Here is a 54327-nt window from a genome sequence, read left to right on the forward strand (position 1 = left end):
GTAGGAATGTAATGGCTGGAGATCTTCCACTCTAGAACTCAGCCGGACTCGCGCAGAAGACTGGTTGCCGACCGGAACGCCGGGAGATCGTGGCCCGAAGGAACTTCTCGGCAACTCGCATCGCTCCAGCCTCCAGGGCTGTTGGAGTATGCAGGATGGGATAAGTTCTATTACTTCGAGCGCACTAGCAGCTGGGCGCGCAGCCAACCGCGCACGCTGTTGAAGAAGGCCACCTCTTCCGCGCGCTCCAGATCGGCCGGCAGCAGCACCGCCTCGGCGATCCGGCCGCGGGCCAGCAGATCGGCACGCAAGGTTCCGGCGAGCAAGCCGCAGTGCAACGCCGGCGTGAGCCACTTGCCGGCGATCCTGAGCGCCACGTTGCCGCGTGTGAACTCCGTCAGTTCCCCGCGTTCGTTCACCAGCAGCGTATCGAACAGGCCGCTCTCGCCGCGCAATCGACTTTCGTAGTGGTCTCGCCTTGTGGTCTTGTGAACCACGAACTCATGGTCCGCCGCCTGGGTATCCAGCGCTTGTCGGGCCAACGCAAACAGCACGGGCTCGGCGCTGGGTTCCATCGCGATGGCTTGGGCATCGGCACGGCCTGACGGTGCCAGCGTGAGCCGCACGCGGTAGGTACTTGTGGGGTGGCTTTGTGCCAGCGCTTGCAGCAGTTCCCAAACTTCGGCGCGATTCCACGGGAAGCCGAAATAGGCGGCACTGCGCGCCATGCGGGCCAGATGCGCTTCGATCAGCCAGTAGTTTCCATCCTCCAGCCGCAAGGTTTCCAGCAGGTCGAACGCCTGGGTCGAGAGTTCGAGCAGGCGCGCTTTGGCTGCCAGCTCCTGCCACTCGGCCTGCGCGTTCGCGCAAAAAGTCACGCCACTGCCCACGCCGTAGCGGGCCGACCAGGACAGCTTGCCGCCCGTCGCTTCCAGGGTCGTGGTGCGGATGGGCACATTGAAGGTCGCCGCGCCACCGGGCCGCAGCACGCCGATCGCGCCGCAGTAAATGCCGCGCGGGCCGTCTTCCAGTTCACGGATCCAGTGCATGGCGCGGACCTTGGGCGCGCCGGTGACCGATCCACAGGGAAACAGCGCGCCGAATACAGCGGACAAGCCGGTGCCGGGCCGCGTGCGCGCCGTGACCGTGGAGGTCATCTGCCAGACCGTGGGCAGGGCCTGCAACTCGAACAGTTTTGGCACTTGCACACTGCCGGGCTGCGCGATGCGACCCAGGTCGTTGCGCAGCAGGTCGACGATCATGACGTTCTCGGCGCGTTCCTTCGCGCTTTCCAGCAGCTGCCGGCGCGCCTGCTCGTCCAGCACCGGGTCGACGTGGCGCGGCGCCGTGCCTTTCATCGGCCGGCAGACCAGTCGTCCGCCGGCTGGCTGGGGGCGCCAGTCGAAGAACAGCTCGGGCGAGGCGCTCAGAATCTGCTGATCGCCCCAATCGAGCCGGAGCAGGTAGCCACCCGGCTGGGCTGCCTGCATGCGCGCCATCCACTGCGCCACGTCCCCCGAAAATTCCGCTTCCAGCGCGCCGGTCAGGTTGACCTGGTAGCACTCGCCGGCCGCCATGGCTTCCCGTGCGCGTTCCACGCGCCGGCCATAGAGCTCACGCGGCATCGAGAAGCTCCAGGGCGTGCAGCGGCTGCCGGAATGGCGTTCACCGGTCTCAGCCCAAGGCAACGCGCGATCGAACACCGCAAAGCGCGCCAGTGGCCAGCCGGGCAATGGCGCATGGGTTGGCAGACTGGCATCGAAAGCGCCCGCGGCCTCGTAAGCCAGCGCGCCCAGGCACCAGCGGCCGGCCTCGGCGTGGGCTTGCACCCGCCGCAGCACCGCCTCCACTTCGCCCGGGTGCCACGCCGTGAGCACCTCCGTGGGATCGGCAAAACGGGCGCGCCAGCGGCCGGGCGCGTCCTCGCTCTCCGGGAAATCGATGAAGGCCTGCAATGGTGTTACGCAGCCACGAAGCGGCTGGTTTCGATGGTGATCAGGTCGGATGATACCGATGCCGTACAATCCGCCTCGCTCCGGGGTGCGACCCGGCCATGTGGCCGGAATCGCTGAGATGGCAAGACCCAAACCCGAGAACTTGAACCGGTTAGTACCGGCGTAAGAAGAGCTGTCAGGCATCGGTCCCCCACGGGGCCTCAAGTCCTGCCACACCTTTCGGAGCACCTGTGTTGACACACGCACCGAAAGGATTGGCCGATGAACGCTCCCGACAAACTCGCGCAGTTGCTCTCCCTCACGCGCGAGCCCTTCCCCGCTTCCCGCAAGGTCCATGTTCCCGGCATGCTGCATCCGCAGTTGCAGGTGCCGATGCGCGAAGTGGCGCTCTCTAACGGCGAGACCGCGACGCTGTACGACACCTCCGGTCCTTACACCGACCCTGCGGCCGAGATCGACGTGCGCCGCGGCCTGCCGGCGCTGCGCGCGGGCTGGATCGAAGCGCGCGGCGATACCGAGCTGTACACCGGCCGCGAGCGCAAGGCGCTGGACGACGGCACCAAGCATGAAGAGCGCGAGGCCCAGCGCATCGCGGCGCTGCGAGCCGAAGCCGCGGCGCTGCAACGCCAGCCACGCCGCGCCAAGGCCGGCGCGAACGTCACGCAGATGCACTACGCCCGCCGCGGCATCATCACGCCGGAGATGGAATTCATCGCCATCCGCGAGAACGGCAAGCGCGAGTGGATGGCCGAATATCTGGCGGATTCCGAGAAGGCCGAACGCCTGCGCGGCAACCCCATGGGTGCGAAGATTCCCCAGCTGATCACGCCCGAGTTCGTGCGCGACGAGGTGGCGCGCGGCCGGGCCATCATCCCAGCCAACATCAACCATCCCGAAATCGAGCCGATGGCGATCGGCCGCAACTTCCTGGTGAAGATCAACGCCAACATCGGCAACTCGGCTGTCACTTCCAGCATCGAAGAGGAAGTGGAGAAGCTGGTGTGGGCGATCCGCTGGGGCGCCGACAACGTTATGGACCTGTCCACCGGCAAGAACATCCACACCACCCGCGACTGGATCGTGCGCAACTCGCCCGTGCCCATCGGCACGGTGCCGATCTACCAGGCGCTGGAGAAGGTCGGCGGCGTGGCCGAAGACCTCACCTGGGAAATCTTCCGCGACACGCTGGTCGAGCAGGCCGAGCAGGGGGTGGACTACTTCACCATCCACGCCGGCATCCGCCTGGCCTTCATTCACCTCACCGCCAACCGCCGTACCGGCATCGTCTCGCGCGGAGGCTCGATCATGGCCAAGTGGTGCATCTCGCATCACAAGGAAAGCTTCCTGTACGAGCACTTCGAAGATATCTGCGACATCATGAAGCAGTACGACGTGAGCTTCTCGCTGGGCGACGGGCTGCGCCCCGGCTCGGGCGCCGACGCCAACGACGAAGCCCAGTTCGCCGAACTGCGCACGCTGGGCGAACTCACCCAGGTCGCCTGGAAGCACGACGTGCAGACCATGATCGAGGGACCGGGCCATGTGCCGATGCACATGATCCAGGCCAACATGGACGAGCAGCTCAAGCACTGCCACGAAGCGCCCTTCTACACGCTGGGCCCGCTGACCATCGATATCGCGCCGGGCTACGACCACATCTCCAGCGCCATCGGCGCGGCCATGATCGGCTGGTTCGGCACTGCGATGCTGTGCTACGTGACGCCCAAGGAACACCTGGGCCTGCCCGACCGCGACGACGTCAAGCAGGGCATCATCGCCTACAAGATCGCGGCTCATGCCGCGGATGTGGCAAAGGGACACCCGACTTCGCGGGCGCGCGACGAGGCCCTGTCCAAGGCCCGCTTCGAATTCCGCTGGCAGGACCAGTTCAACCTGTCGCTGGACCCGGACACGGCCCGCGACTTCCACGATGAAACCCTGCCGGCCGATGGCGCCAAGGTCGCGCACTTCTGCTCGATGTGCGGCCCGAAGTTCTGCTCGATGAAGATCACGCAGGAAGTGCGCGAATACGCGGCCGCCCAGGAAGGCATGGCGCAAAAGAGCGCCGAGTTCAGAGCGGGCGGCAGCGAGATCTACATCCCGTTGAACAAAGCCTAGGCCATGAAGATCGGCATCGCGGGTGCGGGCCTGCTGGGCCGCTTGCTGGCGTTTCAGCTGGCGCGCGCGGGACATTCCGTGGAGGTGTTCGACCCGGCGCCGGATGCGCACGCACGTGGCGCTGCGGGTTGGACGGCGGCGGGCATGCTCAGTCCCGTCGCCGAACTGGAGTGCGCCGACAGCGAGGTGTTCGAGCTGGGGCTGCGCTCGCTGGCGCTGTGGCCCAAGCTGCTGGCGCAACTGGAGCAGCCGGTGCAGTTCAGCCAGGACGGCAGCTTGCTGCTGGCGCACCGCGGCGACGAAGGCGCAGCGCGCCGCGTGGTGGACCTGCTGGATCGCAAGGCGCCGCCGGGCTATGAACCGCAGGTGTTGGCGCCTGCGGCGCTGCGCGAACTCGAGCCCGCCGTGCAAGGGCCCGCCCATGCGTGGCTGCTGCCGTGTGAAGGCAGAGTCCACACCGTGCAGGCGATGGACGCGCTGGCGGCAATCCAGGGCGTGAGCTGGAACTGGTTGCAGCGAGTAGATCGAGTCGAACCCGGAGTCTTCCATGTGAACGGCCGGGCGCAAAGTTTCGACTGGGTCTTCGACGTGCGCGGTACCGGCGCCCGGCCCGAGCTGCCGGTGCGCGGCGTTCGCGGCGAAATCTTCTGGCTCCATGCGCCGGGGCTACGGTTGCACCGGCCGCTGCGGCTGCTGCATCCGCGCCATCGCGTTTACCTGGTGCCGCGCGAAGGCGACATGGTCGTCGTCGGCGCCAGCGAGATCGAGAGCGAGGATCGCTCGCCCGTGTCGCTGCGCAGCACGGTGGAACTGCTGGCGGCGGCGCACAGCGTGGTGCCGGAACTGGCCGAGGCACGGGTCGTCCACAGCGAGACCAACCTGCGCCCTGCCCTCCCCGACAACCTGCCGCAGATCGAAACGCAACCCGGCCTGACCCGCATCAACGGCCTGTTCCGCCATGGCTGGTTGATCGCGCCGGCGCTGGTGGAGGACGCGATCGTATCTGTCATGCCGGACGCCGATCCGGCATCCACCTTGGCGCGCCAACATGGATTGCGGGTCGAGCCCGCAATGACGGCCGTGGGGAGCCCGCAATGATCACCATCACGCTCAATGGCGCGGCACGGGAAGTGCCACCGGGCCAAACGCTGGCTGACCTGGTCGCCGCCCTCGACGCCCCGCCGCCGTCACTCGCAACCGCCGTCAACGGCGAGTTCGTTGCCCGCGACGCGCGTGGCGACTGCAAGCTTCACGATGGCGATGCCGTCTTCACCTTCCAACCCATCACCGGAGGCTGACCATGGGTTTCAACATCGGCGGCGTTCAACTCGAAAGCCGCTTCTTCCTCGGCACCGCTGGCTATCCCTCGCCCCAGGTCTTGCAACAGGCCGTCGCGGCCTCGGGCGCGCAGGTGGTTACCGTCGGTCTCAAGCGCCAGCTGGCCAGCGCCGGCGCGCCCAACGACTTCTTCCGCCTGATCCGCGAAACCGGCGCTCGCCTGCTGCCCAACACGGCGGGCTGCCGCACCGCGCGAGAGGCCGTCACGCTGGCAAAGATGGCGCGCGAGCTGTTCGGCACTCACTGGATCAAGCTGGAAGTGGTGGGCGACGAATACACCTTGCAGCCCGACCCCTTCGAGCTGGTGCAGGCTGCAGGAGAACTGGCACGCGACGGCTTCGAGGTGTTCCCCTACTGCACCGACGACCTGGTCACCTGCCAGCGACTGCTCGATGCCGGCTGCCGCATCCTCATGCCCTGGGGCGCGCCCATCGGGTCAGGCCAGGGCCTGCTCAACCCCAGCGCGCTGCGCACGCTGCGTTCGCGCCTGCCCGATGTTCCACTGGTGGTGGATGCAGGCATCGGCTCACCGCGCGATGCAGTGCAGGCGATGGAACTGGGCTTCGATGCCGTGCTGCTGAATTCCGCCGTCGCCCAGGCGCACGACCCGGTGGCAATGGCGCGCGCCTTCAAGCTCGGCATCGAGGCCGGCCGCTTGGCCTGGGAGGCCGGCATCATGGCGCGGCAGGACATGGCCGTGGCGACCACGCCTGTCACAGGAAGGCCCTTCGTCCTATGAGCAATCCCCCCATCGTATGGACAGTGGCAGGCTCCGATAGCGGCGGCGGAGCCGGCTTGCAGGCCGACCTGCGCGCCTTCGACGCCTTCGATGTGCATGGCTGCAGCGTGGTGGCCGCGGTCACCGCACAAAATTCGATCTCCGTGCAGCACATCGATGCAGTGTCGCCGGCGCTGCTCGATGCCCAACTCGCGGCGCTGGCGGACGACATGCCACCGGCGGCCATCAAGACCGGGCTGCTCGGCAGTGCTGCCAACCTTCGTGTGCTGGTGGCTTGGGTCGATCGCCTGCGCCAGAAAAACCCCGCGCTGGCACTCGTGGTGGACCCGGTTTTTCGCTCCAGCACCGGCGCCTCTTTCGCCGACCAGGAACTGCTGCAGGCCTACCGCGCCGAATTGCTGCCGCGCGCCACGCTGGCAACTCCCAACCGGGCCGAAGCCGCCGCCTTACTGGGCGTCGCCGCGCCGCTGGATCGTGCCGGCGTGGAGCAGGCTGCGAAGGCTCTGCACGAAATGGGCTGCCGGGCCCTCGCAATCACGGGCGGCGATTCGAGCGGCGACTGCAGCGAGGACTACGCGAGCACGCCGCACGCCAGCGGGTGGCTGAGCCTGCCGCGCATTGCAACGTCGCACAACCATGGCACGGGCTGTGTATTCGCCTCCAGTGCAGCCGCCGCCCTGGCCAGCGGCTTCGTCGCCATCGAAGCCCTGGTGCTGGCGAAGATGGCGACCACGCACGCACTGCGCCACGGCTATGCAGCCGGCGCGGGCGCCGGACCAGTGCGGCCGCGCGGCGACTTTGCGCTGCGGGCCGAGAACCTGCCCGGTTTCAGCATTCCAGGCCAGGATTTCGTTCCGTCCTTCGCGCCGTTGGCGGATCCGGCCCTGGGCCTTTACGCGATCGTCGACAACGCGGCCTGGGTGCGCCGGGTGCTCGACGCCGGCGTGCGCACGGTGCAGTTGCGCATCAAGGATCCGAAACATGCCGCGCTTCGCCAGGAAATTCGCGACAGCGTGGCGGCGGCCCGCGCCGCGGGCGCCCAGCTGTTCATCAACGACCACTGGCAGCTAGCCATCGAGGAAGGTGCCTACGGTGTGCACCTGGGACAGGAAGACCTGGCAACCACCGACCTGGCCGCCATCGCGAACGCCGGACTGCGCCTGGGGGTGAGCACCCACGCCTATTGGGAGGTGTGCCGCGCCTGGGCCCTGCGTCCCAGCTACATTGCCTGCGGGCCGATCCATCCCACCGGCGCCAAGGCCATGCCCTGGATTCCCCAGGGCAACGACAACCTGGCCTACTGGTGCGCCCTGCTGCCGGTGCCGGTGGTGGGCATCGGCGGCATGGACGTCGAACGCGCCGCGAAAGCGTCCCAATGTGGCGCCGCAGGCGTAGCGGTCATCAGCGCGATCACCGCGGCAACGTCGCCCGAAAACGCGATCCGGGCGCTCCAGGCAGCAATTGCAACCTCCTTGGCCGGGCCGAAAAATCCCCCGTCGCGCGCAGCCACTACAATTCGCTGCACCGCAACATTTGTCAGCTTGCCGTAAGCATCCGAAGGAGACCCATGTTCCGCACCCTGCTGAAGTCCAAGATCCATCGTGTCGCCGTCACGCACTGCGAATTGCACTACGAAGGATCCTGTGCCATCGACGAGAACCTGCTGGAGGCGGCGAACATCGCCGAGAACGAACAGGTCCACATCTGGAACATCAACAATGGCGAGCGCTTCATCACCTATGCCATCAAGGGCCAGCGCGGCACCGGCATGATCTCGGTCAACGGCTCGGCCGCCCGCCGCGCCGCCGTGGGCGACCTGATCATCATCGCGTCCTTCGCCCAGGTGCATGAAGACCAGGTGGCCAAGCACCAGCCGCAACTGGTGTTCGTGGACGAGGCGAACCGCCAGATGGGCGCGCGTAATTTCGTGCCAACTCAGCAGCTCTGATCCCTTCCCCGCGATGAGCAACTCGCTCGCAATGCGCAGCATGGCGCACGTGTGGCATCCCTGCACGCAAATGAAGCTGCACGAAGCGCAGCCGCCAATCGCCATCGCCCGCGCTTCAGGGCCCTGGCTGTACGACGTGGACGGCAAGCGCTACCTCGACGCCGTCAGTTCCTGGTGGGTCAACCTGTTCGGCCACAGCCATCCGCACATCAAGGCCGCCTTGGCCGACCAGCTGGACCGGCTCGACCATGTGATGCTGGCCGGTTTCACCCATGCGCCCGTGGTGGAACTGTCCGAACGGCTGGGCGCGCTGACCGGCCTGGGCCATGCTTTCTACGGGAGTGACGGCGCCTCCGCGACCGAGATCGCCTTGAAGATGAGCGCGCATTTCTGGCGCAACAGCGGCCGCGCCGGCAAGAGCCGCTTCATCGGCCTGGCCGGCGGCTACCACGGCGAAACCGTGGGCGCGCTGGCTGTGACGGACATCGCGATCTTCCGCGAGGCCTATGCGCCGCTGGTGCGGCTGGCGGCCACCGTGCCCAGCCCCGATGCACGCGGCGCGCAGGCCGGCGAAAGCGCCGCCGATGTGGCCGGTCGCTGCGCCGCGGCGCTGGAGGCCTGGCTCGCCGAGCACCACGAGCAAACCGCGGCCCTGATCGTCGAGCCGCTGGTGCAGTGCGCGGCGGGGATGGCCATGCACGACCCCGAGTACCTGCGCCTGGTGCGCGCGCTGTGCGACCGCTACCAGGTGCACCTGGTGGTCGACGAAATCGCCACCGGCTTCGGGCGCACCGGGACCATGTTCGCGCACCAGCAGGCCGGCATCCGGCCCGACTTCATCTGCCTGTCCAAGGGCCTCACCGGCGGCACCCTGCCGCTGTCGGCCGTGCTGACGACCGACGCGGTCTACCAGGCCTTCTACGACGACGAGGTCGCCCGCGGCTTCCTGCATTCCCACTCCTACACCGGCAACCCCCTGGCCTGCCGCGCAGCGCTGGCGACGCTGGAGATCTTCGAACAGCAGGACGTGCTGACACGCAACGTGGCCCTGGCCCGAACGGTCAGCGACGCCCTGGCGCCGCTCTCGACCCATCCCCGGGTGCGCCACGCGCGCCACCTCGGCATGATCTGGGCCTGGGACGTCGAGACGACGCTGCCCGACTTCGCGCGCCGCTACCACCACCATGCAATGGCGCGCGGCGCTCTGCTGCGCCCCATCGGCCGCACTGTCTATGCCATGCCGCCCTATGTGCTGGATGCGGAAGCCGTGCATTGCCTGGCGCAGGGCGCACTGGCTGCGCTGGAAGCCACCCTGGCCGAAGAGCCTCGCAGCCCATGAGCTCTTACTTCATCACCGGTACCGACACCGGCGTCGGCAAGACCCTGGTCGCCGCCGCGCTGTTGCATGCGCTGGCCGGGCGTTATCCGCGCGTTGTGGGCATGAAGCCGGTGGCCGCGGGCCAGGTGCGCGTGGGTGAGTCCTGGGCCAGCGAAGACGCGCTCGCGCTGCGTAAGGCCTCCACGGTGCAGGTGCTCCCCGAGCTGGACAACCCCATCCTGCTGCCCGATCCGCTGTCGCCGCATATCGCTGCCCAGCGCGCCGGCTTGCGCATCGATATCGCCGAGTTGGTCCGCCGCTACCACGCGCTGGCGCTGCGCGCCGACGCCATCGTGGTGGAAGGCGCGGGCGGCTTTCACGTGCCGCTGTCCGACACCGAAACCGGCGCCGAACTGGCGCAGGCCCTGGCCCTGCCCGTGGTGCTGGTCGTCGGCCTGCGGCTGGGCTGCCTGAGCCATGCGGCGCTGACGGCCGAAGCCATTCGCGCGCGCGGCCTCGTGCTGGCGGGCTGGGTGGCCAACCGGATCGATCCCGCCATGCAGGCGCAGGACGACAACATCGCCTGGCTGCAGCGCCGCCTCGCCGCGCCGCTGCTGGCCGATATCGCCTACCAGGACTCGCCCGATCCACGAGCGATCCACATCAATCTACCGCCCGCATGAAGACAAGCCCCTCCTGGATCGATGAATTCCCGGCGCGCATCGCCGAGCTGGATCGCGTTCACCTGCGCCGCAAACGCCGCGTGGTCGTGCCCGAAGGCGGCGCGCGCCTGCAGGTCGACGGCCAGTCGATGCTGGCGTTCTGCAGCAACGACTACCTGGGTCTGGCCGGCCATCCGGCGCTCGTCGAAGCCGCCTGCGCCGGCGCCCGCGCCTTCGGCGTGGGCTCGGGCGCCTCGCCCCTGGTCAGCGGTCACAGCATGGCTAATGCCGCGCTCGAAGAGGAGTTGGCCCGCTTCACCCAGTTGCCGCGCGCGCTGTACTTCTACGCCGGCTACGCCACCAACATCGGCATCGTCCCGGCGCTGGTCGGCGAAGGCGATGCACTGTTCTCCGACGCGCTCAACCACGCCTGCCTGATCGATGGCGCCCGCCTGTCGCGCGCGCACATCCACCGCTACGCGCACGGTGACCTGGCCGCCCTCGAAGCGGCCTTGGCGCAAAGCCCGGCGCGGCGCAAGCTGGTGATCAGCGACGCCGTCTTCAGCATGGACGGCGACATCGCCGACATCCCCGCGCTGCTGGCCCTGTGCGAACGCTACGACGCGCTCTTGCTGCTGGACGATGCGCATGGCTTCGGCGTGCTGGGGCCGCAGGGCCGCGGCAGCCTCGCCCATTTCGAGCTCGCCGGGCCGAACGCCTCGCGCCGCGTGCTCTACATGGCCACGCTAGGCAAGGCGGCCGGCGTGGCCGGTGCCTTCGTGGCCGGCGACGACGCCCTGGTGGAGTGGCTGCTGCAAAAGACCCGCAGCTACACCTTTGCCACGGCCGCGCCGCCGCTGTTGGCGAGCGCCCTGTGCGAAAGCCTGGCGCTGATCGAAACCGAACAGTGGCGCCGCGATCACCTGAGCCGCCTCATCGCGCGGCTGCGCGAAGGCCTGGCCATCGCCCTGCAGGGCACACCCTGGACGCTGGGCGAATCCACCACCGCGATCCAGGCCCTGGTGATCGGGCCCAACGACGAGGCCCTGGCCGTGATGGAGGGCCTGCGCGAGCGCGGCCTGTGGGTGCCGGCCATCCGCCCGCCCACGGTGCCCGAGGGCACGGCGCGGCTGCGCATCGCGCTGTCGGCGGCCCACAGCGAGGCCGATGTAGACCGATTGCTGCAAGCCCTGGCCGAACTGGCACCCCGAATCCTGAAGATGTCTCTGGAGAACCTTGATGTCCACTGCCTTTGAACAACCCGTCACCCTGCACCGCTCGATAGAGCGCGAAGCGACACCCGCCGCCGCCCAGCGTTGGAGCGAGGAAGCCGTGCAGGCGCTGTTCGACCTGCCATTCCCCGACCTCTTGCACCGGGCGCAGACCGTGCACCGCGAAAACTTCGATCCCACCCTGGTCGAGTTCGCGACGCTGCTGTCGATCAAGACCGGCGGCTGCCCGGAGGACTGCAGCTACTGCCCGCAAGCCGCCCGCTACGACACCGGCGTGGAGGCCTCCAAGCTGATGGAGCCGGCCGAGGTGCTGCAGGCCGCGCAGCGCGCCAAGGACGCCGGCGCCACGCGCTTTTGCATGGGTGCGGCCTGGCGCGCGCCGAAAGACCGTGACATCGAGAAAGTCGCCGAGCTGGTCGCCACCGTGAAATCGCTGGGCCTGGAGACCTGCGCCACGCTCGGCATGCTCGAGGACGGTCACGCGCAAACACTCCAGGAGGCCGGCCTGGACTACTACAACCACAACCTGGACAGCGCGCCCGATTTCTACGGCGACATCATCACCACCCGCGAGTACCAGGACCGCCTGGACACGCTGGCCCGTGTTCGCGGCGCCGGCGTCAAGGTCTGCTGCGGCGGCATCGTGGGCATGGGCGAATCGCAGCAGCAGCGCGCCGGCCTGATCGCCCAGCTGGCCAACCTCGACCCCTACCCCGAGTCTGTGCCCATCAACCACCTGGTCCGCGTGAAGGGCACGCCGCTGGCGGAGCAGGCGCCGCTGGACCCGTTCGAGTTCGTGCGCACCATCGCCGTGGCGCGCATCACCATGCCGCGGGCACGCGTGCGCCTGTCAGCCGGCCGCCAGCAGATGGGCGATGCCGTGCAGGCGCTGTGCTTCCTGGCCGGCGCCAACTCGATCTTCTATGGCGACAAGCTGCTGACCACGGGCAATCCCGACACGCAGGCCGACCTGGACCTGCTGCAGCGCCTGGGCCTGAAGCGGGGCCAGCCGGCATGACGGAAGCGACGACATCGCGCAGACCGCTGACGCTGCATCGGCTGCGCGAAATGCACGCCGCCGGCGAGAAGATCGCCATGCTCACCTGCTACGACGCCAGCTTCGCGCGGCTACTCGATGGCGCCGGCGTCGATTGCCTGCTGGTCGGCGATTCGCTGGGCATGGTGTTGCAAGGCCAGCCCAGCACGGTCCCGGTGACCTTGCAGCAGATGGCCTATCACACCGAATGCGTGGCGCGGGGCAACCGCACGGCCTGGGTCGTGGGTGACCTGCCGTTCGGCAGCTACCAGGAGTCGCGCGAACAGGCGCTGCGAAGTGCCACCACCTTGATGCAGGCCGGCGCACACATGGTCAAGCTCGAAGGCGGCGGCTGGACCGCGGAAACGGTTCGCTTCCTGACCGAGCGCGGCGTCCCGGTATGCGCCCACCTGGGCCTGACGCCGCAATCGGTGCATGCGCTGGGCGGCTACCGCATCCAGGGCCGCAGCGACGTTGCGGCTCGCACGCTGAAAGAACAGGCGAACGAACTCGCTGCCGCCGGGGCGGCCATGCTGGTGCTGGAACTCATCCCGCGCGGGCTGGCTGCCGAGGTGAGCGCGGCCCTGCCCATCCCGGTGATCGGTATCGGCGCCGGCGTCGGCTGCAGCGGCCAGGTGCTGGTGCTGCACGACATGCTGGGCGTCACCGGCGGCAAGCCGCCGCGCTTCGTGCGCAACTTCATGCAGGACAGCCCCAGCGTGGAGGAGGCGGTGCGCCGCTATGTGGCGGCCGTGAAAAACCAGAGCTTTCCCAACGACGAACTGCACAGCTACTAGGATCCCCATGCAGATAGCCCGCACCCTCGACGACCTGCGCCACGTTCTCGGCGCGTATTGCAAGCCCGCCTTCGTTCCCACCATGGGCAACCTGCACGAGGGCCACATTGCCCTGATCAGGAAAGCCAAGCCGCTGGGCGACGTGACGGTGGCCAGCATCTTCGTCAACCGCCTGCAGTTCCTGCCGCATGAGGACTTCGACAGCTACCCGCGCACCTGGGATTCGGACTGCGCCAAGCTCCAAGCTGCCGGCTGCGACGTGCTCTTCGCGCCCACGGAGAATGAGCTCTATCCCGAGCCGCAAACGTTCAAGGTGCACCCGCCCGGGGCGCTGGCCGACATCCTGGAAGGCCACTTCCGGCCCGGCTTCTTTGTCGGCGTGAGCACGGTGGTGATGAAGCTGTTCGCTTGCGTGCAGCCGCGCGTGGCGGTATTCGGCAAGAAGGACTACCAGCAGCTGATGGTCATTCGCCGCATGGTGCGCCAGTTCGCGCTGCCCATCGAGATCGTGGCCGGCGAAACGGAACGCGCAGCGGACGGATTGGCGCTGTCTTCGCGCAACGGTTACCTGTCCGCATCGGAACGCCACGAAGCGGTGCAGCTCTCGCTCGCGCTCAAACGCATGGCAGCGCATGCAAAGCCGGGAACCACTGACCTCGCAGCCATCGAGGCCGAGGCGATGAACACATTGCTCTCGCGCGGCTGGAAGCCCGACTACATGACCGTGCGCCGCCGCACCGACCTGCAGGCGCCGCAGGCAGGTGATCCACTGGTCGTGCTCGGCGCGGCGAAGCTGGGCAACACCCGGCTGATCGATAACCTGGAATTCTGAGAACTAGCCCAGCAGCGCCGCGCGGCGCTGCAGATGGCGGCGCACCGCCGGGTCGCGCTCCAGGCCGATCGCCTGCTGATACGCCTCCAGGGCCTGCGCCCGCGCACCGCTGCGCGAGAGCAATTCGGCGCGGGCCGCCCAGTACGGCTGGTACTGCGCCAGCCGGGCATCGCCGGCCAGCGCCTCCAACGCAGCGAGCCCCGCCTGCGTCCCCTCGGCCTGTGCCAATGCCACGGCACGGTTGAGGGCCGCGACAGGCGAGCCCGTCAGAGCCTGCAGGGCCTCGTAGAGCGTGGCGATGGCGGCCCAGTCGGCGCGCCCCTCGCGCCTGCGCACGCAGTGGGCCGACTGCACGGCCGCCTCGAGCTGATAGCGGCCCGGCGCCGCGGCACGGCTGGCGCGCAACAGCAGGGCTTCCGCTTCCTCGATCATCTCGTTGTCCCACAAGCCGGTGTCCTGCGATGCGAGCGGTACATACTCGCCTTGGGCATCGCGGCGGGCGCGCCGGCGGGCATGCGCGTGCAGCATCAAGGCGAGCAGCCCCAAAGCCTCGGGCTCGTGCGGCAACAAGGCCACCACCAGCCGGCCCAGCCAGATGGCTTCGTCGGCCAGGTTGCGCCGCACCGGATCGGCCCCTTCCGCGTCCGACCAGCCTTCGGCATAAGCTGCGTAAATGGCTTCCAGCACTGAGTCCAGGCGTTCCGGCAATTGCGAGCGCTCGGGTACCTGGAACGCAATGCCGGCCTGGCGGATCTTGGCCTTGGCGCGCACCAGGCGCTGGCCCATGGCGGCCGGCGCCACCAGGAAGGCCGAGGCGATGGTGGCGGCGTCGAAGCCGAGTACGACCTGCAGCACCAGCGGGGCCCGAACGGAGCGATCGATAGCGGGGTGGGCGCAGGCGAACAGCAGCTCCAACCGCCGGTCCGGCAAGCCGCTGTCCTCGGACTCGGCCGTTGGCGCCAGCAGTTGCAGGTGTTCTGCCGCCGCTTCGCCATGGATGCGCGCGCGCACCGCATCCACCAATTTACGGCGCGCCACCACCAACAGCCAGGCCTCGGGGTTGTCCGGAACTCCGCGCAGCGGCCAGTCGGCCAAGGCAGCGGCGAAGGCTTCGGACAAGGCGTCCTCGGCCCCGGCCACATCGCGGGTGCGGGCCGAAAGGAAAGCGACCAGCTTGCCGTAACTGCGGCGCGCCGCGCCTTCGGCCGCCTCGGCTGGCGTCAAGGCGCTCCCATGGCCCACACCGGGCGCACTTCCACAGTGCCGTGAGCCGCGCCGGGACAGCGGGCGGCCCAGGACAGCGCGGCGTCCAGGTCGGGCACATCGATCAGGAAGTAGCCCCCCAGCTCCTCGCGGGTTTCAATGAAGGGCCCGTTGAGCACTTCGGTCTTGCCGTCGCGCACCCGCACCGTCGTGGCGGTGCTGCCCGGGCGCAGCCGATTGCTCGAGCGGACGATGCCGGCTTTGTTCAGCGCTTCGGTGTAGGCCCCGTAGGCAGCGAGTGCCTGCGATTTCGCCTCCTGCGGCATGGACTCGAACTTGGTCCCGTCGGCGTGGATCAGCAGCATGTATTCCATGGATAGCTCCTTGTGGTCAGGACGGCGCACCATGCGCCGTCTGACAATGTCGACCGGCCAGGCCCGGATTCGACATCACTGCGAAGCAAATTTACGCCGCGCCGATGTTGGGCACCAGCGCACCGGCCGGCTGCCCGCTCTTCAGCGCGGCCGTGAAAGCCAGCATGCGGTCGATCGGCACCTTGGCGCGCGTGCCCAGGGCTGGATCGACGTGAACCTCGTTGCTGCCGCTCTCCAGCACCTGCGCCAGGCCCGCCAGCCCGTTCATCGCCATCCAGGGGCAATGCGCGCAGCTCTTGCAGGTCGCGCTGTTGCCGGCAGTGGGCGCTTCGATGAAGAACTTGTCCGGGTTGAGGGTGCGCAGCTTGTGCATCATGCCGTTGTCGGTGGCGACGATGAACTCCCGGGCGTCCATCTCGCGCGCGGCCTTCAAGATGGCGGAGGTCGAACCCACGGAGTCGGCCAGGGCCACCACATCGGCCGGCGACTCGGGGTGCACCAGCACCTTGGCCTGGGGATATTGCTTCTTCAGGTCTTCCAGCTCGAACGCCTTGAACTCGTCGTGCACGATGCACGAGCCGTTCCACAGCACCATGTCGGCGCCGGTTTCGCGCTGGATGTAGGTGCCCAGGTGTTTGTCGGGCGCCCACAGGATCTTGTGGCCCTTGTCCTTGAGGGCGCGCACGATGTCGACGGCGCAGCTGGACGTGACCAGCCAGTCGGAACGCGCCTTTACCGCGGCGCTGGTGTTGGCGTAGACCACTACCGTGCGATCCGGGTGCTGGTCGCAAAACGCCGAGAACTCGTCGGCGGGACAGCCCAGGTCGAGCGAGCAGGTGGCGTCCAGGTCCGGCATCAGCACGCGCTTTTCGGGCGACAGGATCTTGGCGGTCTCGCCCATGAAGCGCACGCCCGACACGACGAGGGTCTGCGCCGCATGGTCGCGGCCGAACCGGGCCATCTCCAGCGAATCGCTCACGATGCCGCCGGTTTCCTCGGCCAGGTCCTGCAGGTCGGGATGCACGTAGTAGTGCGAGACCATCACGGCATTGCGCTCCTTGAGCAGGCGCCGGATCTTGTCCTTGAGCGCGACCCGCTCGCCGGGGGATGGTTCCACCGGCACGCGGGCCCAGGCGTGCTTGGTATCGCAGGCGCTGCCCGAGGTCTCGCCCGGGATGGGATGCTCATACTCGACGTCGAAGATGGGGATCACAGCGCTCATCAGATTTCCTTCAGCCGCATGGAGAAATCGGTGGCCTTCACGTCCTTGGTCAAGGCTCCGATGGAGATGCGGTCCACACCGGTTTCCGCAAGGGCGCGCACGCTGTCCAGCGTGACGCCGCCCGAAATTTCCAGGATCGCGCGGCCGTCGTTGATGCGAACGGCCTCGCGCAGAGTCGGCAGGTCCATGTTGTCCAGGAGGATCATCTTCGCCCCGGCCGCCAGCGCCTCTTCCAGCTGGGCCAGCGTTTCAACCTCGATCTCGACAAAGGACGCCTGCGCCGCCACCGTTGTCGCCGCTTTCAGCACCTGGGTCACCCCGCCCGCCGCGGCGATATGGTTCTCCTTGATCAGCACCGCGTCGTACAGGCCGATGCGGTGGTTGGTGCCGCCGCCCACGCGCACGGCGTATTTCTGCGCCAGCCGCAGCCCTGGCAATGTCTTGCGCGTATCGACGATCTGCGCGCGAGTGCCGCGCACCGCCTCGACATAAACGGCGGTCTTGGTCGCCACCGCGCTGAGCAGCTGCAGGAAATTCAGCGCCGTCCTCTCGGCCGTCAACAGACCCCGCGCCGAGCCTTCGATCTCCAGCACGACCTGGTCGGCCATGCTGCGCTGGCCTTCGGCCACCAGCCAACGGATTTCTGCTTTCGGATCGACCTGCCGCAGCGCCGCCTCGGCCCAGGGCGCGCCGCAGATCACCGCGGACTCGCGGGCCAGTACCCGGGCCCGGGCCCGCCGGGCAGGATCGACCAGGCCGGCCGTGAGGTCGCCGGCGCCCACGTCTTCGGCCAGGGCCCGCCTCGCATCTTCACTCGCGAGTTCGCTCACGCTGCCGGGGGAAAAATCGAACAGACTTGCCATCCCGGCAAGCATAGCGGCATCGTGCTCAGTTCGCCGCCCACCCCCGGATTGGGCTCACCCGTGTCGGCGGCATGCGCCTACGCGGCGGTGACACTGGTTTTGAAGAAAATAGGGGTCATGAACACAGTCTATGCACAAACAGAACCGTCGCGGGCTGAGATCGAGGCCCTGGGCGGGCCCACTCTGCTGGAGTTCGGCACGCCGTGGTGCGGCTACTGCCGGGCAGCCCAGCCATTGATCGGGCAAGCCCTGGCTTCGCACAACGGCATGCGGCACATCAAGGTCGAGGATGGCAGCGGCCGCCCCTTGGGGCGATCGTTTGGGGTCAAGCTGTGGCCGACGCTGGTCTTCCTCAAGGACGGCAAGGAAGAGACCCGCGTGGTGCGGCCGCAGAGCTTCGATCAGGTCCAGCAGGCGCTGAACCGAATCGCGAGCGGTACCGCCTGAGCGCCGCGCGCGCCTACGCGGCTTCCGCGACCGGCCCCCGGCCCATCAGCGCGGCCACGGCCTGGGCCGGCTCGAGCTCACCGTCGAGCAGGGCCACCACGGCAGCGGCGATCGGCATGTCCACGCCGAGGCGCTGGGCCCGGCGGACCACGGCGCGGGCGCAGTAAACGCCTTCGGCCACATGGCCCAGCGAGTCCACGGCTTGTTGCAGCGATTTGCCCTGCGCCAACAGCAAGCCGACCTGGCGGTTCCGGCTCAGGTCGCCGGTGGCGGTGAGCACCAGGTCGCCCAGGCCTGACAGGCCCGTGAACGTCTCCTGACGCGCGCCCAGCGCGACCCCCAAGCGGGTCATCTCTACCAGACCCCGGGTGATCAGGGCGGCACGCGCATTCAGCCCCAGGTTCAGGCCATCGCACAGCCCGGCAGCGATGGCCAGCACGTTCTTCACGGCGCCGCCTACTTCCACTCCGGCCAAGTCATCGTTGGCGTAAACGCGCAGGTTGCCGGCGTGAAAGGCCTCCACCAGCGCTTCCCGCACCTGGGCCTCGGCGCTGGCCGCAACCAGGGCCGTCGGCTGACCGCGCGCGACTTCCTGGGCAAAGCTGGGACCGCTGAGGACACCGGCCTTCAGGCCGGGGGCGACCTGCGCCTTGACCTCGTGGCCGAGCAACCCCTCCGGCACATCCGCGAGCGCTTCGAACCCCTTGCACAGCCAGGCCACCGGCCCGCCGTGGTCGCGCAAGTCCGAAAGCATCTGGCGCAGCCCCGCCATCGGTGTGGCGATGAGTGCCAGGTCGGCGGCATCGGCCAGCCGGGCCAGGCTTTCATCGGGGGCGGCGCTGAGGGAGATATTGGCGGGCAAGGCCACGCCGGGCAGGTAGCGGCGGTTTTCGCGCTCGGCCTGCAGTGCCTGGGCTTGTCGCGCATCGCGGGCCCACAGCGTCACCTCGTGCCGCGCGGCCGCGTTGGCGGCCAGGGCCGTGCCCCAGGCCCCGGCTCCGAACACTATGATTTTCATAGCAATCCCAGGCCTTGCAGCCAGGGCTTCACGCCGTCGTGATGATGCGCGAAGGCTCGACCGCCTGCTGCTGTTCGGCCTGCTGCTGCTCGTACATGGCCTGGAAGTTGATCTCGGCCAGGTGCACCGGCGGGAATCCGGCGCGCGTAATGATGTCGGCCACGTTGCCGCGCAGGTAGGGATAGACGATCTGCGGGCAGGCGATGCCCATGATGGGGCTCATCTGATCGGCCGGCAGGTTGCGGATCTCGAAGATGCCGGCCTGCTTGGCCTCCACCAGGAACACCGTCTTGTCCTTGACCTTGGTGGTCACGGTGGCCGTGACGCAGACTTCGTAGACGCCATCGGCGGCTTGCGCGGCCTCGACGCCGAGCTGGATGTCAACGGCAGGCTGTTCCTGCTCCAGCAGGATGCCGGGAGAGTTGGGCTGCTCGAGCGAGGCTTCCTTCAGGTAGACGCGCTGGATCTGGAATACGGGGTCCTGTTGCTGTTCGGCCATGGTTTTCTCTCTTTCAATGCAAAAGCCCGCCTCGGGTTGCCGAAGCGGGCCGGGATTTCGGTTTCAGCCGGGATTATCCGGCAACGGCGGGCCCTTTCAGCAGGGGGATGAGGCCGCCCCGGCTGTCCAGCGCCATCAGGTCGTCGCAGCCGCCGACATGGGTGTCACCGATGAAGATTTGCGGCACGGTGCGCCGGCCGGTGATCTGCATCATGTGCACCCGCTCCTGGGGATGCATGTCGACGCGAATTTCGTCGATGGCGTGAACGCCTTTGGACAGGAGGATTTGCTTGGCGCGGATGCAAAAGGGACAAACGGCCGTGGTGTACATCTTGACGGGCTGCATGGGCTTTTTCTTCAGGCTTTCTCAACCGGAAGGTTAGCCTCTTTCCACGCTTTCAGCCCGCCGGCCAGCACTTGGGCCTTCTCGTAGCCGAGTTTCTTGGCGACCGCCAAGGCGCGATTGGCGCGAGCGCCGTTGGGGCAGACCAGGATCAATGGCACGGTCTTGTTCTTGACCACCTCGGGCAGGCGTTGTTCCAGCTGGCCCACCGGCACGTTCTTGGCGCCCCCCACGTGGCCCTGCGCGAACTCCTCGGCTTCGCTCACATCCACCACCACCGCCCGCTCGCGATTGATGAGCTGCACTGCGTTGGCGGTGGACAAGCCACCGGCCGTCGCGCCCTGGATCGCCGGCCACAGCAGCATGGCGCCGGAGGCCAAAGCCACCGAAATGAGCATCCAGTTGTCGATGAGAAATTTCACGTCTTTCCTTGTTAGTCGGCATTAGGTCAACCCGCGATTCTAAAATGCCGGGTTTGCCACCGCATCCGACAGGCCCACTTCATGCACAAACTCGTTCTGATCCGCCACGGCGAATCGACCTGGAACCTCGAAAATCGCTTCACCGGCTGGACCGACGTGGACCTCACGGCCACCGGCGTCGAGCAGGCCAAGACCTCCGGGCGCCTGCTCAAGCAGGAAGGCTTCGATTTCGACCTCTGTTACACCAGCGTGCTGAAGCGCGCGACCCGAACGCTGTGGCATTGCCTGGACGAGATGGACCGCACCTGGCTGCCGGTGATGCATTCCTGGCGGCTCAACGAGCGTCACTATGGCGCCCTGCAGGGCCTGAACAAGGCCGAAACGGCCAAGAAATTCGGCGACGAGCAGGTCCTGGTGTGGCGGCGCAGCTACGACGTGCCGCCGCCTCCCCTGGAGCCGGGCGACCCGCGCAGCGAGCGGGGCGACATCCGCTATGCCAAGCTCTCGCCCGACCAGATTCCGCTGACCGAATGCCTGAAAGACACCGTGGCCCGCGTGATGCCCTTCTGGAACGAGACCATGGCCCCGGCCATCAAGGCGCGCAGGCGGGTGCTGGTGTCCGCCCACGGCAACTCGATCCGGGCGCTGGTGAAGTACCTGGACGGGATTTCCGACAGCGACATCGTCGGCCTGAACATTCCCAACGGCATTCCCCTGGTGTACGAGCTGGATGACGACCTGAAGCCCCTGCGCCACTACTACCTGGGCGACCCCGAGGTGGCCGCCAAGGCGGCTGCCGCCGTGGCCAACCAGGGCAAGGCCTAGCCGCAGGTAAGCAATTTACCTAAACCGGGCTGAGTTCCCGTGGCTAGAGTGGCGCCACGGAGCCAAAACCATGAGCAAGACCCAGTCCCTCACCCGCCGCCTGAAGCGCCTGCCCAATTCCTGGGTATTCGGCGCTGTGTGGGTGGCGGCCTTGCTGACCATGGCGACGGCTGCCGCCCAGAACGACGAACGGGTCGGCCCCCTGCTGGACATCATTGCCAGCCTGGCGGCGCCGGCCGACTGAACGCCCCGACGCAAGTCTCCTTGTGGGTTCCCCGGGGTTTGCCGGCCGTAAAGATCAGGTAAACCCCGGGACTTTTCCACAAACGTGCGCTGCGGGAGGAACCCTCGCGTAACGGTTGCGTCATATCCTCTTCGCGGGTGTATATTTTCAGCACTGTAGAGGACTGGATTCTTAAGACATGAGCCACAAACTCAAAATTGCCGGCTGGATTTCCGTAGGCGCCTTGGCCGGTGCGCTCACCACGGTGTCGTTGCAGACGGTCGCGCGTGGCTCGCTGGCTCCTTTGCCGCTCGAAGAGCTGCAACAGCTGGCCGCCGTGTTCGGCATGGTCAAGAGCGACTATGTGGAGCCGGTGGACGAGAAAAAGCTCATCACCGATGCCATTTCCGGCATGGTGGCCAGCCTCGATCCGCACTCGCAGTACTTCGACAAGAAGTCCTTCAAGGAATTCCGTGAAGGCACTTCCGGACGCTTTGTCGGCGTGGGCATCGAAATCTCCCAGGAAGACGGCCTGGTCAAGGTGGTCTCGCCGATCGAGGGCTCCCCCGCCTTCCGCGCCGGCCTGAAGCCCAACGACCTGATCACCAAGATCGACGACACGGTGGTCAAGGGCCTGACGCTCAACGAGGCCGTCAAGCGCATGCGCGGCGAGCCCAACACCAAGGTCATGCTGACCATCTTCCGCAAGGACGAGAATCGCACCTTCCCCGTGACCATCACGCGCGAGGAAATCCGCACCCAATCGGTGCGCGGCAAGGTGATCGAGCCGGGTTACGGCTGGATCCGCCTCTCCCAATTCCAGGAACGCACGGTGGACGACTTCGTCAAGAAGGTCGACGAAATCTACAAGGCCGAACCGAACATCAAGGGCCTGGTGCTGGACCTGCGCAATGACCCGGGCGGCCTGCTGGACGCGGCCGTCGCGATTTCCGCCGCCTTCCTGCCCGAGAACGTGACGGTGGTTTCCACCAACGGCCAGCTGGCCGAAAGCAAGTTCGTCTACAAGTCCGCGCCGGAGTTCTACCAGCGCCGCGCCGGATCCGACCCGCTGCGCCGCCTGCCGGCAGCGCTCAAGACGGTGCCCCTGGTCGTCCTGGTCAACGAAGGCTCGGCTTCCGCCAGCGAAATCGTCGCCGGCGCGCTGCAGGACCACAAGCGCGCCACCATCCTGGGCAGCCAGACCTTCGGCAAGGGCTCGGTTCAGACGGTTCGCCCGTTGGGCCCCGACACCGGCTTGAAGCTGACCACGGCCCGCTACTTCACGCCCAGTGGCAAGTCGATCCAGGCCCGGGGCATCGTGCCCGACGTGATGGTCGACGAGTCCGAGGAAGGCAATGCCTTCTCGGTGCTGCGCACCCGCGAAGCCGACCTCGACAAGCACCTGGGCAGCGGCCAAGGCGCCGAGGTGAAGGATCCGTCGCGCGAGAAGGCGCGTGAGGAAGCGCGCAAGAAGGCTGAGGAAGAGTCCAAGAAGCCGGTCGCCGACCGCAAGGCGCCCGAATTCGGAACCGAGAAAGACTTCCAGCTGGTGCAAGCTCTGAACCAGCTCAAGGGCCGGCCGGTGCTGATCAGCAAGACGCAGGTCATCGAGCGCAAGGACGAGAAGAAGGAGAACTGACACGCGAGCGCAACGCAGCGTGTCACCCCGGCGAAGGCCGGGCTCCAGGGAAAGCCGGCGATCAGCCGGCTTTTCTTTTTGTCCCACAATCGCCCCATGACTGACGACCAGCTGCTGCGCTATTCGCGCCATATCCTGCTCGAGGAGATCGGCGTGGAAGGCCAGGAACGCCTCATGGCCGCTCGCGCGCTGGTGATCGGCGCCGGCGGGCTGGGTTCACCGGTGGCCTTGTACCTGGGCACGGCCGGCGTGGGGCACATCACCCTGGTCGATCACGACACGGTGGACCTCACCAACTTGCAGCGCCAGATCGCCCACAACATGGCGCGGGTCGGCGAGGCCAAGGCTCTGTCCGCCCAGCAGGCCATCGCGGCTATCAACCCGGAGCCGAAGGTGCGCGCGGTCACGGCCCGTGCCGATGCGCAGCTGCTGCATGAACTGGTCGCCGATGCCGACGTGGTCATCGACTGCTGCGACAACTTCACTACCCGGCACGCCGTCAACGCCGCCTGCGTCAAGCATGGCAAGCCGCTGGTGTCGGGCGCGGCGATCCGCTTCGACGGGCAGATCTCCGTATACGACACCCGCGACGAAAAGTCCCCCTGCTACGCCTGCGTGTTCCCGCCCTCCCAGGAGCTCGAGGAAACCCGTTGCGCGACGATGGGCGTGTTCGCCCCGCTGGTGGGCATCATCGGCGCCATGCAGGCGGCCGAGGCGCTGAAACTACTGAGCGGCGCGGGGCCGTCGCTGGCGGGGCGGCTGCAAATGCTCGATGGGCGGTCGATGGCGTGGAGCGAGGTGCGGGTGCCGCGCAACCCCGCATGCCCGGTCTGCGCCGAGCGGCCGTCATCCCGGACTTGATCCGGGATCCACCTGTTGCGCGCCAACCAAGTCCGAGCGAAGCCGCGTACAAGCAGGCCATGCAACAAACAGCATGGATCCCGGATCAAGTCCGGGATGACAGGTCCTGCAGTTGGGCCATCAGCGCGTCGGACAATTCCAATCCTTCGGCGCGCGCCTTGCGTTCCAGCACCAGCCGCCGTTCACCGGCGAGCCGCACGCCGTCATCGACCAGCATCTCGCCGATGATGCTTTCCATCCGCTCGAAATAGACATCGCTTCCGGCCAATGCCGCCGGATCGATGACGATGAACGCCTGCCCGATGCGCGGCTCATTGCCTTCATCGATGAAGAACGACGAAGCTTCGAATCCGAAGGCGGCCCCGGTCAACGCCGTGACCAGTAGTTCGACGACCAGCGCCAGCATCGCACCCTTGGGGCTGCTCGCCGCGCCGATGGGCAGCATGGAGCCTTCCAGCGCGGCCTTGGGGTCAGTGGTGGGCAGGCCGTTCTTGTCCAGCGCCCAGCCTGCGGGAATCGGCCGCCCTTCGCGGGCCGCGACCATGAGCTTGCCGCGCGCGACTTCCGACAGCGACAGGTCGATCGTGAGCGCATCGGCATCGCGCCGCGGGAACACCGCTGCCACCGGGTTGGTGCCGAACACCGGATGCCGGCCACCGGCGGCGGGCATGGCGGCGGGCGAATTGGCAAAGCCCAGGCCGACCAGGGACGCAGCGGCCGCCGGGCGCAAGTGATCCACGAGCACGCCTGCGTGATGGCTGTTGGTGACTCCGGCGAAGCACACTCCCAGCTCGCGAGCGATTCCAATGGCTTCGCGCACTGCCAGCTCGCACGCCGGAAAGGCCAGGCCCTGCCTGGCGTCGACCAACAAGGCAGCGCCCTTGCGCCGCAAGATCGCCGGCATCGCGTTGCCGTCCGCCCGGCCGTTCTGCAGGTGCGTGGCGTACTGGGCCACGCGGGCCAGGCCGTGCGAAGCGATGCCCTGGGCTTCGGCCAGCACCAGCGCCCGGGCCGTGCTGTCGGCCATGGCCTGGTTCGCACCCGCGCGGCGCAGCGCGCGCGCCGCCAGCGCGATCGCGGCGTCGAAGGCCAGCCGCTCCATCAGGCCGATTCGTAGAGCCGGGTCAGCACGAATTCGCGGTGGCCCAGTGCCTCGGCCGCGGTGAGCCGGCCGTTGGCGGTGCGCAGCATGGATTCGAGCAGCCGGTCGCCGGCCTGGTCGAGGGTGATCTCGCGCTGCAACAACCCTGAGGTGTCGACGTCGATGTGCTCGCTCATCAGCCGCACAGTGCGCGGGTTGGCGCAAATCTTGATGACCGGCAGTATCGGGTTGCCGATCACGTTGCCCTGCCCTGTCGGGAAGAAATGCACTGCATAGCCCGAGGCCGCGCACAGCGTCACCATCTCGGCGGCCGCGCTGGACGAATCCATGAACCACAGGCCCGGATGCGTCGGGGTCTCGGCCTTGTCGATGACGCCGTCCACCGTGCACTTGCGGCCGATCTTCTGGATGTTGCCCAGTGCCTTCTCCTCGATGGTGGTCAGGCCGCCGGCAATGTTGCCCTTGGTCGGCTGCGAGTCGGACAGGTCGCTGGTCTTGTGGCGGTTGATCACTTCCTGGTAGCGGTTGAACATGAACATGAACTTCTCGCGCACGGCGTCGTTGGCGCAGCGCTGCGCCACGATGTGCTCACCGCCCGTCAGCTCGGTCGTCTCGCCGAAGCACAGGTAACTGCCCAGCGGGTGCAGCTTGTCGAAGGCGTTGCCGACGGTCGGGTTGGCGCCGCAGCCCGAAGTCGTATCGGACTCACCGCACTTGGTCGAGATCCACAGCTCGGCGATGCCGCAGCGCTCGCGCTGTTTTTCGCTGGCCCACTGCACATACTCGCGCGCAGCCTTGCTGGCCCGCATGATGGTGTCGTGGTCGCCGTGGCCTTCGATGCCGAAGCCGCAGACGGGCTTGCCGGTGGCGGCGATGCCGTCCACCACCTTCTTGGTCCAGCCATCTTCGATGCCGATCACCACCACGGCGGCGACGTTGGGGTTGCAGCCGGTGCCGATCAGCGTGCGAAAGTGCAGGTCCAGGTCGGCGCCGAACTGCAAGCGGCCGTAGGGGTGCGGGATCGCCATCGCGCCCTTGATGTTGTGGGCCACGGCCTCGGCCGCCGCGTTGGACAGGTCGTCCAGCGGCAGGATGATGACGTGGTTGCGCACGCCCACGCGGCCGTTCTCGCGGCGGAAGCCCAGGAAGGTGGTTTCGCTGTTGATGATGGACATGGTGCTTACCAGCGTTTGGTTTTGATGTTGTGGACATGGGCGTGCTGGCCGGCCTGTATCGGCGCGACCACCTTGCCCATGTCGATGCCGTACTTCATGACCGTGTCGCCCGCGGCCATGTCCTTCAGCGCGATCTTGTGGCCGATCGGGATGTCCTGCCGCGCCACCAATTTGATGGTGCGGTCGTCGTCCATGATCCAGCCGGTGAGTTCGGCGCCGGCCTTGACGCCCTCGACCACGACGACAGCAACCGTGTCGCGGGGGTCATGCAATACGAAGTGAATCATAGTGTCTCCACGGTGTCGAGCGGGCAGTTTTGGGCAGGCGCGCCTGCCTGTCAACCAACTCATATAGATGACATGGTTTGGCTGGACTACACTGCCGGCGTGGCACCCCGCACTTCTTCTCACGGCCTGCAGCAACTGGCCCCCAGCGCCTCGGGCCCGCTGTTCCGGCAAGCCAAGCGCGAGTTGCAGCGCGTCGTCGAGAGCGGGCGGTACGGCCCGGGTGAAACGCTGCCCAGCGAAACCGTGATCGCAACCGCCCTGGGCGTGAGCATCGGCACGCTGCGCAAGGCGGTGGACGAGCTGGTGCATGAGCATGTGCTGGTGCGAAGACAGGGCAAGGGCACTTTCGTTGCCCTGCACAACGACGCCCGGTTCCTGTTCCAGTTCTTTCATGTCGAGCCGCGCGATGAATTTCCGGTGGCCGACGATCTGCGCGAGCGCGAGTACCCGCAGGTGGAGTGTGTAGGCTTCGCCCGCGGCAGGGCCGACGAGGCCGAGGCGGCCGCCCTGCGCATCAGGCCCGGGGACCCGGTGGTGCGCATCGCCAACCGCCTGTCGCTGGCTGGCCGGCCGGTCGTGCACGACCGGCTGGTCGTAGCCGCCCAGACATTCAGAGGCCTGAGCGAGAAACGCTTCCGTGAGCGGCCCAGCACCATCTACAACCTCTACCAGACCGACCACGGGATCACGGTGCTGCGGGCCAGGGAGCGGGCGCGCGCGCGGTCCGCCGATCGAGAGACCGCGCGCATCCTGGGAGTGGCCGTGGGGCTGCCGGTGCTGGAGGTGCATCGGGTCGCGCTGACCTTCGGCGACAAGCCCGTGGAATACCGCATTTCCACCATCAACACCGCCAGCCACGACTACGTCAGCCTGTTGGCCAAGGGGTAGCCGGCAATCCCGTGCAGCGGGCCTTATTGGCCGTAGGCCTTGTCGGCCGCGCCCGGCGCATGCGGCTGGCCGCTGCCGACGGTGGCGGCAGGCGCCTTCTCCTCCGGCGTGCGCCGGCCGAACAGCGACCTCGAACCGTTCGACGGGCCACCCAGCGCTGCGCCTTGCTGTTGTGCGCGTGACAGCACCTCGGCACGGGCGGCTGCGTCCGGCGACGCCGCGGCGCGCAGGATGGCGCCGCAGTCGGCGTCCGCGCCCGGCCCGGTCTCCACGGTCGCGGCCAGGGCCAGCAACGGATTGATTGCGCCCAGGGCCAGCGCCGCGACCGCGCGGCCTGCCAGCGCAGCCTTGTCGGGGCCGGTCTGCGGCGCGCCAAGGGTGCCGGCGATCTTGAGCGGCGAGCGCAGGCTGAGGATGCTCATGTCCTTCGGGTACGGCCTGAAATACAGGTCCATTCCCTCGGTGGCGAGGTTGACCGTGCCATCGCCGTACACCACCGTGTCGTCGGTATCCAGCACGAGCGCGCGGCTGGTCATGAGCCCATTCTTGACGTCGAATGCGGTCGCCGCGCAGCGCAGTCTCACGTTCTGATCGCCCCGGAACAGGAACTTGATGATTTCGGCGCCGTCGAGGCCCGCGATCTCGAGCAGCAGGTTGCTGATCTGTCCTTGTCCCATCAACAACGCGACGTTGCCCGAGGCAGTGCCGAGCATCTGCGCGGCCGAATTGCCGCGCCCCTTCAGGTCGAAGTCGCCGTGGATCTTGCCGAAGCTGGACTTGGTCAGCTGCACGTCGCGGAACATCTTGCTCAGTTCCAGCGACTTCGCGTTCAGGTGGACCTCCACTGCGGCTGGATTGGTGTGGCTGTCGATATTCAATCGCCCGGCCACCGTGCCGCCTGCGATGCCGAGGTTGAGCGGATCGAGGTTCAGCACGCCGTTCCTCAGGTTCACGCCTGCGGAAATGCGGTCCAGCGGAAAGTGCTTCGCGTTGGTGACCTTGGCCGCGGTGTACATCACCTCGGAGTTCATTGCCTTCAACCGCGCGAGATCCAGCGGCGCGATCGGCAAGACCTTGCGCGTGGGGTCTTTGGGCTTTTTGGCCTTGCGCTGCCCGGGCTGCGCCTCAGCTACCGCAACCGGCGCCGGCCGCGCGGTCGCTGCGCTGCCGGGTTGTTCGGGCAGGCCCACCAAAGGCGCCAGGTCCTCGAAGTCCAGCACGTTCGACTTGAGCTTTCCGGCCAGGTGCGGCACCTTCTGCGCCCGGTCGAAAGCCAGTTCCCCGCTCAAGTCGGAGTTGCCCAGCTTCCCCTTGATGTCGCGCACCTTCCAGACCTCGCCCTTTTTGGAAACCTGGCCATGCAGCGCGTAGCGCGGTGTCGAAGGCAGCACCACGCCCACCAGCTTGTAGAGATCCGCCAGGTTCTTGCCCTGCAGATCGAACACGGCGTCCGCGCCGTCGAGCGTGGAAAGGCTGGCGATCGAGCCGCGCGCGCGCAGGGTGGTGGCCCCGGCAGTCGCGTCGATCTGCATGGGGAAAGGATTCTGCAATGGCGCGCTCAGATAGAGCACATTGCCCGTGCGCCCCTTGGCGGTGAACGACTCCTTCTCCCAGGTGCCCTTGGCGCTGAAGCTCAGGGGCATGCCGGCATCCGCCGTGGCTTTGGAAGGCAGCGTCAGCGGCCCGTCGATGGCAAAGTCGGTGTGGATGTCGGCGCCGTGCTCGCTCGCGATGAAATGCGCGCTGCCCTTGTCGACGACGAATGCGCCAATGTCCGGAACGTTCTTGGGATCCGACGAATCGCGGCCCAGCGCCCAGCTGCGGCGGCCATCCGGCTCGACCTGCAGGCCCAGTTGCGGCTCACGCAGCTCGATCCGCGGCAGCACGATGTGGCGCTTGAAGAGCGGCAGGAGCTCGACGTGAATCTCGGCGCCCTCGGCCTTGACCAGGTGCGGATCCTTCGCCCAGTCGGGGTTGGCGAATTCGATTCCGTCGGCCAGGATGCGCGTGGTGCGTCCCAGCTTCACGTCCAGGCGCCGGGTGATCTCGAAATGCCGTCCGGTCTTCTCGCTGACGTAACGATTCAGCGGTCCGCGCAGCACGTCCCAGGGGAAGAACGCGACGAGCAGCGCCAGGAGCGCTGCGAGCACGGCCAGCCCCGCCAGCACCTTGAGCCATAGCGGCCTGCGGGGGTGCGCGGCGGCGGATGCTTCATTCATGCCGCCCCATCAGCGGCCGGGCGAGCGCCGGCGTTGCCTCTTCCGCCCAGGCTTGGCCGCCGGCGGCGTCTTTCCCAATGGCGTGGTCGGCGCGCGCCGGTTCACCCAATGCCACCAGGGCGGCGGCCATCAGCGTGCCGAAGAAAATCATTGCCGACTCGATCAACAGCTTCATTGCGACATCCCGTTGCGAGGGCTCGATCAAGCCCTGTTTCACGGAAGTGTGGCAGGTTAAAAAGTGTTGCGCGGTCGGTGCCTTGCGGGACGTCTTGTCATCCCCGGCCTACATTGGGACTGTAGGAAACATCCTACGCGTCAACCCCTGTCCGGCTGGCAAAATGAACCCGCGGATGGGGGATACATTGGGATACATACGGTCCGTGGTTACAACTCAAGGACCCAATTGGAACCCATCGACGTCTTGGTACCCGTAGTGGAATTGCGAACTTACATCGTTGAAGACAATGCCACCATCCGCGAGAACCTGATCGGGACGCTCGAGGAACTGGCATGCATCACGGCGTTGGGATGGGCCGAGACCGAAAACGAAGCCAAGGGGTGGCTGGCCCAGCATGACGGCCATTGGGATTTGGCCATCATCGACCTGTTCCTCAAGCAAGGCAGCGGCTTGGGCGTGCTCGAGGCCTGCCAAGGTCGCCCTCCTGGCCAGCGTGTCGTCGTGCTGAGCAATTACGCCACGGCAGACATGCGCAAGCGCTGCGCCCAGTTGGGTGCGGACGCGGTTTTCGACAAATCCAACGAGATCGACGCGCTGGTGGAGTACTGTATCGCGCAGAGCGAAGAACGCCGCGCCGGCGCATGAGGTTAGTCGATCAGCTTGTTCTTGAGCGCGTAGTAGGTCAAGTCGCTGTTGGAGGCCAGGCTCATTTTCTCCATCAGGCGGGTGCGGTAGGTGCTGACGGTCTTGACGCTCAGGGACAGCGCCTTGGCGATGTCGCCGGCGGTTTCGCCCTTGGCCAGCTTGAGGAAAACCTGGAACTCGCGCTCGGACAGTTGCTCGTGCGGCGCACCGCCTTCCTTGCGGTTGAGCTGCTGGGCCAGGAGCTCGGCCACGGCCGGAGAGATGTAGCGTCGGCCCAGGGCGATCGTGCGGATGGCGTTGACGATCTCCATCGGCTCGCATTCCTTGTTGAGATAGCCGCTCGCCCCCTGACGAATCAGGTTCATGGCGTAATGCTCCTCGGGGTAGCCCGAGAGAATCAGGATGCCCACGTCGGGCGCCTTGGCGCGGATCATGCCCAGGGCATCGATGCCGCTTTGGCCGGGCATCGACAGGTCCATGACCAGGACATCGAGTTCCGTGGTGCGGACCAGGTCAATGGCCTCGCGGCCGCTCGCGGCCTCGCCCACGACACGCAGGTCGACCTGTTCGGAAAAGAACTGTTTGAGTCCCGACCGCACAATGGCGTGGTCATCCACAATGCCGACTTTGATCATGTCCGTTCTCTTTCGAATATCTGTTCGGGCCCATTGTGCCCAACTTTTTACTGAAAAGACCTACCCTTGAGTTATGAGCAGCCCCGATCTTATGCAAAACACGGACACTTTCGAGTGAGATTCATGCGTTCGTTTTCAATGCCGAAAATGGCCATCAGCCTGGTGCTCGCCCTGCTGGCGGTCTGCATATTGATCGGTATTAACGAAACCGGCTACAACCGGTCGTCGGAGGCGCTGGCCGACATCGCCGAGGCCTCGCACACCCGCAGCTCGCTCAACCGGCTGCTGCAGCACGTGCTGGACGCCGAAACCGGCTCGCGCGGCTACCTGCTCACTGGCGACCCGCGCTATCTGGAACCCTATAACGCCGCCGTCGCCGACATCGGCCAGCAACTGGACGCACTGCGGCTGGCCTACCGGCCCAGCGCGGACGAATTCAACACTTTGGCCGAGCTCGCCCGCAACGTGCAGCGCAAGCTGGCCGAGATGGAGCTGTCGGTGCGCATGCGCAAGCAGGGCAACGAGGACGTCTCGAAGTTCGTGCTCATGACCGACGTGGGCAAGGAGCACATGGACGCCATCCGCGACCAGGCCACCAAGTTGATCAACGCCTCCGCCGCCCGGATGGAGGTCAGCCAGGTCCAGGTGCGCCGCTCGCTGATGCTGTCACGGGTCGGCATCGCCGCGGTCGCGATGGCCGGCCTGCTGGCTTTCTATTTGTACCTGCGCCAGACCACGGCGCTCGAGTCGGCGGGCGAGCAGCAGCAGAAGGTGCTGCAACAGGAACGCGACTTGCTGGAGCGCCAGGTGCGCGAACGCACGGCGACGCTGGCCGAACTGGCCACCCACTTGCAGCTGGTGCGCGAAGAAGAGCGCGGCCACCTCGCCCGCGAACTGCACGATGAACTGGGCGCGCTACTCACGGCCGCCAAGTTGGACGTGGCGCGGTTGAAATCCCGCCTGGGGACGCAGTCCCCCGAAGTCAGCCAGCGGCTGCAGCACCTGACAGAATCCCTGAACAGCGGAATCGCCCTGAAGCGCCGCATCATCGAAGACCTGCGCCCGTCTTCCCTGTCCAACCTGGGCCTGACGGCGTCCCTGGAGATCTTGGCGCGCGAATTCTCGGAGCGTTCGGGTGTGGAGATCACCACCGGCCTCGAGCCCGTGGAACTCGACGAGTCGAGCCAGCTCACCGTGTACCGGCTGGTGCAGGAGTCGCTCACCAACGTTGGCAAGTACGCCGAGGCCAAGCAGGTAGATATCAGCGTGCGCAACTACGGCAACCACGTCGAAGTGGACATCAAGGACAACGGCAAGGGCTTCAACGCCGCCGAAGTGCGCCCCTCCACGCACGGCCTGGCCGGCATGCGGCACCGCGTTGAAGCAGCCGGCGGGCGGCTCACGGTGAGCTCCGCGCCCGGCAGTGGCACCCGCATCTCGGCGGTTTTGCCCAAGGGCAGCGCGGCTGCCGCATAGCCCGGCGCGCTTCCGAAAATTCCTCTTCGGCTGTCGGCCCGGTCCTACATAGAGCCATCTCCCCTACCGACAAGGACTCACGCTTGCCGCTGATCAACAGCGCGACTGCGGGCGGTCTAACCTTGCCCCAGGCGTTTTCGCGAGGACGAGCGCCGGAAACCGGGCGCGCCCACAAGGAGATCGAGATGCTGCACTACGCCATTGTGTTCCTGGTGATCGCACTGATCGCGGCCCTGTTTGGCTTCGGCGGCATTGCCGCAGGCGCCGTGGAGATCGCCAAGATCCTGTTCTTCGTCTTCGTGATCATGGCCGTCGTTGCGTTCGTCATCAACCTGGTGCGCAAGCGCTAGAAACAGAAAACACCCCGTTTCGCAGGGCGCGGGCCCTGCGCCCACCACCAAAGAGAGGACTCGAAATGAAATCACTACGTGCAGCTTCCAGCTACGAGGACGAGGCGCGGAGCGCCACCGCGCAGGCACTCGAGAGCACCAAGGAGTTCGCCAACCAGGCGCTCGAGAAGGCCGGCGAGCGGGTGCGCGACCTGCGCTACGGCGTCAAGGACCTGGCCAACAAGGGCGTGAACAGCATGGGTGAATACGCCCACGCGACGACCCGCTACGTCGCGGAGCAGCCCGTCAAATCGGCTCTCATCGCCGCCGCCGTCGGCGCCGCGGTCGCCGCGCTGGTGCTGGCCATGCGCCGCAACAGCAGCAAGCGCTACTACTGAGCGCGCAGGTCAGAGGCAGGCATGGTCCATCCTATTTTTTCGGTACTGATCACCCGTCCGGAACTGGTCATGGACCACGTCGCCGGCTATGCAGCCCTGGTGCAGGAAGAGGCGTCCACCGTGGGCGTCCAGGTCGCCAAGCGCGTCATCGCCTGGGGCGTCGCGGTGCTGGCACTCGTCGTGTTCCTGGTTCTGGCCGGCGTGGCAGTGATGCTGGGTGTGATGCACGAGGAGTTCCATTGGGTCCTCGTGCTGGCACCCGCGAGCGCTCTGCTGGTGTCGGTTGGAGCCTGGAGCGTGGCGCGGCAACCGCTGCCTGCCAAGGCATTCACCGAGCTGAAGGCCCAGATCGATGCAGACGCCCAGGCGCTGCGCACGGTCGGGGCGAGGTCATGAGCGATGCTGCGGACAAACTGGCACGCAGCCGCCTGGCGATCGTCGATCACATCCAGCGCCGTGAGCGGCGCCACGAGGGAGCCGAAAGCAGCCGCGCCCACGAGCGCGCGCAGGATGAGCAGGACTGGGAGCAGTCGGAGCACGGCTACGGCCCTGCCGGCTGGTTTGCCAGCCTCAAACATGCCGCGGGCGCATGGTGGCGCAGCCACCCCGCGCACCTCGGTCTGGAAATCGCAACGCCGATGCTGTCCAGCTATGCCGCGCGCAAACCCGCGCAGTTCCTGGGCATCGCGGCGGCGCTCGGAGCGGTCGTCATGATCGCCCGCCCCTGGCGGCTGATCTCGGTCACGGGCCTGGTCGTGGCATTGGTCAAGTCTTCGCAGTTGTCCAGCGTGGTCATGTCCGCCATGTCGGCGGCCGACTTCAAGAGGGACCACGAACCCCCCAGACGATGAAGAAAACGCAAGCCGGAGGCGTGGTGCCGTCGTCCGGAGAGCTTGTTGGGAGGCACCGTAACTATCCGATCAACTGAAGGAGAAAGTCATGAAATACACAAGAGCCCTAGCATTCGCCATCGTGGCAGGCGCCACCATCGTCACGGCCACCGGCTGCGCAGTCATTCGCGGCCAGGAAACGGCCGGCGCCTATGTCGATGACACGGCGATCACCACCGCCGTCAAGGCCAAATTCGTCGAAGACAAGACCGTCGACGCCGCCGCCATCAAGGTGCAGACGCTCAATGGCACGGTGCAACTGTCGGGGTTCGCCAAGTCCAGCGCCGAGAAGGCCCAGGCGGAGGTGCTGGCCCGCAACACCAAGGGTGTGCGCCAGGTGAAAAACGACCTGCTTGTGCGTCCCTGAACGCAGCGGAGCCGGCCCGTAAGCCGGCGTGAAAAGGCAGGCGACCGGCGAGGCCGCGCCTGCCTTTTTTCTTTCGGGGAGCTGTAAACACGATGAGGACCTTCCGCTGCGACAACTGCGGCCACCCGCTGTTCTTCGAGAACGTGCAGTGCCTCAAATGCGGCAGTGCGTTGGCCGTCTTGCCGGACCGGCTTGCGCTGTGCGCGGTCGAACCCGTGCCTGGCAACCAGGAGGGCCTGTGGCAGCGCAAGACACGCCGGCGGCGCCAATCCGAGATCCGGCACTACCGGCTATGCCGCAATCACACCGAGCACCAGGCCTGCAATTTCGCGGTCCCTGCGACCGATCCCAACCCCCTGTGCGTTTCCTGCCGGCAGACCCTCATGTTGCCGGACCTGTCGCAACCTGAGAACCATGAGCGCTGGTATCGCATCGAGGTGGCCAAGCGCCGCCTGTTCTACACGCTGGCCAAACTGGGCCTGACTTCGGTCGATCCGCCCGATGGCCAGCGCGACGGCGCGGTCTTCCAGTTCCTGGCCGACCTGCCGGGCCAGCAAGTGATGACAGGGCATTGCGAGGGCGTCATCACGCTCAACATCGCCGAGGCCGACGACACCGAGCGCGTAAGGCTCCGCGTCGCGCTGCACGAACCTTACCGCACGCTACTGGGCCATTTGCGCCACGAATCCGGCCACTACTATTGGGACCGGCTGATCCGCGGCACGGCGCGGCTGGAGGAATTTCGAAAGATGTTCGGCGATGAAACCGCCGACTATGCAAGGGCCCTTGAAACGCACTACGCCGGCGGCGGTGCGCCCGGCGATTGGCAGGACCACTACGTCAGTGCGTACGCAACGGCGCATCCCTGGGAGGACTGGGCCGAAACCTGGGCGCATTATCTGCACATGGTGGATCTGCTGGAAACCGCGTCGTCGTACAGCACCCGGCTGGTCGTTCCCGGCAACGATAGCGACGATATCGAGGAAGTCACCAACCCGTTCGATTCCGCGGCCGGCGACTTCGACCAGCTGGTGGACCAGTGGATTCCACTGACGCTGCTTCTCAACAGCCTGAACCGCAGTCTCGGTCAGGACGATGCGTATCCCTTCGCCCTGGCTTCGGAGGCCCTGGACAAGCTGCGCTTCGTGCACAACGTCATCCACTCGCCCCCGCCGTCCGAACCGGCCGGCGGGGGCGAGGCCGAAAGCTCGTGTCAGACCGGCCAGCCCGAGACGCAGGCTGAAGGGCCTTAGCCCGCCTTGACCGTCAACTGATTGTTGACGGAGTTCACGCCCTTGATGCTGCGGGCGATTTCACTGGCGCGTTCGCGCGCGGTGGCGGTAGGCGCCGGGCCACTCAAAGTCACCACGCCGTTTTGCGTGTCCACGTCGATCTTGATGGCGCTCAGGTCCTTGTCGGCCGCCAGGCTGGCGTTGACCTTGGCCGTTATGGTGGCATCGTCGATCTTGTCGCCGGCGGTGGCACCCATCTGCTTGGTGCTGTCGGCTGCGCCGTAGGCTGCGGAACCCGCGCTGGCGGTCGCATCCTTGGCGTCCCGCTTGGCCTCGGCGCCCGCTTGCTGGGTCTTGCTGGCGGCGGAGTCCATTTTCTCGCCCACGGTGCGATCGCCGGCGCGATCGCAGGCGCCGAGCGCCAGCAGCATCGTCAGCGAAGAGAGCAGCACCACGGTCTTGTTCCGAATTGGTTTCATCATGTTTCCCTTAAGTCCGGTTGATCGAAAGGATGCCCTGCCGGGCCCCTGGCGAACTGCAATTTAGGAGAGGGCGATGCCGCCTGGCAGTCGGAGAGCTCCGATGCAAGCGTAGGACAACGCCATCAATCCGCGCTGTCGCGTTCCATATCCCTGAGTATGCGATCCAGCCGCGTGGACAGCTGCTCGGTGGTGAGTTGCTCCCGAAAACGTTCCACCATCAGGGGCAGGCTCATGGGGCTGGGGTGGCGCAGCTCCACGAACTGCAAGTTCTTGCGCAACAGGCGGTTCAAGGTGGCGCGCAGACGCGAAATCTCCAGTTCCTGGCTCAGCACTTCCTTCTGGGCCTGGGTCAGCAGCAGGTTGCCCTTGTCGTATTTGCGGAACACTTCGAAGAACAGCCCGCTGGAAGCCTGCAACTGCTTGGTGCTTTTGGGCTGCCCCGGATAACCGGAGAACACCAGGCCGGCGACGCGCGCGATCTCGCGAAACCGCCGCTGCGCCAGCTCGGTGGAGTTGAGCGAAGCCAGTACGTCGGCAAGCAGGTTCGCCGTCGAGAACACTTCCTTGCCGGTCACGGGCGCGAGATCGAACTCCTCGGCGCTCACCAGCTCGAAGCCGTAGTCGTTGACGGACATGCTGAAAGTGTTGGGGCGTTCGCGTGCGAGCCTGAAGGCCAGCAGGCTGGCCAGGCCCAGGTGCACATGGCGCCCGGAGAACGGGTAGACGTAGAGGTGATAGCCCTCGCGCGAGCGGAACGTCTCCACCAGCATGCCGTCCGGCGTGGGGATGCGCGACAGCCGGGCCTGCGTTTCCAACATGGGGCGGGCGGCCTCGAGTTCGGGCTCGAAGAAGTCGCCCTGCGCCGCCCTTTGCATCATCTCCAGCACGGCGTCGCCCATCTCGGTGGACAGCGCCATCTTGCTGCCCTGCCAGGTGGGCACCGTTCCCTTGTGGCGCGTGGCCTTCTTCACGTAAGCCGCCATGTCGCGCACACGGACGAACTCGAGGAGCTTGCCGGCGAAGAAGAAGCAGTCGCCCTTGCGCAGCCGCGCGATGAAGCCTTCCTCGATGGTGCCGATGTTGGCCCCGCTCATGTACTTCACCTGCATGGACGCGTCGCTGACGATGGTGCCTATGCCCAGGCGATGGCGCTTGGCGATGCCACGGTCCACGACGCGGTAGACGCCGTCTTCATCCGCCTTGACGCGGTGATAGTCGGGGTACGCCGTGAGGCTTTCGCCACCGCGCTCGCAAAAAGCCAGCGCCCAGTCGAACTCCTCGCGCGTGAGCCCGCGGTAGGCCCACGCCGTCCGGACTTCCTCGAACAATTCCTGCGCGCGGAAGCCGCCGCCCAGGGCGATGGTGACCAAGTGCTGGACCAGCACGTCCAGCGGCTTGTCGGGAGAACAGCGCTCCTCGATGTGGCCGGCCTGCGCCGCGCGCCGGGCCGCCGCAGCCTCGATGATCTCCATCGTGTTGGTGGGCACCAGCGTCAGGCGGCTCGCGCGCCCGGGCGCGTGGCCGCTGCGGCCGGCGCGCTGCATCATCCGGGCGACGCCTTTGGCCGAGCCGATCTGCAGCACCCGTTCCACGGGGAGAAAGTCCACGCCCAGGTCCAGCGAAGAGGTCGCGACCACGGCCCGCAGACTGCCTTCCTTCAAGCCTTGCTCGACCCACTCGCGCGTGGCCTTGTCCATCGAGCCATGATGCAGTGCGATCTCGCCCGCCCACTCGGGCTTGGCCTCCAGCAGCAGCTGGTACCAGATCTCCGCCTGCGAGCGCACATTGGTGAAGACCAGGGTAGTCCCCGATTTCGCGATCTCGTCCACCACCGGTTGCTGCATGCGCGCGCCCAGGTGGCCGGCCCAGGAATACTTGCCCGGATCGGGCGGTATCAGGGTGTCGATGATGAGGTTCTTGTCGATGCGGCCGCGGACCAGGGCCGGCGGCGGTGTCGATGGCGCGTTCAGTCCGGGACAACAGAGGACCTCCATCGCCTCCTGCAGATTGCCCAGCGTCGCGCTCAGGCCCCACACCACCACGCGCGGATTGAACCGCCACAGCCTGGCCAGCGCCAGCTGCGTCTGCACGCCGCGCTTGCTGCCGATCAGCTCGTGCCACTCGTCCACCACCACGTACTCCACGCTTTGCAGCTCTTCGCGCGCGTTCTCGCGCGTGAGCATCAGGCTCAGGGATTCGGGTGTCGTCACCAGCGCGGTGGGAAAACGCCGGTCCTGCCGCGCCCGCTCGGCGCTGGGCGTGTCACCGGTGCGCTGGCCGATGGTCCATTCGGAGGCGAGGTCGCGCAGCGGCTCGGCCAGCGCCCGTGTGGTGTCGGATGCCAGCGCGCGCATGGGCGTGAGCCACAGCGCCCGCAGCGGCTGCGCGCCGCGCGCAGGCAGATGCCGGCGCAGCAGCTGGTCGAGCATGCCGAGCCAGACGGCGTAGGTCTTGCCGGACCCCGTAGTGGCATGCAGCATCCCGCTGCGGCCCTCGGCCACCGCGCGCCAGACCTCGCGCTGGAAGTCGAAGGCCTGCCAGCCACGCGCGTCCAGCCAGCCCTCGGCCGAAGCTCTTGCGATTGCGTCCATGCCTAGCCCATGGCTGCCGCCGTCCGGCCGCCGCGGCGCCGATCGGCCTTGGGCAGTTCGGCTTTTGCGACGAGTTGCTCGGCGCGAGCCCGGCCTTGCGGGGTGAGCGACAGCGCAACCTGGCGCCGGTCGCCCGGCAAGGCCTGGCGTTTGATCATTTTCTTGGCGGCCAACGAGGTGATGGCGCGCGAGGTGCGCGCCCGGTCGAGCTGGGCCCTGGCAGCCAGCTGGGACGACAGCAGGCCTTCGTCCTGCGCGAGCAGCGCCAACACTCGCCATTCCCGCCGCGTGATCCCGAACCGGCCTTCGCACAGACGGATGACCATGCTGCCGGCCGTCCCGAGCAGATGGCTCAGCCGATAGAGCAGCAGGTCATCCAGGGCCGAGGGAGCGGCGAGGCGCGCGGGGGCGGTCATAGGGTTTACCGAGGGAATAATTGATTAGAACAATCAGTTGTCCACAGTCTAAAGTGCTGTGGACGGTGGCGCACCTCGCCACGATGGAGACAGCATGGCATCGAGATTTTCATTCGCAGCAATGTTGCTGGCCGCGGCATGCGCGACGGTAGGGGCGCCGGTGGCGGCACAGGACAAGCCGCCGCTGCGCATCCTGGTGGGCTTCCCGCCAGGCGGTTCTGCCGACGTCCTGGCGCGCCTCATCGGCGACGCCATCCGCGACGACTTCAGCCAGGTGACCGTGGAAAACAAGCCCGGCGCCGGCGGGCGCATCGCCCTGGCGGCGGTGAAGTCAGCCAAACCCGATGGCCAGACGGTGATCATCCTGCCCAGTGGGCCCATGGTCCTGTACCCGCACGTGTACAAGAAGCTGGAGTACGACGCAGTCAAGGACTTCACGCCCATCTCGCAGATCGCCCGCTTCCAGTTCGGCGTGGTGTCGGGGCCGGCGACCAACGTGAAGACGGTGGCGGAGATGCTGGCCAAGTCGAAAGCCGATCCCAAGAGCGCCACTTACGGCTCGCCCGGCCTGGGCACGCTGCCGCACTTCATGGGCGTGCTGATGGAGCAAAGCTCGGGCGTGCCATTGACGCACGTGCCGTTCCAGGGCGGGGCGCCGGCCAATACGGCCCTGGTGGGCGGGCACATCGGCTACAAGTTCGACGTGGTCTCCGAGACCACCGAACTGCACCGCAACGGCAAGGTGCGCATCATCGCCGTGACCGGGGCCACTCGGGATCCCCAGGTGCCGGAAGTGCCGACCCTGAAGGAGTCGGGCGTCGACATGGAAGCGACGGCCTGGTTCGCGATGTACGGTCCCGCCGGTATGGCCAGGGACGTGGTGGCGAAGCTGGAACGCGCCGTGAGCACCGCAGTGAAAAACCCTGCCATGCAGGAACGTATGCTCAAGCTTGGCTACGAAGCCATAGGATCGACCTCGGCCGAACTGGCGGCCGCCCAGCGGGCCGACCTGGCGCGCTGGGAAAAACCCATCAAGGCCACGGGAGTGAGCCTCGACTGAAGGAGAACATGGTGTTGGCAAACTTCCTTTGCACGGTCGGCGTCGCCCTGGCGGCTTGCGTCCCGCTTGGGGCGCTCGCGCAGTCTGCGCCCGCTTATCCGACCAAGCCGGTGAAGTTCATCAACAGCTTCCCGCCCGGCGGGCCCTCCGACACACTGGCGCGCTCGATCGCCGACGTGCTGCAGGCCGCCTTCAAGCAGCCCGTCATCGTGGAGAACAAGGCCGGCGCCAGCGGCAACATCGGCGCCGACCTGGTGGCCAAGAGTCCCGCCGACGGCTACACCGTGCTGGTGGGCGTCGACACCACGCTGACAGTGAACCCGCATATCTACAAAGGCATGCCCTTCAAGCCGGCGGACCTCAAGCCCATCATGGTGATGGCTTCCTCCGGCCTGCTGATCGGCGTCAACCCCGCAACCGGATTCAAGACACTCAATGACCTGGTGGCCGCCGGCAAGACCAAGGGCGTGAGCTTCAGTTCGGCCGGTAGCGGCAGCCCCGGGCACCTGGCGGCCGCGGTGTTCACCGAGGCGACCGGCGTGAAGATCAATCACATACCGTACAAGGGCAACACACCGGCGGTCACCGCGGTCCTGGCCGCCGAGGTCGACGGCGGCGTGCTGGCGACACCGGGCATGCTGCCCCATGTGAAGGCCGGCAAGATCACGCCGCTGGCCGTCACCAGCCGGCAGCGCTCGAAGCTGGCGCCCGAGATCCCGACGGTGGCGGAAGCCGGACTGAAGAAGCTTGAGCAGGAAGTGCTGTATGGCGCCTGGGTTCCCGCTGCCACACCCGAGCCGGTAGTGCAGGCATTGCAGCGCGCTTTCGCCGATGCGCTGTCGCGGCCCGAGCTGCAGGCGCGCATGACCAGCCTGGACCTGCAGTACGAGGGCTTGACCGGCGCCGCGGCGGCCAAGCGCCTGTCCAATTTGTCCGAGCACTACGGCCGGGTGATCAAGGCCACCGGCATGAAGGTCGAATGAAGCGCCCCAACATCATCTTCATCGTCGCCGACGATCTGGGCTTCGCCGATCTGGGCTGCTACGGCGGCCGGGCGCCCGTGTCGCCGGTGCTGGACGGCCTGGCGGCGTACGGCCTGAAGTTCACGCAGGGCTATGCCAACTCCCCCGTTTGCTCGCCGACCCGCTTCGCACTGATGACGGCGCGCTACCAGTACCGGCTGCGCGGCGCCGCCGAGGAGCCCATCAACAGCAAGAGCCGCGGCAGCACCACGCTGGGCCTGCCGCCCGAACATCCGACCCTGCCCTCCTTGCTCAAGGACGGCGGCTACCGCACCGCGCTCATCGGCAAGTGGCACCTGGGCTACCCGCCTTCGTTCGGGCCGTTGCGCTCGGGCTATGAGGAATTCTTCGGGCCGATGTCGGGCGGCGTGGACTACTTCACGCATTGTTCATCCACGGGCGCGCACGACCTGTGGTTCGGCGAAGAAGAGAAAAAGGAAGAGGGTTACCTCACCGATCTGATCTCGCGCCGCGCCGTGGACTACGTCGAGCGCATGGCCGGCCAGGACGCGCCCTTCTTTCTCAGCCTGCACTACACCGCGCCGCATTGGCCCTGGGAAACGCGCGACGACGAAGCCCTGGCGCAAGAGGTGAAGGACAACCTGTTCCACCTGCACGGCGGCAACATCCACAGCTACCGCCGGATGATCCACCACATGGACGAGGGCATAGGCTGGATCATGGAGGCGCTGCGCAAGCAGGGACTGGCCGATGACACGCTGGTGGTCTTCACCAGCGACAACGGCGGCGAGCGCTTCTCCGACAACTGGCCCCTGGTGGGCGGCAAGATGGACCTGACCGAGGGCGGCATCCGCGTGCCCTGGATCGCGCACTGGCCGGCCGTGATCGAGCCCGGCGGCGTCACCGAACAGCATTGCATGACCATGGACTGGTCGGCCACGATGCTCGCGGCCGCGGGCGCGCAGGCCCACCCCGACTTTCCGCTCGACGGCGTTTCGCTCCTGCCGGTGCTGCACCAGGCGGGCCAGCGCTTCCCGCGCCCCCTGCACTGGCGCATGAACCACCGGGGCCAGCGCGCGCTGCGCGACGGCGACTGGAAATACCTGCGAGTCGATGGCAACGACTACCTGTTCAACATCCCCGCCGACGAACGCGAACGCGCCAACCTGGCGGCGCGTGAGCCGCAGCGGCTGGCGGCGCTGCGCGGCGCCTGGGAGCAATGGAACGCCACCATGCCGCCGATCCCGGCGGACGCCACCGTGAGTCTGGGCTATTCGGCCAAGGACATGCCCCAGCGATGAGCGTGTCGCACACGGGCATACTCGACGCATGAGTGCACTGTCCCGCTGGCTGCCCTTCCTGAACTGGCCGCGTCCCGATGCCAACCTGCTGCGCGGTGAACTCGCCGCCAGCTTCACGGTGGCGGTGGTGATGATTCCCCAATCGGTCGCCTACGCAGGGCTGGCGGGCATGCCGCTGGTGACGGGGCTCTATGCCACCTTCCTGCCGGCCCTGGTGGCCGTTTTGTTCAGCAGTTCGACGCGGCTGTCGGTGGGCCCGTCGGCCCTCACCAGCGTGCTGGTCGGCGCTTCGTTGGTGGGGTTGGCCGAACCGGGCAGCGCCCAGTGGGTGGCACTGGCCGCCTGGCTGGCGCTTCTGTCGGGCGCGATCCAGCTTGGCCTCGGCGCGGCGCGCGCGGCCTGGGTGCTCAACCTGGTGAGCTCGCCCGTGCTGGCGGGCTTCAGCCAAGCCGCCGCGTTGCTGATCATCGCCTCGCAAGTCCCCGCCCTGGTCGGTTTGAAAGGCCCGCTGTCCAGCCTGTGGCAGTCCCCGCAAGTGGACCTGGTGGCGCTGGGCTACGGCGCCGCCAGCGTGTTGCTGTTCGTTCTGGGCAAGCGCTACCTGCCCAAATTGCCGGTGGTGCTGCTGGTCGTCGGCGCCGCGGCCATCATCAGCAAATGGAGCGGCTACTCGGTTCATGGCGCCGTCATCGGGACACTTCCCGTGGGCCTGCCGCAGTTCTACTGGCCGGGCCTGCCGGACTGGGGCGTGCTGGCCACCTTGCTGGCACCGGCCCTCGTCATCGCCCTGGTGAGTTCACTGGAAATGGCGGCCAGCGCCAAGATCGAAAGCCAACGCGATCGCAAGCGCTGGGATGCCAGCCAGGATCTGGTGGGCCAGGGGCTGGGCAAGCTCACGGCCGCCTTGTCCGGCAGTTTCCCGACCAGCACCTCGTTTTCCCGCTCGGCGATCACGCTGTATTCGGGCGCCCGCACCGGCTGGGCCACCGTGTGTTCAACCGTGGTCGTGTTGCTGGTGCTGCTGTTCCTCACCCCGGCTCTCTACCATGTGCCCCGCGCCGTGCTGGCGGCGGTGGTCATCACCGCGGTGGTAGGGCTCTTCAGGCCGCAGACGCTGGTGCGGCTGTGGCGCATCGACCGCGTGGAGGCGGTCACCGGCCTGGTGACCTTCGGCGTCACCATTCTCACGGCACCCAGAATCTACTGGGGCGTGCTGACGGGCGTGGTGATGGGCCTGGCGCACTTCCTCTATCTCCGCTTGCACCCGCGCATCATCGAAGTCGGCCTGCATCCCGACGGCAGCCTGCGCGACCGGCACCTCTGGCGGCTGCCGCCGCTGGCCCCGCATGTCTATGCGCTGCGGATGGACGACGAGCTCGACTTCGCCTCGGCCAGTGCCTTCGAGCGCGCCGTCGTCGAACACCTGGCAACGCATGGCGACGTGCGCCACGTTTGCCTGTTCGCGCACCCCATCAACCGGGTCGACGCCACGGGTGTCGAAGTGTTCGGCCAGTTGCGCAGGACGCTGGCGGACCGCGGCATCCAGCTTCACATCAGCGGCATCAAGCTGCCGGTCGAGCGCGTGCTGCGCAAAGCTGGCGTGCTGGATGACAGCCCGCTGCTGCACATGTACCGCACCGATGCGGAAACGCTGCTGGCCTTCGGCCGGCTCAGTCCGTAGGGTTACGCGCTGATGATCCAGCCCTCGAGCGGGTCCAGGTGTTCGGGCAGGCCGTAGCGTGGCGCGCCATGCCGGTACGCCCAAGCCGCCTGCACCAGGCACAGCACCGCGTCGAGGCTGTCGCCGCTGGCATCGTGCACCAGCGCATCGCGCTGCGGGTTGGTCAGCTTCAGGCGCAGCTCCAGCCGGGTCTGGCCGATCTCCAGGGTGGTGAGCAGGTCCTTGCGCGCGATCAGGCGATCGGGCGTCTGCTTGGCACGCTCGTCGCTCTTGTAGCTGCGCTTGCCGATCAACTCGCGCGCCAGCAGGCCCGGATAGGCTTCCAGCGCCACGCGGTTCGGATCGCCCTCATGCAGCCCCGGGATGTGGACACCGGCCGCCAGCAGCAGGGGCAGCGCCGCATGCAGCATGTAGGCCACCGGAGGATTGACCCACTTCATCGACGGGCTGGAGCCTGCCAGCTTGTCGAATGCGCGATGGGCAAACTTGGCGCCGGCCGGCCGGGCGTCGCAAAACGCGGCGAAGGTGGTACGGATATCGGCGCGGCTCAAGCCCGCGTAGTGCTCGATGCATTCGCGCCATTGCGCCGGCCAGCCCAGGTGTTCGATCAGTTCGCGCGGCAGGCCGAACGGGAAGTCGAAGCCGCCCACCCATTCGCGCGGCTGCGCCAGCCACTGCGCAAAGCCTTCCAGCGTGTCTATCTTTTCGAGTTTGCCGAGCACGACGCGGGAGCCGGCCAGGGAACCCACGGCCATCACGATGGGCTTGCGGCGGGTCGGGCTGCTGGAGAAATCGCAGCCGACCAGCGACATCGAAGGGCTCAGCCGTCCGCCCGGGTGGTCACACCCGTCCACATATCGCGGCGGTGGCCATCAGGTCTTCGAGCAATGCGAGCGAGACCTTGCCCGAAACGGCGTACGGGTCGAGCTCGGGCTTTTCGGAGTACTTCAGCAGCAACGAATGGTTGAGCTTGGAGAGGTTGACCTGCCCCATGCTCCAGCCGCCGAAGCGCCGCTCGAAAATCTCTTCGTAGTGCAGCAGGGCGACGTCCTTGTGGCGCGCGTCGCGCTGGATGTGCCCGAACAGTTCGCTCACCTGCATGCGGCCGCCTTCGATGGCCTGCAGGAAGATCCCGCCGCCGTAGCAGAGGATGCCGGTGATGCCGCTGACGGGATTGTGCTGGCGCGACTGCGACAGGATGGCTTCGATCGCTTCCGGGCTGGGGTCCACCGCCCGGCTGGCGTAGAGAAGTCGGACCAACATGATCAGTTCCTCCCTGGGATAAGGGCCAGGAATTCGCGCCGCAGCGCGGAATCCTTGAGGAATACGCCACGCATGACCGAGTTGATCATCTTGGCGTCCATGTCTTTCACGCCACGCCAGGCCATGCAGTAGTGGCTGGCCTCCATGACGATGGCCAGGCCGTCCGGCTGGGTTTTTTCCATGATCAGGTCGGCCAGTTGCACCACGGCCTCTTCCTGGATCTGCGGGCGGCCCATCACCCACTCGGCCAGCCGCGCGTACTTGGACAGGCCGATCACGTTGGTGTGCTCGTTGGGCATGATGCCGATCCAGACCTTGCCGATCACCGGGCAGAAATGGTGGCTGCAGGCGCTGCGCACCGTGATCGGGCCCACGATCATCAGCTCGTTCAGGTGTTCGGCGTTCGGGAACTCGGTGATGGCGGGTTGCTTGACGTAGCGGCCCCTGAACACCTCCAGGAGGTACATCTTCGCGACGCGGCGGGCCGTGTCACTGGTGTTGTGGTCGCTGGCCGTGTCGATGACCATGCTGTCGAGCACGCCTTGCATCTTGACCTCGACCTCGTCCAGCAGCTGCTCCAGCTCGCCGGGTTCGATGAAGGCGGCGATGTTGTCGTTAGAATGGAAGCGCTTGCGCGCCGCCTCGACGCGCTCGCGAATCTTCACCGACACGGGTATACCGACATCGCTGGTTGCATCCATGGAGTCTTGGGCTTTCATGAGCATGCTAAATGGTAACACCGCCCGCTTTCGCCCGGTAGCCAAAGGTTTTTGAGGTTTGGCCTTTCCAGGCTTGGTGCAGTCGCTATAACTTCAATAGCACTTCCAGGTCCTGTAGGGTGTTGGCCTCGTGCAGCGGCTTGTCGAAGCGGATTCGCAGCATCCGGGGAAACCGGACGGCGATGCCGCTCTTGTGGCGGGGGCTGCGGTTGATGCCCTCGAAACCCAGCTCGAACACCAGGGAAGGCTTGACGCTGCGCACCGGCCCGAACTTTTCCAGCGTGGTCCTGCGGATGATGGCATCGACCTGCCGGAACTCCTCGTCCGTCAGGCCCGAATAGGCTTTGGCGAAGGCCACCAGCTGAAGCGCGCCCGGCTGCGGCGGCTGCCGCTCGGCGATGGCCTCCAGGACGGCGTCGGCCTCTTCCTTGTTTTCCGGCCGCCGGTTCCACACCGCGAAGGTGTAGTCGGTGTACACGGAAGCCCGGCGCCCGTGGCCGGCCTGGGCGTAGACCAGCACGCAGTCGATCGTCATCGGATCGATCTTCCACTTCCACCACAGCCCCTCGGCCTTGGTGCGGCCGGTGCCGTAGGCGGCGTCCAGGCGCTTGAGCATGAAGCCCTCGACGCCCAGCTCGCGCGAGCGCTGGCGCTGCGTCGCGAAATCCAGCCACGACGAATGCGTTTCTATTGGCGAGACCTTGAAGCCCGTGCCCTGCAGCAAAGCCTCGAGGCGGGAACGCCGCTCGCGCTGGGGCAGGCCGCGGATGTCCTGCCGCTCCTGCTCCAGCAGGTCGTAGGCCATGAAGGTGACCGGCGCATCGGCCAGCACCTTCTTGGTGAGCGTCTTGCGCCCGATGCGCTGCTGCAGCAGGGCGAACGGCGCCGGCCCGTCCCGCCACACCATGATCTCGCCATCCAGCACCGTGCCATCGGGCAGCGGCTGGGCCAGCGCCACGATCTCGGGGAAGCGCTCAGTCACCAGTTCCTCGCCGCGCGACCATAGCCATACCTTGCCGGAGCGCTTGACGATCTGGCCCCGGATGCCGTCGTATTTCCATTCCACCTGCCAGTCGCTCACCGGCCCGAGCTTGGCGGTGAACACTTCGGGCGGCGCATCGAGCTGATGCGCCAGGAAGAACGGATAGGGCTGGCCTTCGTCGAGGGGCGCCCCGCCCTCGTCCTCCTTGGCGATGAGCGCCTGGAAGCGCTCGACCGACGGCAGCACCTTCCCATCGGTGTAGCCCATCATCCGCTGGGCCACGCGCTTGGCGTCGATGCCGCTGTGCGCGGCCAATGCCCTTTGCACCAGCAGCTTGCTGACGCCAACACGGAAGCCCCCGCCCACCAGCTTGGTCAGCAGGAAGCGGCCCTGGTCGTCGAGTTCGCGCCAATACGACTTCACACGAGCAGCGATCTCCGGCTCGCTCAAGCCGCGCAGCGGCAGCAGCCGGTCTTCGATCCAGTCCGCCAGGCCCACGTCGGAGGGCTCGCCTTCGCGCGGCAGGACATGGGCAATGGTCTCGGCCAGGTCGCCGACAGCCTGATAGGACTCGTCGAACAGCCAAGGCGGAATTTGCGCGACCTCGCAGGCCAGCAGCGCCAGGCTGGCCATGGAAACCACTTGGCGCGGCTTGCCGCCGGAGAGAAAGTAAACGGCCCAGGCCGCGTCCCGGGCCGGCGCCTGCCCGAAGTAGCGCTGCAGGGCTTCGACCTTGGCGTTGGTCGAAGTGGTCGCGTCCAGTTCGGCGAACAGGCGGGAGAAGCGTTTCATGTCGAGGTGGGTGCCTCCACATCCGCCTCGACCAGATCATCGCCGTACTCGGTATCGAACGCCTCCGCCTGCAAGCCCTGCTCGCCCAGATAGCGAACCATGACGGGAACACTGCCATGCGTGACGATGATGCGTTGCGCGCCGGTGGCGGCGATGGCGCCCATGAGGCCCGGCCAGTCGGCGTGGTCTGACAGCACGAAGCCGCGGTCGTAGCCGCCGCGCCGCCGTGCGCCGCGCAACTGCATCCAGCCGCTGGCGAATGCAGTTTGCGCATCGCCGAAGCGGCGCATCCACGGGCTGGCAGCTGCGCTGGGCGGGCAGATGACGAGCGCCCGCTTGAGGTCCGCCTTGTCCTTGATGTCGGTGACCATGCGGGTCTCCGGCAATTCGACGCCGGCCGCGCGGTAGGCGCGGTTGAGCGGCTCCACCGCGCCGTGCACGATGATCGGCCCGATGGAAGGGTCCACGCCGCTCAGGATGCGCTGGGCCTTGCCGAAGCTGTAGCAGGTGAGCACGCTGGCGCGGCCGGCGACCACGTTGCGGCCCCACCAGCCATTGATGTCGGCAAAGATTTCCTCGTCCGGGCTCCAGCGGTAGATCGGCAGCCCGAACGTCGACTCGGTGATGAAGACGTTGCATTTCACCGGCTCGAAAGGCGCGCAGGTCTTGTCGGGGGCGACCTTGTAGTCGCCACTCGCCACCCAAACCCGGCCGCCATGCTCCAGGCGCACCTGGGCCGACCCCAGCACGTGGCCGGCGGGATGCAGCGAGAGCCCTATGCCGTTGTGGACGATGCGTTCTCCGTAGGGCAAGGTTTGCAAATCGATCTCGCCCAGTCGGGTGCGCAGCACACCTTCGGCCTGCTGCGCCGCCAGGTAGTGGCCATTGCCGATGCGGGCGTGATCGGAATGCGCATGGGTGATCACCGCCCGCGCGACCGGCCGCCAGGGGTCGATGTAGAAATCTCCCGGCGGACAGTACAGGCCTTCGGGCCGCTGGACGATCAGGTCTGGCGCCATGCGGGACTGGCCTACAGGTACTTCTGGCCCTGGAACAGGAGGGCCAGCCGCATGAGCGCCATCGCCAGGTACTCCATGGCGCGCTGGCGCAACGGCCGGTTGCCATATTCATCCGCGTTCACCACGCGCCCCGCATGTTGCATCGCTTCGAGCAGCCGGCCGCGCAGCAGCCCGGCAAACCCGGCGTCCTCGACCACGACATTGGCTTCGCGGGCCAGCAACAGGCTCAACGGGTCGAGATTTGACGAACCCACGGTGGCCCAGCGGCCGTCGATCACCGCCACCTTCGCGTGCAGGAAGCTGGGCGAGTACTCATGGATCTGCACGCCGGCCCGTAGCAACGCCCCGTAAACCGGCCGAGCCGCGTAGTACTGCATGAAGTATTCGTAGCGCCCCTGGAGCAGCAACTGCACCTTGACGCCGCGCCGCGCCGCCGTCACCAGCGCTTGCCGCATCCTGCGACCCGGCACGAAGTAGGCATTGGCGATGATGATTTCCTCGCGCGCCCGGCCTATCGCGCGGCGGTAGGCACGGTCTATGCGCGCCCGGTTGCGAACGTTGTCGCGCAAGAGCAGTGCCGCCCGGGCCCGCGGCTGGTCGGGGGCGGGCCTGCCGGCGGCAGCCCGCATGGTGGCCGCCGAGGCACGCAGCGAATCGATGGCGCCAGCCAGCCAGGCCTTGCGAATGTCGCGCATCGCTTGCATGCGCAGCCACAGCTGCGCCATCGCGGCCTGCGCTTCGACGACCAGCGGCCCGGTGATCCGCACGGCAAAATCGAATCGCGGCGCCTGCAGCACCCCATGGTTGGGGTCGTGGAGATCGTCCAGGATGTTGATGCCGCCGCAGAAGGCCACCTGCCCATCGACCACGCACAGCTTGCGATGCAGCCGGCGCCAGTTGCCCGGCCACAGCATCCCCAGTCGCCCCGGCGGCGCATAGACGCGCCAATCGACGCCGGCATTCAGAAAACGTTCGCGCCAAGCCGGCGGCAAGTGCGGGGTGCCAAAGCCATCGGTGAGCACATTCACGCTGACGCCGCGGCGCGCCGCGCGCTCCAATGCATAGGCCACTTCGGTGGCCTGCCCTGTGAAGTCGAAGATATAGGTTTCCAGCCGCACCTCGTGTGTGGCCAGCTCGATCGCATCCACCAACGCGGCAAACAGCTCGCCGCTCCCCTCGAGCAGCCGCAGTTCATGCCCCGCGCGTAGAGTCGAAGCGGCTCGGGCCATCCCTACACCTTGAACTCCGCGATCAGCGGAAGATGGTCGGACATGCGCCACCAGATTCGGCCGCGGGGAATCTCCACGCCCATGGGCTTGAGGCCACGCGCATAGACATAGTCCAGCTGGGTCAAAGGCAGGCGTGACGGATAGGTGTATTGCCGCTCGCCGGTGAAGTCTTTCAGGCCGGCCTCATTCATCGCGCCACGCAACTTGCCGCCCCAGTCGTTGAAGTCGCCCGCCACCACCAAGGCCTCGCGCCGCGGCACTTCGCGCTTGATGTAGCCCGCCACCTGCTGGACCTGGCGTATCCGGCTGCCGGCAATCAGGCCCAGGTGCAGCACGATCACGTGGATGGGCCGGCCGTGGGCGAGCACCTTCACGTGGAGCAGGCCGCGCTGCTCGAACCGGTGATCGGACACGTCCTCGTGCCCGCGCGAGATGACGGGCCATCGCGTCAGCAAGGCGTTGCCGTGCTCGCCGTGCTTGGTGGTGGCGTTGGTCTGGTAGACCGCCTCATAGCCCTCGGGGGCCAGGAACTCCGCCTGCGGCAGCTCGGGCCAGCGGGTGAAGTACTGCTCTTCGCGCCGGTGCAGCTTGCGCACCTCCTGCAGGCAGACGATGTCGGCGTCGAGCTGCTCCACGGCGTGGCCTATGTTGTGGATCTCGAGGCGGCGGGTGAAGCCCACGCCCTGCACGCCTTTGTGGATGTTGTAAGTGGCGACTCGTAATATGCCTGCTCTCATCCGGCAAATTGTGGCAGCAACAGGATCGCCTCGGCGTTGGACGGCGAAAAGCAGGCGTCGGCCGCTTTGCGCCAAGGTAACCACAGGTATCCCGTGTGCTCGCGCGGGTTCAGCGTGACCGGCGTGCCCTCGGGCACGCACAGCCCGAAAACATGTTCGGTGTTGCGGGTGACACCGGGCGCGTAGCGGTGCTGCCAGCGCGGGTAGATGTCATAGATGTTTTCCAGGCCCCAGTCCTGCAAGCCCGTCTCCAGGATCGTGCCGGGGCCGCAGCTGATGCCCGTTTCCTCGAACACCTCGCGCGCGGCGGTCTGCGCCAGGTCCTCGTTCAGGGCATCCTTGCTGCCCGTCACCGACTGCCAGTAATTGGGCGCGTCGGCGCGGTTGATCAACAGCACATCGAGAGCCGGGGTGTAGATCACCACCAGCACCGATTCCGGAATCTTGAAAGGGCGAGACATGGCTGTATTGTCATTGCGGGCTTGACCCGCAATCCATCATGGCACGGCGCAACCTGGATCCCGGGAGCTGAAACCCCGGACTTGATCCGGGGCCGGCATGACAAATCCTTAAGCCGTCTGCGTATTGCGCAGCTTGATGTGCAGCTCGCGCAGCTGCTTCTCGTCCACCGGGCCAGGGGCCTGCGTCAGTAGGTCCTGGGCGCGCTGCGTCTTTGGGAAGGCGATCACGTCGCGCAGGCTTTCGGCGCCCGTCATCAACATGACGAAGCGGTCCAGGCCGATGGCGATGCCGCCGTGCGGGGGCGCGCCGTATTGCAGCGCGTCCAGCAGGAAGCCGAACTTGAGCTGGGCTTCCTCGGCGTCGATCTTGAGCGCGCGGAACACCTTGCTTTGCACGTCTTCGCGATGGATACGCACCGAGCCGCCGCCTAGTTCGATGCCGTTGAGCACGGCGTCGTAAGCCTTGGCGACGCAGCGGCCGGGATCCGTTTCCAGCCAGTCCTCGTGCCCATCCTTGGGCGACGTGAACGGGTGGTGCACGGCGTTCCAGCGCTGGGCATCGTCGTCGAATTCGAACATCGGGAAATCGACCACCCACAGCGGCTTCCATTCGCCTTGCATCAGGCCGTGGGCCTTGCCGAATTCGCTGTGGCCGACCTTGACGCGCAGCGCGCCGATGGCGTCGTTCACGACCTTGGCCTTGTCGGCGCCGAAGAAGATCAGGTCGCCGCTGGCAGCGCCGGTGCGCTTCAGGATTTCGGCGATCGCCGCGTCATGGATGTTCTTGACGATGGGCGACTGCAGGCCCTCGCGACCGCCGGCGATGTCGTTGACCTTGATCCACGCCAGGCCCTTGGCCCCGTAGATCTTGACGAACTCGGTGTAGCCGTCGATCTCGCTGCGGCTCATCTCGCTGCCGCCCGGCACGCGCAACGCCACCACGCGCCCGTCCGGCGAATTGGCCGGGCCCGAGAAGACCTTGAAGTCGACGTCCTTCATCACGTCGGTGAGTTCGGTGAACTCGAGCTGGACGCGCAGGTCGGGCTTGTCCGAGCCGTACAGGCGCATCGCCTCGGTGTGCGTCATCACCGGGAAGGCGGGCATGTCGACGCCGATCACGTTCTTGAATGTGCTGCGGATCATCCCCTCGAACATCGTGCGGATCTCCTCCTCGTCCAGGAAGGAGGTTTCCACGTCGATCTGGGTGAATTCGGGCTGGCGGTCGGCGCGCAGGTCTTCGTCGCGGAAGCACTTGGTGATCTGGTAGTAGCGGTCGTAGCCGGCCACCATCAGCAGCTGCTTGAACAGCTGCGGGGACTGCGGCAGCGCGAAGAACATGCCGTCGTGCACGCGGCTGGGCACCAGGTAGTCGCGCGCGCCCTCGGGCGTGCTCTTCGTGAGCATCGGCGTCTCGATGTCGATGAAACCGTTGGCGTCGAGGAACTTGCGCACCTCCATCGTCACCTTGTAACGCAGCATCAGGTTGTTCTGCATGTACGGGCGACGCAGGTCCAGCACGCGGTGGACCAGGCGGGTCGTTTCCGACAGGTTTTCGTCGTCCAGCTGGAACGGGGGCGTCACCGAAGGATTGAGCACCGTCAGCTCATGGCACAGAATCTCGATCTTGCCGCTCTTCAGGTGGTCATTGGTCGTTCCCGCGGGACGTGCGCGCACCAGGCCCTTGACCTGGACGCAGAACTCGTTGCGCAGGCCCTCGGCCACCTTGAACGTCTCGGCGCGATCCGGGTCGCATACGACCTGAACATAGCCTTCGCGGTCACGCAGGTCCACGAAGATCACCCCGCCATGGTCGCGCCGGCGGTTGACCCAGCCGCAGAGGGTGATGGTCTGGCCCAGCAGGGCTTCGGTGACGAGACCGCAATAGGTCGTACGCATTTTCTGGGAAGACATGGGGAGAACCTTTATGGAAGGACGGGCCGCCAAAGGCGCGGCTCGTTATCCTCTGTTACTGGCTGACGGCGCGACGACGCCCATGGAGATGACGTACTTGAGCGCCTCGTCGACGCTCATTTTCAACTCCACGCAATCGCTCTTGCGCAGCATCACGAAGTAGCCGCCCGTGGGGTTGGGCGTGGTGGGCACGTAGACGCTGAGATAGTCGCCCACGAGGTAGTTGGCGACGTCGCCGCCGGGCGTGCCCGTGACGAAGCCGATGGTCCAGACGTCGGGCCGCGGCCACTGCACGAGTACGGCCGTGCGGAACGCGTTGCCGCTTTCCGAGAACAGCGTGTCGGACACCTGCTTGACGCTGGAATAGATGGAGCGAACGACCGGGATGCGGCTGACCGCCTGGTCGCCCCAGTTGACGAGCTTCTTGCCCACGAAATTGCTGACCACCGCGCCGACCAGCAGCAGGATGCCCAGCGTGAGCAGCACGCCGAAACCCGGGATGTGGACGCCGATCAGGCGGTCGGGGTGCCAGGCCTCGGGCAGGATCAGCAGCGTGCGATCCAGCGTGCCGATGATCCATTGCAGGACGGCGATCGTGATCGCGACCGGAACGATGACCAGCAGTCCCGACACGAGCCATTTGCGCAGAGCGAGCATGGCGTCCTTAGTGGCTGGCGCAGGCACTGCGGCGACCGCCGGCCGAAGCCGAGGGCCCGCCGGGCTTGGCCGCAGGTGTGCTGGTGTCGGAAGGCTTGGATGCCCCATCGGCCGGCTTTGCGGGCTCGGCGGTCTTGCCGGCCTCGGTCGTCTTGCCGGCCTCGGTCGTCTTGCCGGCTTCGGTCGTCTTGCCGGCTTCGGCGGGCTTGGCGCCGTCGGCAGCGGGGGTCGCAGGAGCGGCGCCGGAACCACGGAAATCGGTCGCGTACCAGCCCGAGCCCTTGAGCTGGAAGCCGGCGGCGGTCAGC

The 54327-nt window shown here is 66.8% G+C and carries 60 protein-coding genes (2 of these 60 only partly in view); 31 read left to right on the top strand and 29 right to left on the bottom strand.

Going from position 1 to position 54327, the window contains the following annotated elements:
• On the top strand, nucleotides 1–4 hold the 3' end of the coding sequence (locus tag HNE04_RS15760) for a nuclear transport factor 2 family protein (protein WP_172220907.1). Its footprint begins 407 nt before the window's first position; the window shows 4 of its 411 coding nt (coding positions 408–411); its start codon lies beyond the left edge, outside the window; the stop codon is at nucleotides 2–4.
• A 166-nt stretch (nucleotides 5–170) separates the two neighbouring features.
• Here the strand turns inward: HNE04_RS15760 and HNE04_RS15765 are convergent, their stop codons facing one another.
• On the bottom strand, nucleotides 171–1955 hold the full coding sequence (locus tag HNE04_RS15765; RefSeq protein WP_172220910.1) for a chorismate-binding protein: 1785 nt from the start codon (nucleotides 1953–1955) through the stop codon (nucleotides 171–173).
• A gap of 261 nt (nucleotides 1956–2216) precedes the next feature.
• On the opposite strand from HNE04_RS15765, the gene thiC reads away from it, so the two are divergent.
• From thiC to panC, 12 genes are read left to right on the top strand one after another with little or no spacing between them, the layout of a single operon-like run.
• On the top strand, nucleotides 2217–4073 hold the full coding sequence (gene thiC, locus HNE04_RS15770; protein ID WP_172220913.1) for a phosphomethylpyrimidine synthase ThiC: 1857 nt from the start codon (nucleotides 2217–2219) through the stop codon (nucleotides 4071–4073).
• Between the two features lie 3 nt (nucleotides 4074–4076).
• Nucleotides 4077–5171, top strand: coding sequence for an FAD-dependent oxidoreductase (locus HNE04_RS15775; RefSeq protein WP_172220916.1), 1095 nt, complete (start codon nucleotides 4077–4079; stop codon nucleotides 5169–5171).
• Nucleotides 5168–5371 (top strand): sulfur carrier protein ThiS, encoded by a 204-nt coding sequence (gene thiS, locus HNE04_RS15780; protein ID WP_172220919.1) that lies wholly within the window; start codon nucleotides 5168–5170, stop codon nucleotides 5369–5371. Before HNE04_RS15775 ends, thiS begins: the two co-directional genes overlap by 4 nt.
• Before the next feature lie 2 nt (nucleotides 5372–5373).
• Nucleotides 5374–6150 carry a thiazole synthase gene (locus HNE04_RS15785; RefSeq protein ID WP_172220920.1) on the top strand — a complete coding sequence of 259 codons (777 nt, stop codon included), beginning with the start codon at nucleotides 5374–5376 and terminating at the stop codon, nucleotides 6148–6150.
• Entirely contained in the window at nucleotides 6147–7700 is a 1554-nt protein-coding gene (thiD, locus tag HNE04_RS28075) for a bifunctional hydroxymethylpyrimidine kinase/phosphomethylpyrimidine kinase (protein WP_172220922.1), read from the top strand. The genes HNE04_RS15785 and thiD overlap by 4 nt, the downstream gene beginning before the upstream one ends.
• Nucleotides 7701–7717: 17 nt before the next feature.
• Nucleotides 7718–8098 (top strand): aspartate 1-decarboxylase, encoded by a 381-nt coding sequence (panD, locus tag HNE04_RS15795; RefSeq protein ID WP_172220924.1) that lies wholly within the window; start codon nucleotides 7718–7720, stop codon nucleotides 8096–8098.
• 13 nt (nucleotides 8099–8111) lie between these two features.
• Entirely contained in the window at nucleotides 8112–9437 is a 1326-nt protein-coding gene (gene bioA / locus HNE04_RS15800) for an adenosylmethionine--8-amino-7-oxononanoate transaminase (protein WP_172220926.1), read from the top strand.
• Nucleotides 9434–10099 carry a dethiobiotin synthase gene (gene bioD / locus HNE04_RS15805; RefSeq protein WP_172220928.1) on the top strand — a complete coding sequence of 222 codons (666 nt, stop codon included), beginning with the start codon at nucleotides 9434–9436 and terminating at the stop codon, nucleotides 10097–10099. The genes bioA and bioD overlap by 4 nt, the downstream gene beginning before the upstream one ends.
• The gene (gene bioF / locus HNE04_RS15810) at nucleotides 10096–11334 is read left to right on the top strand and encodes an 8-amino-7-oxononanoate synthase (RefSeq protein WP_172220930.1); all 1239 of its coding nucleotides are present in this window, start codon (nucleotides 10096–10098) and stop codon (nucleotides 11332–11334) included. Before bioD ends, bioF begins: the two co-directional genes overlap by 4 nt.
• On the top strand, nucleotides 11318–12328 hold the full coding sequence (gene bioB, locus HNE04_RS15815) for a biotin synthase BioB (RefSeq protein WP_172220932.1): 1011 nt from the start codon (nucleotides 11318–11320) through the stop codon (nucleotides 12326–12328). The genes bioF and bioB overlap by 17 nt, the downstream gene beginning before the upstream one ends.
• Complete coding sequence (gene panB, locus HNE04_RS15820) at nucleotides 12325–13143, top strand: 3-methyl-2-oxobutanoate hydroxymethyltransferase (RefSeq protein WP_172220934.1); 819 nt, start codon at nucleotides 12325–12327, stop codon at nucleotides 13141–13143. Before bioB ends, panB begins: the two co-directional genes overlap by 4 nt.
• Before the next feature lie 7 nt (nucleotides 13144–13150).
• Entirely contained in the window at nucleotides 13151–13975 is an 825-nt protein-coding gene (gene panC, locus HNE04_RS15825; protein WP_172220937.1) for a pantoate--beta-alanine ligase, read from the top strand.
• Nucleotides 13976–13978: 3 nt separating this feature from the next.
• On the opposite strand, the gene HNE04_RS15830 is transcribed toward panC, so the two are convergent.
• From HNE04_RS15830 to nadC, 4 genes are all read right to left on the bottom strand, one after another.
• Nucleotides 13979–15199: an RNA polymerase sigma factor gene (locus HNE04_RS15830; protein ID WP_207717585.1), complete on the bottom strand. Its 1221-nt coding sequence runs from the start codon at nucleotides 15197–15199 to the stop codon at nucleotides 13979–13981.
• On the bottom strand, nucleotides 15196–15552 hold the full coding sequence (locus HNE04_RS15835) for a YciI family protein (RefSeq protein WP_172220943.1): 357 nt from the start codon (nucleotides 15550–15552) through the stop codon (nucleotides 15196–15198). The genes HNE04_RS15830 and HNE04_RS15835 overlap by 4 nt, the downstream gene beginning before the upstream one ends.
• Nucleotides 15553–15643: 91 nt before the next feature.
• A complete protein-coding gene (gene nadA / locus HNE04_RS15840) occupies nucleotides 15644–16774 on the bottom strand; it encodes a quinolinate synthase NadA (protein WP_172220946.1) in 1131 nt (376 codons plus the stop codon).
• The gene (gene nadC / locus HNE04_RS15845) at nucleotides 16774–17637 is read right to left on the bottom strand and encodes a carboxylating nicotinate-nucleotide diphosphorylase (protein ID WP_172220949.1); all 864 of its coding nucleotides are present in this window, start codon (nucleotides 17635–17637) and stop codon (nucleotides 16774–16776) included. The genes nadA and nadC overlap by 1 nt, the downstream gene beginning before the upstream one ends.
• 117 nt (nucleotides 17638–17754) lie before the next feature.
• Between nadC and HNE04_RS15850 the strand changes: the two genes are divergently transcribed.
• Entirely contained in the window at nucleotides 17755–18084 is a 330-nt protein-coding gene (locus HNE04_RS15850; RefSeq protein ID WP_172220952.1) for a thioredoxin family protein, read from the top strand.
• 13 nt (nucleotides 18085–18097) lie between these two features.
• On the opposite strand, the gene HNE04_RS15855 is transcribed toward HNE04_RS15850, so the two are convergent.
• From HNE04_RS15855 to HNE04_RS15870, 4 genes are all read right to left on the bottom strand, one after another.
• Nucleotides 18098–19102: an NAD(P)H-dependent glycerol-3-phosphate dehydrogenase gene (locus HNE04_RS15855; protein ID WP_172220955.1), complete on the bottom strand. Its 1005-nt coding sequence runs from the start codon at nucleotides 19100–19102 to the stop codon at nucleotides 18098–18100.
• A gap of 28 nt (nucleotides 19103–19130) precedes the next feature.
• Nucleotides 19131–19601: a protein-export chaperone SecB gene (secB, locus tag HNE04_RS15860; RefSeq protein WP_172220958.1), complete on the bottom strand. Its 471-nt coding sequence runs from the start codon at nucleotides 19599–19601 to the stop codon at nucleotides 19131–19133.
• Between the two features lie 73 nt (nucleotides 19602–19674).
• Entirely contained in the window at nucleotides 19675–19947 is a 273-nt protein-coding gene (grxC, locus tag HNE04_RS15865; protein ID WP_172220961.1) for a glutaredoxin 3, read from the bottom strand.
• An 11-nt stretch (nucleotides 19948–19958) separates the two neighbouring features.
• On the bottom strand, nucleotides 19959–20366 hold the full coding sequence (locus tag HNE04_RS15870) for a rhodanese-like domain-containing protein (RefSeq protein ID WP_172220964.1): 408 nt from the start codon (nucleotides 20364–20366) through the stop codon (nucleotides 19959–19961).
• A gap of 81 nt (nucleotides 20367–20447) precedes the next feature.
• Between HNE04_RS15870 and gpmA the strand changes: the two genes are divergently transcribed.
• The 4 genes from gpmA (at nucleotide 20448) to HNE04_RS15890 (ending at nucleotide 23914) form a co-directional block, all read left to right on the top strand.
• The gene (gene gpmA / locus HNE04_RS15875; RefSeq protein ID WP_172220968.1) at nucleotides 20448–21191 is read left to right on the top strand and encodes a 2,3-diphosphoglycerate-dependent phosphoglycerate mutase; all 744 of its coding nucleotides are present in this window, start codon (nucleotides 20448–20450) and stop codon (nucleotides 21189–21191) included.
• 70 nt (nucleotides 21192–21261) lie between these two features.
• Entirely contained in the window at nucleotides 21262–21435 is a 174-nt protein-coding gene (locus HNE04_RS15880) for a hypothetical protein (protein ID WP_172220971.1), read from the top strand.
• A 178-nt stretch (nucleotides 21436–21613) separates the two neighbouring features.
• Complete coding sequence (locus HNE04_RS15885) at nucleotides 21614–23053, top strand: S41 family peptidase (RefSeq protein WP_172220974.1); 1440 nt, start codon at nucleotides 21614–21616, stop codon at nucleotides 23051–23053.
• 96 nt (nucleotides 23054–23149) lie between these two features.
• Nucleotides 23150–23914, top strand: coding sequence for a HesA/MoeB/ThiF family protein (locus HNE04_RS15890; protein WP_172220977.1), 765 nt, complete (start codon nucleotides 23150–23152; stop codon nucleotides 23912–23914).
• Between the two features lie 85 nt (nucleotides 23915–23999).
• On the opposite strand, the gene HNE04_RS15895 is transcribed toward HNE04_RS15890, so the two are convergent.
• The 3 genes from HNE04_RS15895 to HNE04_RS15905 are packed head-to-tail and all read right to left on the bottom strand — an operon-like array spanning nucleotide 24000 to nucleotide 26478.
• Nucleotides 24000–25016, bottom strand: coding sequence for an Ldh family oxidoreductase (locus tag HNE04_RS15895; RefSeq protein WP_172220980.1), 1017 nt, complete (start codon nucleotides 25014–25016; stop codon nucleotides 24000–24002).
• A complete protein-coding gene (locus tag HNE04_RS15900; RefSeq protein ID WP_172220983.1) occupies nucleotides 25016–26191 on the bottom strand; it encodes a UxaA family hydrolase in 1176 nt (391 codons plus the stop codon). The genes HNE04_RS15895 and HNE04_RS15900 overlap by 1 nt, the downstream gene beginning before the upstream one ends.
• A 5-nt stretch (nucleotides 26192–26196) precedes the next feature.
• The gene (locus HNE04_RS15905; RefSeq protein ID WP_172220986.1) at nucleotides 26197–26478 is read right to left on the bottom strand and encodes a UxaA family hydrolase; all 282 of its coding nucleotides are present in this window, start codon (nucleotides 26476–26478) and stop codon (nucleotides 26197–26199) included.
• Between the two features lie 99 nt (nucleotides 26479–26577).
• Here HNE04_RS15905 and HNE04_RS15910 point away from each other — a divergent pair, with 99 nt between their 5' ends.
• Nucleotides 26578–27366 carry a GntR family transcriptional regulator gene (locus HNE04_RS15910; protein ID WP_328700349.1) on the top strand — a complete coding sequence of 263 codons (789 nt, stop codon included), beginning with the start codon at nucleotides 26578–26580 and terminating at the stop codon, nucleotides 27364–27366.
• 23 nt (nucleotides 27367–27389) lie between these two features.
• On the opposite strand, the gene HNE04_RS15915 is transcribed toward HNE04_RS15910, so the two are convergent.
• Complete coding sequence (locus HNE04_RS15915) at nucleotides 27390–29585, bottom strand: AsmA family protein (RefSeq protein WP_172220992.1); 2196 nt, start codon at nucleotides 29583–29585, stop codon at nucleotides 27390–27392.
• Nucleotides 29578–29760, bottom strand: coding sequence for a hypothetical protein (locus HNE04_RS15920; protein WP_172220995.1), 183 nt, complete (start codon nucleotides 29758–29760; stop codon nucleotides 29578–29580). The genes HNE04_RS15915 and HNE04_RS15920 overlap by 8 nt, the downstream gene beginning before the upstream one ends.
• A 258-nt stretch (nucleotides 29761–30018) precedes the next feature.
• On the opposite strand from HNE04_RS15920, the gene HNE04_RS15925 reads away from it, so the two are divergent.
• On the top strand, nucleotides 30019–30408 hold the full coding sequence (locus HNE04_RS15925) for a response regulator (RefSeq protein ID WP_172220998.1): 390 nt from the start codon (nucleotides 30019–30021) through the stop codon (nucleotides 30406–30408).
• A 2-nt stretch (nucleotides 30409–30410) separates the two neighbouring features.
• Here the strand turns inward: HNE04_RS15925 and HNE04_RS15930 are convergent, their stop codons facing one another.
• Nucleotides 30411–31043: a response regulator gene (locus HNE04_RS15930; protein ID WP_013902425.1), complete on the bottom strand. Its 633-nt coding sequence runs from the start codon at nucleotides 31041–31043 to the stop codon at nucleotides 30411–30413.
• A gap of 123 nt (nucleotides 31044–31166) precedes the next feature.
• Between HNE04_RS15930 and HNE04_RS15935 the strand changes: the two genes are divergently transcribed.
• From HNE04_RS15935 to HNE04_RS15965, 7 genes are all read left to right on the top strand, one after another.
• Entirely contained in the window at nucleotides 31167–32519 is a 1353-nt protein-coding gene (locus tag HNE04_RS15935; protein WP_172221001.1) for a CHASE3 domain-containing protein, read from the top strand.
• A gap of 185 nt (nucleotides 32520–32704) precedes the next feature.
• Nucleotides 32705–32869, top strand: a complete 165-nt coding sequence (locus tag HNE04_RS15940; RefSeq protein WP_172221234.1) for a DUF1328 domain-containing protein — start codon at nucleotides 32705–32707, stop codon at nucleotides 32867–32869.
• 65 nt (nucleotides 32870–32934) lie between these two features.
• Nucleotides 32935–33246 carry a hypothetical protein gene (locus HNE04_RS15945; RefSeq protein ID WP_172221004.1) on the top strand — a complete coding sequence of 104 codons (312 nt, stop codon included), beginning with the start codon at nucleotides 32935–32937 and terminating at the stop codon, nucleotides 33244–33246.
• A gap of 21 nt (nucleotides 33247–33267) precedes the next feature.
• Nucleotides 33268–33642: a hypothetical protein gene (locus HNE04_RS15950; RefSeq protein ID WP_172221007.1), complete on the top strand. Its 375-nt coding sequence runs from the start codon at nucleotides 33268–33270 to the stop codon at nucleotides 33640–33642.
• Nucleotides 33639–34097, top strand: a complete 459-nt coding sequence (locus HNE04_RS15955) for a hypothetical protein (protein WP_172221010.1) — start codon at nucleotides 33639–33641, stop codon at nucleotides 34095–34097. Before HNE04_RS15950 ends, HNE04_RS15955 begins: the two co-directional genes overlap by 4 nt.
• An 88-nt stretch (nucleotides 34098–34185) precedes the next feature.
• Entirely contained in the window at nucleotides 34186–34503 is a 318-nt protein-coding gene (locus HNE04_RS15960) for a BON domain-containing protein (protein ID WP_172221013.1), read from the top strand.
• Nucleotides 34504–34595: 92 nt separating this feature from the next.
• Entirely contained in the window at nucleotides 34596–35756 is a 1161-nt protein-coding gene (locus HNE04_RS15965) for a zinc-binding metallopeptidase family protein (RefSeq protein WP_172221016.1), read from the top strand.
• On the opposite strand, the gene HNE04_RS15970 is transcribed toward HNE04_RS15965, so the two are convergent.
• From HNE04_RS15970 to HNE04_RS15980, 3 genes are all read right to left on the bottom strand, one after another.
• Nucleotides 35753–36214: a BON domain-containing protein gene (locus tag HNE04_RS15970; protein ID WP_235965052.1), complete on the bottom strand. Its 462-nt coding sequence runs from the start codon at nucleotides 36212–36214 to the stop codon at nucleotides 35753–35755. The two genes, HNE04_RS15965 and HNE04_RS15970, sit on opposite strands and share 4 nt — an antisense overlap.
• A 125-nt stretch (nucleotides 36215–36339) precedes the next feature.
• On the bottom strand, nucleotides 36340–38808 hold the full coding sequence (locus tag HNE04_RS15975) for a ligase-associated DNA damage response DEXH box helicase (protein ID WP_172221020.1): 2469 nt from the start codon (nucleotides 38806–38808) through the stop codon (nucleotides 36340–36342).
• Between the two features lie 2 nt (nucleotides 38809–38810).
• Complete coding sequence (locus tag HNE04_RS15980) at nucleotides 38811–39224, bottom strand: MarR family transcriptional regulator (protein ID WP_172221022.1); 414 nt, start codon at nucleotides 39222–39224, stop codon at nucleotides 38811–38813.
• A 94-nt stretch (nucleotides 39225–39318) separates the two neighbouring features.
• On the opposite strand from HNE04_RS15980, the gene HNE04_RS15985 reads away from it, so the two are divergent.
• The 4 genes from HNE04_RS15985 to HNE04_RS16000 are packed head-to-tail and all read left to right on the top strand — an operon-like array spanning nucleotide 39319 to nucleotide 44249.
• The gene (locus tag HNE04_RS15985; protein ID WP_172221024.1) at nucleotides 39319–40284 is read left to right on the top strand and encodes a Bug family tripartite tricarboxylate transporter substrate binding protein; all 966 of its coding nucleotides are present in this window, start codon (nucleotides 39319–39321) and stop codon (nucleotides 40282–40284) included.
• Nucleotides 40285–40292: 8 nt separating this feature from the next.
• Nucleotides 40293–41267: a Bug family tripartite tricarboxylate transporter substrate binding protein gene (locus HNE04_RS15990; protein ID WP_172221026.1), complete on the top strand. Its 975-nt coding sequence runs from the start codon at nucleotides 40293–40295 to the stop codon at nucleotides 41265–41267.
• Entirely contained in the window at nucleotides 41264–42568 is a 1305-nt protein-coding gene (locus HNE04_RS15995; RefSeq protein ID WP_172221028.1) for a sulfatase family protein, read from the top strand. The genes HNE04_RS15990 and HNE04_RS15995 overlap by 4 nt, the downstream gene beginning before the upstream one ends.
• Nucleotides 42569–42596: 28 nt before the next feature.
• Entirely contained in the window at nucleotides 42597–44249 is a 1653-nt protein-coding gene (locus HNE04_RS16000) for a SulP family inorganic anion transporter (RefSeq protein ID WP_172221030.1), read from the top strand.
• Between the two features lie 2 nt (nucleotides 44250–44251).
• Here HNE04_RS16000 and HNE04_RS16005 read toward each other — a convergent pair whose 3' ends face one another.
• The 11 genes from HNE04_RS16005 to HNE04_RS16055 form a co-directional block, all read right to left on the bottom strand.
• Complete coding sequence (locus HNE04_RS16005; protein ID WP_172221032.1) at nucleotides 44252–45061, bottom strand: DUF429 domain-containing protein; 810 nt, start codon at nucleotides 45059–45061, stop codon at nucleotides 44252–44254.
• Between the two features lie 28 nt (nucleotides 45062–45089).
• Nucleotides 45090–45512, bottom strand: coding sequence for a BLUF domain-containing protein (locus HNE04_RS16010; RefSeq protein ID WP_172221035.1), 423 nt, complete (start codon nucleotides 45510–45512; stop codon nucleotides 45090–45092).
• 2 nt (nucleotides 45513–45514) lie between these two features.
• Nucleotides 45515–46231, bottom strand: a complete 717-nt coding sequence (gene folE / locus HNE04_RS16015) for a GTP cyclohydrolase I (RefSeq protein ID WP_172221038.1) — start codon at nucleotides 46229–46231, stop codon at nucleotides 45515–45517.
• 85 nt (nucleotides 46232–46316) lie between these two features.
• On the bottom strand, nucleotides 46317–48005 hold the full coding sequence (locus HNE04_RS16020; protein WP_172221041.1) for an ATP-dependent DNA ligase: 1689 nt from the start codon (nucleotides 48003–48005) through the stop codon (nucleotides 46317–46319).
• A complete protein-coding gene (locus HNE04_RS16025) occupies nucleotides 48002–49024 on the bottom strand; it encodes a ligase-associated DNA damage response exonuclease (protein ID WP_172221044.1) in 1023 nt (340 codons plus the stop codon). The genes HNE04_RS16020 and HNE04_RS16025 overlap by 4 nt, the downstream gene beginning before the upstream one ends.
• A gap of 11 nt (nucleotides 49025–49035) precedes the next feature.
• Nucleotides 49036–50253 carry a cardiolipin synthase ClsB gene (clsB, locus tag HNE04_RS16030; RefSeq protein ID WP_172221047.1) on the bottom strand — a complete coding sequence of 406 codons (1218 nt, stop codon included), beginning with the start codon at nucleotides 50251–50253 and terminating at the stop codon, nucleotides 49036–49038.
• A 2-nt stretch (nucleotides 50254–50255) separates the two neighbouring features.
• Nucleotides 50256–50990 carry an endonuclease/exonuclease/phosphatase family protein gene (locus HNE04_RS16035; RefSeq protein ID WP_172221050.1) on the bottom strand — a complete coding sequence of 245 codons (735 nt, stop codon included), beginning with the start codon at nucleotides 50988–50990 and terminating at the stop codon, nucleotides 50256–50258.
• Nucleotides 50987–51451, bottom strand: a complete 465-nt coding sequence (nudB, locus tag HNE04_RS16040) for a dihydroneopterin triphosphate diphosphatase (protein ID WP_172221053.1) — start codon at nucleotides 51449–51451, stop codon at nucleotides 50987–50989. Before nudB ends, HNE04_RS16035 begins: the two co-directional genes overlap by 4 nt.
• Nucleotides 51452–51559: 108 nt before the next feature.
• Nucleotides 51560–53362, bottom strand: coding sequence for an aspartate--tRNA ligase (gene aspS / locus HNE04_RS16045; protein WP_172221056.1), 1803 nt, complete (start codon nucleotides 53360–53362; stop codon nucleotides 51560–51562).
• Between the two features lie 45 nt (nucleotides 53363–53407).
• The gene (locus HNE04_RS16050) at nucleotides 53408–54019 is read right to left on the bottom strand and encodes a DUF502 domain-containing protein (RefSeq protein ID WP_172221058.1); all 612 of its coding nucleotides are present in this window, start codon (nucleotides 54017–54019) and stop codon (nucleotides 53408–53410) included.
• Nucleotides 54020–54026: 7 nt separating this feature from the next.
• Nucleotides 54027–54327 carry the 3' portion of an FmdB family zinc ribbon protein gene (locus HNE04_RS16055; RefSeq protein ID WP_172221061.1) on the bottom strand. 119 nt of this gene lie beyond the right edge of the window, so only the last 301 of its 420 coding nucleotides appear in the window; its start codon lies beyond the right edge, outside the window; its stop codon occupies nucleotides 54027–54029.

The organism is Caenimonas soli, assembly GCF_013155545.1.
GTDB lineage: Bacteria > Pseudomonadota > Gammaproteobacteria > Burkholderiales > Burkholderiaceae_C > Ramlibacter > Ramlibacter soli.

Bases quoted from the DNA above. Each gene is read 5' to 3' on its own strand.
- HNE04_RS15945 (WP_172221004.1), top strand. From the start codon at position 32,935: ATGAAATCACTACGTGCAGCTTCCAGCTACGAGGACGAGGCGCGGAGC.
- HNE04_RS16035 (WP_172221050.1), bottom strand. From the start codon at position 50,990: ATGAGAGCAGGCATATTACGAGTCGCCACTTACAACATCCACAAAGGC.
- nadA (WP_172220946.1), bottom strand. From the start codon at position 16,774: ATGAGCGCTGTGATCCCCATCTTCGACGTCGAGTATGAGCATCCCATC.
- HNE04_RS15905 (WP_172220986.1), bottom strand. From the start codon at position 26,478: ATGATTCACTTCGTATTGCATGACCCCCGCGACACGGTTGCTGTCGTC.
- HNE04_RS15935 (WP_172221001.1), top strand. From the start codon at position 31,167: ATGCGTTCGTTTTCAATGCCGAAAATGGCCATCAGCCTGGTGCTCGCC.
- HNE04_RS15835 (WP_172220943.1), bottom strand. From the start codon at position 15,552: ATGGAATACATGCTGCTGATCCACGCCGACGGGACCAAGTTCGAGTCC.
- thiC (WP_172220913.1), top strand. From the start codon at position 2,217: ATGAACGCTCCCGACAAACTCGCGCAGTTGCTCTCCCTCACGCGCGAG.
- HNE04_RS15975 (WP_172221020.1), bottom strand. From the start codon at position 38,808: ATGGACGCAATCGCAAGAGCTTCGGCCGAGGGCTGGCTGGACGCGCGT.
- nudB (WP_172221053.1), bottom strand. From the start codon at position 51,451: ATGTCTCGCCCTTTCAAGATTCCGGAATCGGTGCTGGTGGTGATCTAC.
- clsB (WP_172221047.1), bottom strand. From the start codon at position 50,253: ATGGCCCGAGCCGCTTCGACTCTACGCGCGGGGCATGAACTGCGGCTG.
- HNE04_RS15985 (WP_172221024.1), top strand. From the start codon at position 39,319: ATGGCATCGAGATTTTCATTCGCAGCAATGTTGCTGGCCGCGGCATGC.
- bioB (WP_172220932.1), top strand. From the start codon at position 11,318: ATGTCCACTGCCTTTGAACAACCCGTCACCCTGCACCGCTCGATAGAG.
- HNE04_RS15920 (WP_172220995.1), bottom strand. From the start codon at position 29,760: ATGAAGCTGTTGATCGAGTCGGCAATGATTTTCTTCGGCACGCTGATG.
- aspS (WP_172221056.1), bottom strand. From the start codon at position 53,362: ATGTCTTCCCAGAAAATGCGTACGACCTATTGCGGTCTCGTCACCGAA.
- gpmA (WP_172220968.1), top strand. From the start codon at position 20,448: ATGCACAAACTCGTTCTGATCCGCCACGGCGAATCGACCTGGAACCTC.
- HNE04_RS15895 (WP_172220980.1), bottom strand. From the start codon at position 25,016: ATGGAGCGGCTGGCCTTCGACGCCGCGATCGCGCTGGCGGCGCGCGCG.
- panB (WP_172220934.1), top strand. From the start codon at position 12,325: ATGACGGAAGCGACGACATCGCGCAGACCGCTGACGCTGCATCGGCTG.
- bioA (WP_172220926.1), top strand. From the start codon at position 8,112: ATGAGCAACTCGCTCGCAATGCGCAGCATGGCGCACGTGTGGCATCCC.
- HNE04_RS15955 (WP_172221010.1), top strand. From the start codon at position 33,639: ATGAGCGATGCTGCGGACAAACTGGCACGCAGCCGCCTGGCGATCGTC.
- HNE04_RS15915 (WP_172220992.1), bottom strand. From the start codon at position 29,585: ATGAATGAAGCATCCGCCGCCGCGCACCCCCGCAGGCCGCTATGGCTC.
- secB (WP_172220958.1), bottom strand. From the start codon at position 19,601: ATGGCCGAACAGCAACAGGACCCCGTATTCCAGATCCAGCGCGTCTAC.
- HNE04_RS15980 (WP_172221022.1), bottom strand. From the start codon at position 39,224: ATGACCGCCCCCGCGCGCCTCGCCGCTCCCTCGGCCCTGGATGACCTG.
- thiS (WP_172220919.1), top strand. From the start codon at position 5,168: ATGATCACCATCACGCTCAATGGCGCGGCACGGGAAGTGCCACCGGGC.
- HNE04_RS15970 (WP_235965052.1), bottom strand. From the start codon at position 36,214: ATGAAACCAATTCGGAACAAGACCGTGGTGCTGCTCTCTTCGCTGACG.
- HNE04_RS16010 (WP_172221035.1), bottom strand. From the start codon at position 45,512: ATGTTGGTCCGACTTCTCTACGCCAGCCGGGCGGTGGACCCCAGCCCG.
- HNE04_RS16020 (WP_172221041.1), bottom strand. From the start codon at position 48,005: ATGAAACGCTTCTCCCGCCTGTTCGCCGAACTGGACGCGACCACTTCG.
- thiD (WP_172220922.1), top strand. From the start codon at position 6,147: ATGAGCAATCCCCCCATCGTATGGACAGTGGCAGGCTCCGATAGCGGC.
- HNE04_RS15900 (WP_172220983.1), bottom strand. From the start codon at position 26,191: ATGTCCATCATCAACAGCGAAACCACCTTCCTGGGCTTCCGCCGCGAG.
- HNE04_RS15775 (WP_172220916.1), top strand. From the start codon at position 4,077: ATGAAGATCGGCATCGCGGGTGCGGGCCTGCTGGGCCGCTTGCTGGCG.
- HNE04_RS15965 (WP_172221016.1), top strand. From the start codon at position 34,596: ATGAGGACCTTCCGCTGCGACAACTGCGGCCACCCGCTGTTCTTCGAG.
- panC (WP_172220937.1), top strand. From the start codon at position 13,151: ATGCAGATAGCCCGCACCCTCGACGACCTGCGCCACGTTCTCGGCGCG.
- HNE04_RS16005 (WP_172221032.1), bottom strand. From the start codon at position 45,061: ATGTCGCTGGTCGGCTGCGATTTCTCCAGCAGCCCGACCCGCCGCAAG.
- folE (WP_172221038.1), bottom strand. From the start codon at position 46,231: ATGAAAGCCCAAGACTCCATGGATGCAACCAGCGATGTCGGTATACCC.
- bioF (WP_172220930.1), top strand. From the start codon at position 10,096: ATGAAGACAAGCCCCTCCTGGATCGATGAATTCCCGGCGCGCATCGCC.
- HNE04_RS15885 (WP_172220974.1), top strand. From the start codon at position 21,614: ATGAGCCACAAACTCAAAATTGCCGGCTGGATTTCCGTAGGCGCCTTG.
- HNE04_RS16050 (WP_172221058.1), bottom strand. From the start codon at position 54,019: ATGCTCGCTCTGCGCAAATGGCTCGTGTCGGGACTGCTGGTCATCGTT.
- HNE04_RS15855 (WP_172220955.1), bottom strand. From the start codon at position 19,102: ATGAAAATCATAGTGTTCGGAGCCGGGGCCTGGGGCACGGCCCTGGCC.
- nadC (WP_172220949.1), bottom strand. From the start codon at position 17,637: ATGGCAAGTCTGTTCGATTTTTCCCCCGGCAGCGTGAGCGAACTCGCG.
- HNE04_RS15995 (WP_172221028.1), top strand. From the start codon at position 41,264: ATGAAGCGCCCCAACATCATCTTCATCGTCGCCGACGATCTGGGCTTC.
- bioD (WP_172220928.1), top strand. From the start codon at position 9,434: ATGAGCTCTTACTTCATCACCGGTACCGACACCGGCGTCGGCAAGACC.
- HNE04_RS15890 (WP_172220977.1), top strand. From the start codon at position 23,150: ATGACTGACGACCAGCTGCTGCGCTATTCGCGCCATATCCTGCTCGAG.
- HNE04_RS15960 (WP_172221013.1), top strand. From the start codon at position 34,186: ATGAAATACACAAGAGCCCTAGCATTCGCCATCGTGGCAGGCGCCACC.
- HNE04_RS15850 (WP_172220952.1), top strand. From the start codon at position 17,755: ATGAACACAGTCTATGCACAAACAGAACCGTCGCGGGCTGAGATCGAG.
- HNE04_RS15950 (WP_172221007.1), top strand. From the start codon at position 33,268: ATGGTCCATCCTATTTTTTCGGTACTGATCACCCGTCCGGAACTGGTC.
- HNE04_RS15990 (WP_172221026.1), top strand. From the start codon at position 40,293: ATGGTGTTGGCAAACTTCCTTTGCACGGTCGGCGTCGCCCTGGCGGCT.
- panD (WP_172220924.1), top strand. From the start codon at position 7,718: ATGTTCCGCACCCTGCTGAAGTCCAAGATCCATCGTGTCGCCGTCACG.
- HNE04_RS15940 (WP_172221234.1), top strand. From the start codon at position 32,705: ATGCTGCACTACGCCATTGTGTTCCTGGTGATCGCACTGATCGCGGCC.
- HNE04_RS16025 (WP_172221044.1), bottom strand. From the start codon at position 49,024: ATGGCGCCAGACCTGATCGTCCAGCGGCCCGAAGGCCTGTACTGTCCG.
- grxC (WP_172220961.1), bottom strand. From the start codon at position 19,947: ATGCAGCCCGTCAAGATGTACACCACGGCCGTTTGTCCCTTTTGCATC.
- HNE04_RS15880 (WP_172220971.1), top strand. From the start codon at position 21,262: ATGAGCAAGACCCAGTCCCTCACCCGCCGCCTGAAGCGCCTGCCCAAT.
- HNE04_RS15930 (WP_013902425.1), bottom strand. From the start codon at position 31,043: ATGATCAAAGTCGGCATTGTGGATGACCACGCCATTGTGCGGTCGGGA.
- HNE04_RS15785 (WP_172220920.1), top strand. From the start codon at position 5,374: ATGGGTTTCAACATCGGCGGCGTTCAACTCGAAAGCCGCTTCTTCCTC.
- HNE04_RS16000 (WP_172221030.1), top strand. From the start codon at position 42,597: ATGAGTGCACTGTCCCGCTGGCTGCCCTTCCTGAACTGGCCGCGTCCC.